A 41,010-nucleotide genomic window follows, 5' to 3' on the forward strand; every position below is an offset into this window, starting at 1 on the left:
GTAAACCAGAAGGGATAATTTTCGTACAGATTCAGAACCCGGGGAATCCTATGGTGCCTCGCCGTGCTTCCTGTGGGGAAAGCGGTTCATAGTCAAAGTAGCGTTTTAATTTATAATCGAAAAGATTGGGAGGAGTTCTGTCTTTTTCTTTTCCGATTCCCCGCTCACAGCGGTTGCCTGTAATAAAGCGGCGGTTTCCACTGAACTTGTTAATGGTAAGACGGCAGTTGTTGGTGCACAGCCCGCATTTTGCCATGGAGGTGGAATACTCCAGCCGCTGGATCTCATCGATAGACAGCATGGTGGTTCCCTCACATTCCACGTAGCGCTCTCTTGCGATCAGGGCGGCGCCAAAAGCGCCCATGATGCCGGCGATGTCCGGACGGATGGCGTGGCAGTCAGCAATTTTTTCAAAGCTTCGCAGAACGGCGTTGTTGTAGAACGTACCGCCCTGGACAACAATGTGGTGTCCCAGTTCGGAAGCATCCGCCACTTTGATCACCTTAAACAGGGCATTTTGATGACAGAATAGGCCAGTCCGGCAGAAATATCCGACACCTCCGCCCCTTCTTTTTGCGCCTGCTTTACTTTGGAGTTCATAAAAACGGTACAGCGGGTTCCCAGATCAATAGGATGGTGGGCAAACAAAGCCTCCTGTGCAAAATCCTCCACAGAGTAGTTGAGGGATTTGGCAAAGGTTTCGATGAAAGACCCGCACCCGGCGGAGCAGGCTTCGTTGAGCTGTACGCTGTCTACCGTCTGGTTTTTGATCTTGATACATTTCATATCCTGTCCGCCGATATCCAGGATGCAGTCCACGCTGGGTTCAAAGAAAGAAGCCGCGTAATAGTGAGAAACTGTTTCCACTTCCCCTTCGTCCAGCAAAAGGGCGGCCTTTACCAGAGCTTCTCCATATCCGGTGGAGCAGGAGTGGACAATGGACACACCGTCGGGAAGCTGTTGATAGATATCTTTGATGGCGGTGATGGTGGTTCCCAGAGGATCCCCTTCATTGTTCCGGTAAAAGGAATAGAGCAGAGTGCCGTCTTCCCCCACCAGAGCCACCTTCGTGGTGGTGGAACCGGCGTCGATTCCCAAAAAGGCCTTCCCGCGGTAAGAGGGGAAGATCCCCGAAGGGCACCTGATGCTTTGCATGGCGAGCAGAAAATTCCTCAAACTCTGCCTGACTGGAAAAGAGAGGCTCCAGACGGGCCACTTCAAAATCCATCTGAATACGGCCTTTCAGTTGCTGCTGCATCTTCAAAAGCGAAACAGGAGATCCCTCTTTGGCATTTAAGGCAGAGCCAATCGCGGCGAACAGATGAGAATGAGCGGGAGCGACGATGTGCGCATCATCCAGTTTCAGGGTGCGGACAAAGGCTTCCTTCAATTCTGACAGAAAATGAAGAGGGCCTCCCAAAAAAGCTACGTGCCCGCGGATGGGTTTCCCGCAGGCAAGACCGCTGATGGTCTGATTGACCACCGCCTGAAAAATAGAAGCGGCCAGGTCTTCCTTGGAGGCTCCTTCGTTGATCAGGGGCTGGATATCCGATTTGGCAAAAACTCCGCATCTTGCGGCGATCGAGTAAAGGGCCTGATAATGTCTGGCGTACTCGTTCAGACCGGAGGCGTCCGTTTGAAGCAGGGAAGCCATCTGATCGATAAAAGAGCCGGTGCCGCCCGCACAGACGCCGTTCATTCTCTGTTCTACATTACCGCCCTCAAAATAGATGATCTTGGCGTCTTCTCCTCCAAGCTCAATGGCAACGTCCGTCTGAGGAGCCTCATGCTGAAGGGCGGCAGATACGGCGACCACCTCCTGGACGAAAGGAACCCCCAGATGGTTGGCCAGCGTCAGACCGCCGGACCCGGTAATGACCGGAGAGGCAAGGACGGGACCCAGTTGATGAACGGCGCGCCCCAAAAGATCCGACAGGGCGGGCTGTATATTTGCAAAATGGCGCTCGTAGTCGGAAAATACAAGCTCCCTGCTGTCGTTTAAAATGGCTATTTTTACAGTGGTAGAACCAATATCAATTCCTAATGTGTAAGTAACGGAATCCATAGTTTATCTCCTTGACAGAAGATCCGGAAAAAGCATCCAAACCTTCGTGAAATACAATTTCTTTGAACCTAAAACATTATACGACAGCCCATGAAAAATAACAACTTACAAAACCCATAGAAGTTTTAAAGAATTGTGAAACTTCTATGGGATATTTGACAAACATAGGGGGAAACGGTAGAATGATTGTATAAAAAGAGAAACATTGGAAGGAGCAAGAACTGCGAAGTGGATAAGCTGGAGCGTAAATTTGGCAGATATGCCATTAAAAATTAATGTACTATGTGATCATTCTTTATGGAGTGGGATTTGTTTTGAATTTGATCAATCCCACATTTTATATGCAATATTTGAGCCTGGATGCCAGGGCGATTCTGCACGGACAGGTGTGGAGGATCTTTACCTTCATCATACAGCCGCCGTCGTCCAGTCCCATCTGGATGGCGCTGGCTCTGTATGTCTATTACATGATCGGAAGCCAGTTGGAGCAGGCTATGGGGGCTTTTCGGTTTAACCTGTATTTCTTTACGGGGATCCTGCTGCATGCAGCGTCCGCCGTTATAGTCTACCTGATGACGGGAAATGTGCTGCTAATGAGTACCTGGTACCTGAACATGTCGTTGTTCCTGCTGTTTGCAGCGATTTATCCCAATGTGAGATTTTTGCTGTTTTTTGTCGTGCCTGTGGAGGCGAAGTACCTAGCCCTGCTGGACGGAGTTTATTTTTGATCGCCATCGTGCAGGCATTCAGAGGAATAGAAGGATTGCCGGCGGGGGTGGCGGCAGGCGTTTCACTGTTCAACTTCTTTCTTTTCTTCTTCGGGTTCAGGAAAATGCGGCCGTATTCGCCCAGGGAGATCTACCGGAAAAATGTGTATAAAAAGAAGGTACGAAAAGAAGTGCAGTACGAAGACGGAGCCAGACATAAGTGCTGCGTCTGCGGCAGGACAGATATCACCAATCCGGAGCTGGAGTTCCGTTACTGCTCCAAGTGTGCCGGAGACAGAGAGTACTGCCAGGATCATCTGTTTACGCATGTACATGTAAAAGAATAGAAAACAGGAAGAGAATTACCAGGAAACAGGAAGAGGGGTATCACATGAAAAAAACAAAGATCGTTTGTACGATGGGACCAAATACCAACGAGGCATCTATGATGCGGGAACTGGTGCGTCACGGCATGGACATTGCCAGATTCAATTTCTCTCATGGAGATCATGCAGAGCAGAAGGCGCGGATGGATCTGCTGAAAAAAATCCGGGAGGAAGAAGGAAAGCCTGTGGCGATCCTGCTGGATACAAAGGGTCCGGAGATCCGCACAGGTCTTTTGAAAGACGGAAAAAAGGTATGGCTGGAGCCGGGAAATCTTTTCACTTTGACGACGAAGGAAGTAGAAGGAGATGAAAAAAGAGTCTCCATCAGCTATACAGGCTTGGTGGAAGATGTGCAGCACGGCAGCACGATCCTGATCGATGACGGATTGATCGGTCTGGAGGTCGTGGAAAAAAAAGAAGAAGAGATCGTCTGTACCGTTATAAACGGAGGCGAGCTGGGAGAAAGAAAGGGCGTCAATGTACCGAACGTGCCGGTGCGCCTTCCTGCGATCACAGAGAAAGACAGGGCGGACATCCGCTTTGGCGTGGAGCAGAAGATTGATTTTATTGCGGCGTCTTTTGTCAGAAATGCAGAATGTATTCTGGAGATCAAGGCGTTCTTGAAAGAATGCAAGTCTCCTTTTATTCCGATCATTGCCAAGATTGAAAATGCAGAAGGAATCAAAAATATCGACGAGATCATCCGGTGTGCGGACGGGATCATGATCGCCAGGGGAGATCTGGGAGTGGAGATCCCGGCGGAGGAAGTACCTTACCTGCAGAAGATGATCATCCAGAAATGTAACAGCAATTACAAGCCGGTGATCACAGCCACGCAGATGCTGGATTCCATGATGCGGAATCCGCGTCCTACAAGAGCGGAAGTCACAGACGTGGCCAATGCGGTTTATGACGGAACCGATGCGGTCATGCTGTCCGGAGAGACCGCGCAGGGAAAATATCCGCTGGAGAGTCTGCAGATGATGGTGCATATCGTGGAAAATACAGAAGAACACCTGGATCATGAGACGCTTTTGAAAAGGGCAGAGAAAAACTATCTGAAAAGCACCTCCTGTGCTCTGGGATTTGCGACGGTGACGACGGCGGGAAGTTTGAACGCCAAATGTATCATTACGCCTACGGTATCGGGAGCAACGGCAAGAGTCGTGTCCAAGTTTAAGCCTCCGATGGATATTATAGGGGTCACGCCCAACGAAGAAACCTTACGGAGGATGCAGATCTACTGGGGGGTTCGTCCGCTGAAATCCATTGAATTCCAGACGACGGAAGACATCTGCAGCGGGGCCATTGATCTGGCATGTGCGAAACAGATGGCAGAGTCGGGAGATATCATCGTGCTGACGGCAGGGATCCCGTCACCCAACGTAAAGGCACAAAGAGAAGGCGTCAGCAATATCATGCAGATTGCTGTAGTAGATTAGACAGAAAAAAGGTGCACTGCACCGCTGGAGAGTATCAGTGGTGTGGCGGCATCTTTTTTTGTAGAAAAAGCACAGAAAAGGGGATTGTCGTGGAAGGGGGATGGTGAAGCGATGTGTCCTGCCGGCAGGAAAGAAACGGTCTGTTTTGAGAAGGATTCTTGACAGAGAGAGGGAAGAGGTATATAGTAGTACTTGAGAGAAACACTAAATAGTACAGGAGGTGGCAGAGTGGAGACGACATCATTTGCTGAAAGACTGATGGAATTTGGTCTGACAAGGCAGGAGGCCTGCATTTACCAATGTATTTTGGAGGAAGGAAAGGTAACGGGGTACGAGGTGGCAAAGCAGACCGGGATTTCCAGGTCCAACGCATACAATGCACTGGCCAACATGCAGGAAAAGGGAGCGGTGTATCTTCTGGAGGAAGGAACAGCCAGAAAGTACGTTCCGGTTCCGTTGGAAGAGTTTTGTAAAAACCGTATCCGGAGACTGGAAGAGGCGAAAAAATGGCTCTCTCTGCGTGCGCCTAAGGAGCGGGAAGAAGCAGAGGGCTATATTACGATAGAAGGCGGAAAAAATATCCTGAACAAGATCCGCAACCTTTTGGAGGAAGTGGAGGAGAGAGTCTATATCAGTTGTACCAGAAATTATCTTTTACTGATGGTCAGGGAATTGGAGGCGCTGCAGGCCGCCGGGAAAAAGGTTGTGATCATCACGGACCGGCCGGTTACCTTCAAAAATGCCAGAGTATATGTAGGCAGGGACAGAGGAATGCAGATAGGGGTTATTTCGGATTCCCGCTATGTGATCACAGGAGAGTATGGAGAGGGAAGTATGAACACCGCCTTGTATTCCGGGCAGAAGAACTTTGTGGAGCTGTATAAGACGGCTTTGTCCAATGAGATAGAGCTGCTGACATTGAAAGAGGAGAACTGACATGAAAAAAACACCGTTTGTAACAAAAGAACAACTGGAAAAGATCGTAGAGCAGTATCCCACTCCTTTTCATCTGTATGATGAAAAAGGGATCCGTGAAAATATAAAAGCGCTGAAGGAGGCGTTTGCCTGGAACCGGGGATACAAGGAATATTTTGCCGTGAAGGCTACGCCCAATCCGTTTTTGATCGGGATTCTGAGGGAGTACGGCTGCGGCTGTGACTGTGCATCCTATTCGGAGTTGTTGCTTTCCGAAGCCATGGGGATCGGCGGAAGGGATATTATGTTTTCTTCCAATGATACGCCGGCGCAGGAGTTTGTGTACGCAGACCGGCTGGGCGCCATCATCAACCTGGACGACATTTCCCACATTGACTGCCTGGAAAAAGCCATCGGCAAAATTCCGGAAGTGATCAGCTGCCGTTATAATCCGGGCGGGCTGTTCCAGATCAGCAACGACATCATGGACAATCCGGGAGACGCCAAGTACGGGATGACGACAGACCAGATGTTTGAAGCGTTTCAGATCCTGAAAGAAAAGGGAGCGAAGGAATTCGGAATCCATGCCTTCCTGGCAAGTAATACCGTTACAAATGCATATTACCCCATGCTGGCAAAAGTTCTGTTTGAACTGGCTGTTCGCCTGAAGAAGGAGACAGGCGTCCATATCGGGTTTATCAATCTGTCGGGAGGGATCGGTATTCCTTATCGTCCGGAACAGGAGGCCAATGATATCCGGGTGATCGGAGAAGAAGTCAGGAAGGTATACGAGGAAGTTCTGGTGCCGGAAGGGATGGGAGATGTGGCGATCTACACGGAGCTGGGGCGTTTTATGATGGGGCCTTACGGTCATCTGGTTACAAAGGCGATCCATGAAAAGCATACGCACAAAGACTATATCGGAGTGGACGCGTGCGCCGTAAACCTGATGCGTCCGGCCATGTACGGGGCGTATCATCATATTACCGTGATGGGGAAGGAAGAGGAGCCCTGCACCTGCAAGTACGATGTTACGGGATCTTTGTGCGAGAATAATGACAAGTTTGCCATTGACCGGATGCTGCCAAAGGTCGAAACAGGAGATTTTCTGGTGATCCATGACACGGGAGCACACGGATATTCTATGGGATACAATTACAACGGAAAGCTGAAATCTGCGGAAGTTCTGCTGAAAACAGATGGAACGACAGAGCTGATCAGAAGAGCAGAGACACCGGCCGATTATTTTGCTACATTGGATCTGTTTCCCATTGGAGAAAAGCTTTGTAAAAAATAGGATCTCAGAAATGGTTTTGCAATACACCCTGAAGAAGCAAAGAAGAAATAAAATCCTTACTGGATAAGGAAGGAAAGGGCAAGCAGAAAGGGCGGTGGACTTGCCGAAGCCACCCTTCTGTTAAGGAAAGTATGTACTATTTCTAAAAAAAGAGGAAATTAAAAAATATAGCAGGAGGGAAAGGAATGGAAAGAGAAAAAACGAGTGAATTTGACCAAATCAAATATCAAAATGAATATAACAAGAAAAAGTATGACAAAGTAAGCTTAATGCTACCAAAAGGAGAAAAAGAAACAGTAAAAAAAGCAGCACAACTGGAAGGAAAAAGCATGAATGAATTTATCGTAGAGGCGGTTTACGAAAAAATGGGAAAAGAACGTAAGTAAACGGGAAATGATATGATATATGTTATGGGGCAAAAATGGGGCGAAAAAGTGGAAGCTGACGGCTGAAAACGGATGAAAGAAAACAGAAGAAGAGCCAAAACTCTTGATATTTAAGGGCTTTGGCTCTTCTTGAAGTCATACGATCCATAAAGACTGCGGATGATGGGACTTGAACCCATACGAGGTCACCCCCGCAAGATTTTGAGTCTTGTGCGTCTGCCATTCCGCCACATCCGCCAATATGTTCACAACAACACGGACAATTATATAATCAAAAAAATGAAATGTCAATGGCTGGGTAAAAATTTTCTTAAAAAACCATCAGAATTGCATATATTCTTGTGATTTTTCCTGTCATATCTGCGCTCTGTAATGATTTTATTTTTTTTAAATGCTTATAAATGTGGAAGTTGGAATGGCAAACTTAGAGTAAAATTATAGTTGGCAAAAATTAAAAGGAAGAGGCCGAAACCTCTTCCAAATCATACAGACTTAACTTAGTATTTATTTTGCGAAGAATATATACAAAGGAACTGTATGATGAATCTTATGGTAGACGAAAATGGTATAACTTTCAAGGAGAATTCCTGTTTTTGAAAAAGAGAAGATGGAAGAGATAAAAGGTGATATTCTTCAAGCCGGGCAGGTCAAAAAGAAGGTCGGAACAGGATACATCTATCCTGCTACAGGACATGTAGTTGGACTTGATACGGAAACAAGGGGAACTCGAAGAAAACTGCTTTCAATGGCAGGTTTTTGATACAGAACGGACAGGTGGAAACTACCCGCAAAAGACGAGAGCAACTAGAAAACATAGTGTGGCCAGACGCTCAGAGCTCACTTCAGTGGGTTTCAGTGAGTATTAGTTAATCTGAATGATAGATTTGCCAACGATTACTTGACAGTAACCAGAACTTCGGTTCTGCCTATTGTGATTTCTGAAGTGTAGTGAATATGGTATAATAAGGTTAAGCAGAAAGAAGTTTGATAAATTTAGATTGACCTAAGGTCAAGAAGGCATTTGGAACATTTAGTTATATACATTCCTGTTTGTCACGACAATGCATTGTACTGGCTATACAAAAAGATGTACAGGAACCAGTAGATAATAGAATAAAGAACGGAAAGAATATAAAAAATAATATGAGGTGATTATATGGCTGAAATTAGATTTAAAAATCTACCTAAGTTGTTAAGTAGTATGGAGGAAAAAGAATGGATTATTGATAGCTTTTTATTCAATTACAAAAATGAGGATTATGTCATAATATTAAAGTTATATAGTGATACAGAAAGAAAGCCATCTGAATATGCTAAGGTAAAATTAGAATTCATTAGGGCTAATAATATTAATGAATCTATACAGGCGTATGCGGATTTTTACGAGGTTTACTTCAATTCTTTAGATGAATTTGCGAATTTTTTTAATATAAATAGAGGCAGTGCAAATAGAAATTTATTTGTAGATTTCTCTGAAATTTTTTCAAAATTTATACCAGATAAAAAGTATGAGGAAAAGCAAGGTTTAATTAAACAGCTCCAAGGTTCAAGATGTGAGGGAAACAATCCTAATGCAATATACTGTTATGATGTAAGAAGGAATGGAGAGGTTGATGGAAGAAAGAATACCAGATCAAAGGCGAATAGTAATAAGGCGTATACTCTAAGAAGAAGTTTGTATGAAAAATATAAAGAGGATAAAAATCTTAGTTTCTTCTTTTCTGATAAATTAGAAGATGAAAGAACTGATGAGGAAATAATAAAGCAAGTTGCTGCTAGACACTGATTTGTTATATATGGATTAAACAATTTAACGATGATCTTATGCTATCGTTAAAAAGTATGTAGATATGTTCCCACATACGAACGCAATTATTTGACATACTTGGTGTTCACTCGTTTCATGTGGAGACGTGTTGTCTCTTGTCGCGTAAAGTTGATACACCTATGATAGAAGTGGAAATGAAGGTTGAAAAAGACGATGTTACTGAAAAACCAACTTATAAGAGAATAAATGAGTATATTGAAAATAAGTATGGATTTAAGGTACATTCTAAGTATATTGCAGAAGTAAAAGCTATGTTTGGATTGCCTATGCATGAAGCACCAAACAAAACAGATGTACCAAAGCGTGAATATCCAAAATGTCCACTGGAAAAGGTAGAAGCAATCAAGGATTATATATATGATTTATATGCCCTCGGCAATTAGCATAAATGTATTACTTTTGGTAACTATGAGTGCATTTTATTTAGAAAAGAATAATTGCAAATAGTATTTTATGTAAATGTTATAGTGTTTTGTTCAGAAGGAGAAAAGAATGGAAATAGTGATTCTGACAATTGGTACTATTCTAACAGTTGTTGTTGCTTTTTTTTATAATGATTATTTGAATAGAAAAAGAATTCAAGAAATGATTATACAGAGATTTGGAGGAAAACCAGAGTATAAAGATTATGACTTTGACGATATAAAAATCTTGTGGAAAGAATTGAAAGATGAAAGGTGTAAAGGTGATATTGATGATATTACTTGGAATGATTTAAATATGAATGATGTCTTTGCACGAATTAATATGTGTTGTTCATCCATTGGAGAACAATATTTGTACAAAAGCTTAAGAAATACTAATTTCAATAGTGAAAAACTCAATAATTTAGAGGAAAAGATAAGATATCTAGATAAAAATAAAAATACTAGAATAGACGTACAAAAAAAATTATTATATATAGGAAAGAGAAATAATAATTACCATGTTGTGACGTTTTTGAAATGTCTGGATAGTTTTAAGTTAAATAGATGTTGGATTTATTATTTTTTGCAAATAATGTTATTAATCGTTCTTGTTTTAGCTGTAGTTTTTCGGAATAATTATGCATATTTATTTTTGGGAATTGTTTTTTTTATAAATATAAGCGTGTATGCATTAATGAAGAATAAATATGAGATTAATATGGACTTAATGGTGGCAGTGCAGAGTGTCTTACAGGTTAGTAAGGAATTTACCCAAAAAGAAGAAACGATATTTTCTGAGTTTAAAGAATATACAGGAACGATAAATAAACTAACGCATTCAATGGCATTGATTAATGGAAGGTATCAACGGCAGTATACGGCAGATTTCGTGGAATTAGGTGCTATGTATTTAACGGGTGCTTTTTTATTTGATTTTATTGTCTATAATAGGGTGATTATACAACTAGAAGAAAAATTAACCGACATATTAGCGTTGTTAAACTTGCTTGGGGAAATAGATATGGCTATTTCTATAGCATCATTCCGAAATAGTGTTCCATTATACTGTCTTCCGGAATTTTGTAAAGAAAATAAAATATATTATCAGGAGTTGTATAATCCATTGTTAGATAATCCTATCTGTAATGATTTTAATTTGAATACGAATTGTATTATTACAGGATCAAATGCTTCAGGTAAATCTACCTTTATTAAAGCAATAGCAATAAATGGGATATTAGCAATGAATATTCATACCTGTACAGCAAAATCGGCTAGAATTTCAAAAGCAGAGATATATACATCAATGGCAATCAGAGATGATTTGTTGGCTGGGGATAGTTATTTTGTTAAGGAAGTAAAATCATTACAAAGAATCATAGATATTATAGAGCAAGACAGATTTGTTGTAGCGATTATTGATGAGATTTTACGAGGAACAAATACCAAGGAACGTGTTGCAGCTTCTGTGGCGATTTTGAGATATTTAGAGAATAAGAATTGCATAGTGATAGTCGCGTCTCATGATATAGAGTTAATAGATTTATTAAAAAATAGTAAATATGATAATTATTATTTTTGTGAAAAATCGGAAAATAGAGAAGTACTATTTGATTATAGGATTCACAAAGGAGTTTGTAAACAAAACAACGCAATAAAGCTATTGGATTTGTTTGGATATCCATCAGCTATTGTGAAAGAAGCAAATAAATATTCAAGCATTCTTTGAAAATAAGCAAAAAGGTTAATAATATTTTAGTATGGATTTTGGTACGAATTATTTATCTTATATGTGAATAGATATCAAGGAATGGTAGAAAGTGCAATTAAAAGTTCAATTTCTCTTTCGGATTATTTTGGCGATGTGAATGGTACATCTATGATTTTGGAAAAGAAAGTATCAAATGACGATGTGTTAGAAAATGGGCAATCGGCAACGAATCAATTTTATACGATTACTTTTGAAGGTCCAAGCGTGACGGGAACAGGAGGAGCAAGACATTTGGAGTGTACGGTAAGCAGTCCGGACGGTGTGAATTTAGTTTACAATGAGATTTCATATTACTAATTACTAAAGGTTAATCAGATACAACTTCCTTTCGCATTTCAGGGGTTGCTGCCTGGTAGATAGATTCCATCCATCTACTTTTGCAGCAGCCCTTTGACATTGTTAAAACCCTGCATTTCCAATCCTTTTCCATGGGTAAAAATTTTCTTTTAAAAAAAGGGAAACTGGTGTATAGTGGTAGGGTAGTAGAAAGACTCACATGGAGACGGACAAATGAAAGAAAAAATCCTATTAATAGATGGACACAGTATCTTAAACCGGGCGTTTTTTGGAATACCGGATCTTACCAATTCCGAAGGACTGCATACCAACGGAATCTATGGATTCCTTATGATCCTGTTTAAGATTTTGGAAGAAGAGAACCCCACTCACCTGACGGTGGCGTTTGACGTACATGCGCCCACCTTCCGGCATAAAATGTATGAGGCCTACAAGGGGACGCGTAAGCCTATGGCAGAGGAACTGCGCCAACAGGTGCCGGTCATGAAGCAGGTATTGCAGGCTATGGGCATCCATATTGTGGAAAAAGAAGGACTGGAGGCAGACGATGTGATCGGCACGCTCTCCAGAACCTGTGAAGATCGGGGGCTGGAGGTAACGGTGCTGTCCGGAGACAGAGACCTTCTTCAGCTGGCGACAGAAAGCATCAAGATCCGTATCCCCAAAACAAAAGGCGGAAAGACAGAGGTAGAAGACTACTATGCGAAAGATGTTCAGGAACGTTATCAGGTAACGCCGGAAGAGTTTGTGGATATGAAGGCTTTGATGGGAGATACCTCCGATAATATTCCGGGAGTACCGGGGATCGGGGAAAAGACGGCGGCAAAGCTGATCGGAAAGTACCACAATATTGAGACGGCCTGGGAACACCGGCAGGAGATCAGGCCGGAGCGGATCGCGAATCTGCTGACAGAGAACTGGGAGCAGGCGCTTCTTAGCAAACGTCTGGCAGCTATCTGCACAGAGGCGGAGCTGGCATTTGCCCCGGAGGACGCCCGGATGGGCGATCTGTACACCAAGGAAGCCTACGCTCTGTTTCAGAGGCTTCAATTTAAAAATCTGCTGTCCCGGTTTGATCTGCCTCATGAGGAGACGGATCTGGAGGCAGGCTTCGTGAGGCTGACGGGGAAACAGGAGGCAGAAGAACTGTTTCAGAAGGCCTTCCAAAGCGACAGAGTAGGAGTGGTGATCCAAAAGGATGCCATAAACGACCTTCCCCTGTTTGCAGGCAGGAAGGAAATTGCCGGAATCGGTCTGTGTTTTTCGGACGATCAGACCTACTATATAGAAATTGGAAAAGAAATGGAAAAAAGCTGGGCCATGGACAGGCTGCGTAAGCTGTCGGGAGAGACGAAATCCCTTGCCATGTTTGATATCAAGGAGAATCTTCCGGACTTTTTTCCGAAAAAACAGGAGGTTTGCTTTGACCTGATGGTGGCCGCATACCTGCTGGACCCGCTGAAAAGCCGATATTCTCTGGAAGAGATCGGCAGAGAATATCTGGAACTTTTATATGAAGAAGAAAAAGAGGAAGGACGCAAATGGATCACCTGCTGCCATGATGCCTTTGTGGCGTATCAGGCGGTTCCTGTTTTGCAGGACAGACTGAAAAAAGAGCAGATGGAAGAACTCTTTCGTAAGATAGAAATGCCTCTGGTATTTACGCTTTACGACATGGAACAAAATGGGGTAAAGATCGCGGCAAAAGAGTTGAAAGAGTATGGAGAGAAGCTTGCAGGGAAGATCCGGCAGCTGGAAGAAGAGATTTACGAAGAAGCGGGAGAAAAGTTCAACATCAATTCTCCCAAACAGCTGGGCGTCATTTTGTTTGAGCATATGCGTATTCCGGGAGGGAGAAAGACAAAGACCGGCTATTCTACAGCGGCGGATGTGCTGGAAAAGCTGGCGCTGGATTACCCGTTTGTAAATAAGATCCTGGAATACCGCCAGTATGCAAAGCTGAAATCTACGTATGCCGATGGACTGGCAGCCTTTATCCGGGAGGACGGAAGGATCCATGGCAAGTTTAATCAGACCATTGCTGCCACCGGAAGACTTAGCAGTACAGAGCCGAACCTTCAGAATATTCCGGTCAGGATGGAGCTGGGGCGGATGATCCGAAAGGCGTTTATTCCGGAGCAAGGGTTTGTTTTTGTGGATGCGGACTATTCCCAGATAGAACTGCGTATTTTGGCACATTGTTCAGAAGACGAACATCTTATCGCAGCCTACAAAGAAGCGAAAGATATCCATAGAGCCACAGCTTCCCAGGTGTTTGGAGTTCCCTTTGAAGAGGTGACCGAGGAACTGCGAAGAAATGCAAAAGCAGTAAACTTTGGGATCGTATACGGGATCAGTTCCTTCGGGTTAAGCCAGGACCTGAGCATTACGCGCAAGGAGGCGGACGCATATATCAAAGGATATTTTAAGACCTATCCGGGGATCAAACGGTTCTTGGATGATTGTGTCAGCCAGGCAAAGGAAAAGGGATATGCCGTTACGCTTTTGGGAAGAAGACGGCCGGTGCCGGAACTGACATCCAAGAATTTTGCACAGAGAAACTTTGGAGAACGGGTGGCCATGAATGCTCCCATTCAGGGGGCGGCGGCCGATATTATGAAGATCGCCATGATCGGAGTAAATACTCGTCTGAAGGAGGAAGGGTTAAGATCAAGGCTAGTACTGCAGGTCCATGATGAGCTTTTGATCGAGACCAAAGAAGAAGAGGTGGAAACAGTCAAAAGGATTCTGGAAGAAGAGATGGGACAGGCAGTTTCCCTTCGGGTACCGCTGGAAATTGATATCAATGTAGGAGACAACTGGTACGAGGCAAAGTAGAGGAGCAGGCAAATGAAAATAATTGGAATTACCGGGGGAATAGGCTCCGGCAAAACAAAAGTTATGGAGTATTTGCAGGAGACGCAGGGAGCAGTGATCTGCAGGACCGATGAGGTGGGAAGAAAGCTGCAGCGAAAAGGAACGTCTTGCTTTCAGAAAATCGTGGAGACTTTTGGAGAAGAAGTTCTGAATACAAAAGGCAGCCTGGACAGAGAAAAGCTGGCAGAAATTGTTTTTTCCCAGGAAGAAAAGCGAGAACGACTAAACAGTATCGTTCATCCGGCGGTAAAGGAAGAGGTTCTGAAAAAGATAGAAAAAGAAAGAAAGAAGGGAACGGAGATTTTTCTTTTGGAATCTGCTCTTTTGATAGAAGACAGCTATGAACAGATTTGTGACGAACTGTGGTATATTTATGTAGAATCTTCCATCAGGCGAAAAAGACTGGTATATACCAGAGGATATACAGAAGAGAAGATCGAAAAAATCATGGCGGCTCAGCTTCCCAAACAGAGTTTTCTGGACCACTGCAATCGCGTGGTAGACAACAGCGGAAGCTTTGCCGAAACGATCCAGCAGCTGGAACAGATTATGAAAGACTTGACAGAAAGGCAGACAAAGTCATGAGGTTATGCAGTATTGCCAGCGGAAGCAGCGGGAATTGTATTTACATAGGAGATTCCAGAACGCATCTTCTGGTAGATACGGGGATCAGTAAAAAAAGAATAGAGGAAGGGCTTTGCCGGGTAGGGGTCAAAGGAGAAGAAATAGCGGGGATCCTGGTAACGCACGAGCACTCGGATCACATTCAGGGACTGGGGGTGTTCAGCCGCAGATATGAGGTTCCTATCTATGCCACGAGAGGTACGATCGAAGGGATCAGAAGGTGCAAAAGCCTGGGAACGATCCCGGAAGATCTGTTCTGCGAGATCCGGGAGGAGGAAAGCTTTACCATAGGGAGTCTGGAGATTTATCCCTTTCCCATCTCACATGATGCAAGGGAGCCGGTGGGATACCGGGCCGGCAGCGCCGGAAAATCTGTGGCGGTAGCTACAGACCTGGGAACCTACGATGAGAAAACGGTTCAGTACTTAAGCGGGCTGGATGCCGTTGTGCTGGAGGCGAACCACGATACCCATATGCTGGAGGTGGGTCCTTATCCGTACCATCTGAAGCAGCGGGTACTGGGAGAGCGGGGACACCTTTCCAACGAAGTGTCGGGAAGGCTTCTGTGCGATATCCTGCACCGTGATCTGAAGCAGGTGGTGCTGGGGCATCTCAGCAAGGAGAACAATTATGAGGAGCTGGCTTACGAAACGGTAAAGCTGGAGGTTACAATGGGAGAAAATCCTTATAAAGGAGACGAAATCCCCCTGATGGTGGCAAAGCGGGATGAGATTTCTCCCACAATAGAAGTATAAAGAGGATTGTACAATGAATAAGATTGCAGTAATAACAGACAGTAACAGCGGAATCACTTTAAAAGAAGCAAAGGATCTGGGGATCTTCATGATCTCTATGCCGTTCTATATCGAAGAAGAGGTGTTTTTTGAAGAACTTACCCTGTCACAGGAAGACTTTTACAAGAGGCTGACGGAAAACGCATCGATTTCTACCTCCCAACCGTCACCTGCTTCTGTAAAAGAGGTCTGGGAAAAGGCGCTGGAGGAATATGACGAGATCCTTCACATCCCTATGTCCAGTGGGCTGAGCGGTTCCTGCGAAATGGCCATGATGCTGGCAGAATCCTACAGGGGAAAAGTACACGTACTGGATAACCAGAGGATCTCTGTCACACAGAGACAGGCGGTTTATGACGCCGTCCACCTGATTGAGAAAGGAAAAAACGCACAGGAGATCAAAGAGATCCTGTTGCGGGAAAAGCTGGAAGCCAGCATCTATATTACGGTAGATACGTTAAAATATCTGAAGAAGGGAGGCAGAGTCACACCGGCGGCAGCTGCACTGGGAACAGTGTTAAATGTCAAACCGGTTCTGTCGATACGGGGAGAAAAGCTGGATTCCTTCGCAAAGGTAAGAGGCTGGAAATCTGCCAAAAAGACCATGCTGGATGCTATGGAAAAAGACATTCGGGAAAGGTTCCAGGGAGAGGTGCATTTGATGGCGGCATATACCGGATCGGAGGAGGAAGCGCTTTCCTGGAAGAAGGAAGTGGAGGACAGATTCCCCGGATATGAGGTGCAGATGGATCCCCTGTCCTTGAGTGTTGCTTGCCACATCGGACCGGGAGCGTTGGCTATTGCCTGCAGCAGGAAGGTAAAAGAGCTGAATTAGTGGAGCAGGGGCCTTTTGTATTCGGAAAGATAAGGGGTGCCGTACTTTTGCTGTATTACGCTTCCGTAGAGGTTAGAAGCGAAAATTTCTTTTTCCAACAGTTTTTTTCCTGTCTCTGTCAGAGAATCTGCCTGGGAAAGGCGAGACAGAACAGGGATAGAAGAAGTCTTATTTAAAAGAGAAAGAACAGGAGCAGAGCCTTTCTTCACGCCCAGCACACGGGCGTAAGGGGGCTCTTTTTTTACCATATCAGTCTCTTCCCGGGTAATGCCAAGAAGGACGGCCAGAAGACAGCGGCGGATCCGCCCCAGTGTCATCTCCTTGGAATGCAGGAGAGCACAGAAAGCCTCCAGTGTGTCGTAAGCGTCCAGATGGTTTAGGATCCTTCTGGCCAGATCCGGTGTGATGTCCCGGTATCGACACAGAGATTCCTCTGTTTCCTGCAGCAGGCGGTACCGGAGTGCAGGAGAGAAATCCTCAAAAGCAACAGGATATTGCAGGTGGAACTGGGATTGAAGCATCCGGAAAGCAAATGAGGGCATCTGGCGGCAGATCCGGGAAAAGTTTGGGGCATCGTCTCCGGATAGCTGCATCCGGATGGAGGTGGCGGATCCAAAGCCATCCACCTCCTCCAGCTGATGGTAACCGGCACCCTCCCGGGCTATGGTAAGAGGGAGAATGGAACTGTTGCTTCGAAAAAGTGCCTTCAAATACTCGATCCCAAGGATGTTGTTGGGTGAGCTTAGGAGACAGGGAGTCTGATCCCCCTCCTTCAGATAATCGCGCAGAGCCAGCTGGCGGGCTTTGGGGAAGGAATTGCCCTCCTTTACATAGGAAGAGAGGAGGTGGCGATATGCGTCAGGCTCCTCTGCCAGGGTACGGGCGAGGGAAGACAAAGCGGCCAGATCCCCGGATTCACTTCCAAAGGACAGAACGTCCACACAGCCGAGGGCATTGAAAAGAGAGATTCCTCCTTCAGCAAAAAACTCGGCGCTTCCGGTGGCACAGGGAAGAGGAAGCTGGATCACCAGGTCCGCTCCTGCCTCAAGAGCCATGGAAGTCCGCAGGTATTTGGAAAGAAAAGCGGGAGTTCCGCGCTGTACGAAGTCCCCGCTCATCAAAGCAATAACGGCATCTGCACCGGAAAGCTTCCGGGTCTTTTCCAGATGGTAAAGATGTCCGTTATGGAAAGGGTTGTATTCAACGATCACTCCTGCTACTTTCATGATAATCTCCTTGTATATCTTACTGAAATTGATTATACTATAAAAGAATTTGGTATGCAATGTACGGGGAAAGGGGGATACATGGGATGGAAGAAACATATACGGATGTGCCGGCAGAAGAAAAAGAAGAGAGCATTGACTATCTGGAAGAGCGAGAAGAGCTGACAGGCCAGAGGATCCGTGATATGCTAGAACAAAAACAGTACAAAGAGCTGAAAGAAGAGCTGGAGCATAACATGTACCCTGTGGATCTGGCGGAGATCTTGGCAGAATTTGACCAGAAGCAGATGGTGATGGTATTTCGGCTGCTGGCCAAGGAAGAGGCGGCAGAGACCTTTGCTTATATGAACAGCGATATGCGGGAGGTTCTGATCAATGCCCTGACAGATTCTGAGCTGGAAGAGGTCATGGAAGAGATGTATCTGGACGACACGGTGGACGTGCTGGAGGAAATGCCGGCCAATGTGGTGGACAGGCTTCTGATGGCGACCAACGAGGAGACCAGGGTCCAGATCAATCAGCTGCTGCAGTACCCCGAAGACAGTGCGGGAAGCATCATGAACGTGGACTATATCGCCCTGCGGAAGGATATGACAGTGGCGGATTCCATCCTTAAGATCCGTCAGGTGGGTCTGAACCGGGAGACCATCTATACCTGTTATGTGACAGAAAAGAGGAAGCTGATCGGACTGGTGGACGTCAAAGAGCTTCTGACTACCAGTGAATCAAAGACCATAGAAGAGATCATGGAGACCAATACCCTCTATGCATATACTACGGACGACCAGGAGGATGTGGCAAGAACTATCACCAAGTATGGATTGATCGCCTTGCCTATTGTGGATCATGAAATGTGCATGGTGGGAATCGTTACCGTTGACGACGCCATGCTGGTTTTGCAGGAGGAGGAAACGGAGGACATCAGCATCATGGCGGGTGTCAGCCCTAACGAAGAAACCTATTTCGGTACAGGGGTATTTAAACATGTACGGGGACGTATTCCATGGCTTCTGTTTCTGATGCTGTCGGCAACTACGACACAGATGATCATGAACCACTATGAAAAAGCGCTGGCCGTTATGCCACAGCTGGCAGGATTCATTCCCATGCTGATGGGAACGGGGGGAAACTGCGGTTCTCAGAGCTCGACCCTGGTGATCCGCGGGATCGCCGTGGGAGAGATCGAATTCAAGGACATCGGAAAGGTCATTTTTAAGGAGGTCAGGGTTGCGCTTCTGGTGAGCGCTGCCTTGTCGGTGGTAAACGGACTGCGGATCCTTCTGATGGGACAGGGGGACCCCATGATTGCGGTAACCATCGGAGCGACCATGGCATGCACCATCGTGATCGCCAAGATCGTGGGAGGAACGTTGCCGCTTCTGGCAAAGAAGATCGGCCTGGATCCGGCCATCATGGCAACGCCGCTGATCTCCACTCTGGTGGATACTAGCACGGTGACCGTCTACTTTATGATCGTCAGCGCAGTGTTCAAAATGTGAAAGACATCACGAAAAATTGTACGTGAAAATAGACAGGAAAGACCTTGTTTGCAAGGTCTTTTTGTACTATAATGACGATAGTGATAAATTATGAAAGGAGTCTATTGAACATGGGATTCATAGATGAGATCAAGGCAAAAGCCAAATTGGGGAAGAAGACGATCGTGCTTCCGGAGACAGAGGATATCAGGACATATGAAGCAGCGGAGGCTGTGCTGAAAGAAGGAACAGCCAATCTGATCCTGGTAGGGAGCGAGGAAGAGATCGCAAAGAACAAAGGAGATTTTGACATCACCGGCGCTGTTATCGTAGATCCAAAGACCTACGCCAAGACAGACGCCTACGTAGAAAAGCTGGTGGAACTCAGGGAAAAGAAAGGGATGACGCCGGAGAAGGCAAGAGAACTGCTTCTGACGGATTATCTTTATTACGGAGTGATGATGGTGAAAATGAAGGATGCCGACGGGATGGTTTCGGGAGCGTGCCATTCCACCGCAGATACCCTGCGTCCCTGCCTTCAGATCCTGAAGACAAAGCCGGGCGTGAAACTGGTATCCGCCTTTTTCGTTATGGTCGTTCCGGATTGTGATATGGGAGCAGACGGAACCTTTATTTTTGCAGATTCAGGACTGGAACAGAATCCGGATCCGGAGAAGCTGGCAGCCATCGCGCTTTCTTCAGCGGAGTCTTTCGCCCTGCTGACAGACAAGGAGCCCATCGTGGCAATGCTGTCTCACTCCACCAAAGGAAGCGCAAAGCACGCAGATGTGGACAAGGTTCTGGAAGCTTTACGGATCGCCAAAGAGAATGCGCCGGAAGGACTGCTTTTGGACGGAGAGCTCCAGTTGGATGCGGCCATCGTTCCGGAAGTGGGAGCCTCCAAGGCTCCGGGAAGTCCCGTGGCAGGGAAGGCCAACGTACTGGTATTTCCGGATCTGGATGCCGGGAACATCGGGTATAAGCTGGTACAGAGACTGGCAAAGGCAGAGGCTTACGGACCTCTGACACAGGGGATCGCAGCTCCGGTCAACGATCTGTCCAGAGGATGCAGTGCAAAGGATATTGAAGGTGTAGTAGCGATTACAGCCGTTCAGGCAATGGCTGAGGCTTAAAAAGAAAAGAGAGGGATTTAGTCATGAATGTACTGGTAATTAACTGCGGAAGTTCATCTTTAAAGTTTCAGTTGATCAATTCACAGTCCGAGCAGGTGTTGGCCAAGGGGCTGTGCGAGAGGATCGGGATTGATGGAAGCCTTACCTATCAGCCGGAAGGGCAGGATAAGATCAAGGAAGCGAAGGCGATGCCTACGCATACAGAGGCGATCCAGTTTGTGATAGAGGCTCTGACAGATCCGGCAACGGGAGTCGTAAAGGATCTGAAAGAGATCGGGGCGGTGGGACACCGTGTGGTACACGGAGGAGAGGCGTTTGCAAGCTCCGTTGTGATCACGGAAGAGGTTCTGGCAGCGATCGAGGACTGCAATGATCTGGCTCCGCTGCACAACCCGGCCAACCTGATCGGGATCCGGGCATGTATGGAACTGATGCCGGGAACGCCTATGGTGGCGGTATTTGACACAGCGTTCCACCAGACGATGCCGGAGAAGGCATATATGTACGGACTTCCATATGACTACTACAAGAATTACAAAGTAAGAAGATACGGATTTCATGGAACAAGCCACAGCTTTGTGTCAAAAAGAGCGGCAGAGATCTTCGGAAAACCCTGTGAAGAAGTAAAGACGATCGTGTGTCATCTGGGGAACGGTGCCAGCGTGTGCGCAGTGGACGGCGGCAAGTCGGTAGATACCTCCATGGGACTGACGCCTCTGGAAGGGCTGGTTATGGGTACAAGATCCGGAGATATCGATCCGGCGATCCTGGAATTTCTGGCGAAAAAAGAAGGCCTGGATATCACTGGACTGATGAATATGCTGAACAAAAAATCGGGTGTATTTGGACTTTCCGGCAATCTTTCCAGCGATTTCAGAGATCTGGAGACAGCTGCCGATGAAGGAAATCCTTTGGCGAAGGCAGCGCTGGAAGTATTTGCTTACAGAGTGGCCAAGTATGTGGGAAGCTATGCGGCGGCCATGAATGGGGTGGATGTGATCGCATTTACCGCAGGAATCGGAGAGAACGCAAGCATTGTTCGTGAGATGGTGCTGGAATATCTGGGATACCTGGGCATCACTTTGGATAGCGAAGCAAATAAGGGCAGAGGGAAAGAAATCCGGATTTCCACGGAGGATTCTAACGTACTGGTAATGGTGATCCCCACCAATGAAGAACTTGCGATCGCAAGAGAAACAGTAGCGCTGGTCTAGTCTGAACAAAGCGGTTGAAGACGTCATCTGGGCGCTGCAGGGATCGCTTCCGTTTCGTGGAATTATGTGTTGACAAAACAAATTTACATGATATAATTGTTTAGGTATGAATAGGAGTATTGCATTATGATAGTAAACCTATCCAGCGTTTTATCTGAGCCACATCAGCCGCTTCGGGTAACAGTTGACTGGAAGGACGATGAGATTGTCGCTTTTGGCGGGCATTTTCCGCTGAGAGGGCCGTTTGTGACCGAGATTCAGGTGACATACGACGGCGGGCATGACGTGTCCGTTTCAGGGAAGGGAAGTTTCAAGGCAGAGATTCCCTGTGACCGCTGTCTGGAGCCGGTGGAGAAAGAGATGTTCCTGGATTTTCAAAAGAAAGTGACTGTCAGCAAGGATGGCGGAAAAGGAACAGAGGACTCGGATGAGATCAATTATATTGAAGGGTATAACTTTGACGTAGAGCAGCTGATCTGCAACGAGTTATTAGTAGGGTGGCCGATGAAAATTCTATGTAGCGACAACTGCAGGGGAATTTGTAATGTGTGCGGTCAGAACTTGAACGAGGGAGTTTGTGACTGCGAATCCACAGGGCTTGATCCCAGAATGTCAGTTATCCAAGATGTTTTTAAGAATTTTAAGGAGGTGTAACCTATGTCGATCTGTCCAAAGAATAAATCTTCTAAAGCAAGAAGAGATAAGAGAAGAGCAAACTGGAAGATGAGTGTGCCGAATCTGGTAAAATGCAGCAAGTGCGGTGAACTGATGATGCCTCACAGAGTTTGCAAGGCTTGCGGTTCTTACAACAAAAAGGCTATCGTTACGGTAGAGCAGTAGGATCAGGCAGCTGATAAAATCTACACAATCTCAGGACTTTCACAATTTTGTGGAGGTCCTGTTTCGTTTGTAAAGAAGTATTGCTTTTTCAGATAATGTTTAGTAAAATGATTTCGAGCAACGTCAGGAGGAAGAAATATGTCAGACATTACACGGATTGCACTGGATGCAATGGGAGGAGACAACGCACCGACTGAGATGATAAAGGGCGCCGTATGGGCGGTCAATGAAAATGCCGATATGAAGGTGTTTCTGGTAGGCAAAGAAGAGATCTTAAGAAGGGAGCTTCAGAAGCAGACCTACGATCCGGAAAGGATCGAGATCGTCAACGCAGATGAGGTGATCGAGACGTCGGAACCTCCGGTAAATGCCATCCGCCGGAAGAAAGACTCTTCCATCGTTGTAGGGATGAAGATGGTTCGGAACAAGGAGGCAGACGCATTTGTGTCCGCCGGAAATTCCGGAGCGGTTCTTGTGGGTGGACAGGTTTTGATCGGAAAGATCAAAGGTGTAGAAAGAACCCCGCTTGCTCCGTTGATCCCTACCAAAGACGGAGTCAGCCTGCTGATCGACTGCGGAGCCAATGTGGATGCCAGATCTTCTCACCTGGTTCAGTTTGCGCAGATGGGATCCATCTATATGGAGCATGTAGTCGGGATCAAAGATCCCAAGGTGGGGATCGTCAATATCGGGGCAGAAGAAGAAAAGGGCAATGCATTGGTGAAAGAGACCTTTCCTCTTCTGAAAGAAGCGAAAGGGATCCGGTTTATCGGGAGCGTAGAATCCCGGGAGATACCAAGGGGGCAGGCAGACGTGATCGTCTGTGAAGCTTTTGTAGGGAATGTCATCCTGAAGCTTTATGAGGGAGTAGGATCTGTGCTGATCCAGAAGATAAAGGAGGGGCTATTGTCTACCTTTATCAGTAAAGTGGGAGCTGCACTGGCAAAACCGGCGCTGAAGTCTACACTGAAAAGCTTTGATGCAAGTGAGCACGGAGGAGCGCCCATGCTGGGGCTGCAGGGACTGGTGGTAAAAACCCACGGCAATGCGAAGGCAAAAGAGGTGCGGAACACCCTGAAACAGTGTGTTCTGTTTAAAAAGCAGAAGATTGATGAAAAAATCAGAGAATGTATCCAGAATAGGGAAGAGGCTGCCGAATAGATGAACAGGGCAGGACTACACTCGGGAAAGAGACAGGTTCAAGATCTGTACAGTACAAAGAGAGAAGGAGAGGACGAATGGAACTGGAAAAAGTAAAAGGGATTATTGCGGATGTATTTAACATTGATGAAGATACCATCACGGAGGATACGACTTTTGTAGACGATCTGGGAGCAGATTCTTTGGATATTTTCCAAATCATTATGGGGATCGAAGAGACGTTTGATATTGAGATCAACAATGAAGATGCGGAAAAGATCGTGACAGTCGGCGATGCAGTGGAACAGATAAAGCTGGCAACCAATAACTAGGCGAGGATCTGAAAAGCCCATCAGGGGCTTTTTCCTTTTATGAGGTCAAATATGGATCGACTAAGAACATTAGAAGAAAAGATCGGCTATGGATTTAAAAATCCTGTATATTTGAGACAGGCACTGACACACAGCTCCTGTGTTAATGAAAGCCGGCTTTCAAAAGAAGAATGCAATGAAAGGCTGGAGTTTTTGGGTGACGCTGTTTTGGAGCTGATCTCCAGCGAATTTCTTTTTTTGAAGTACAGGGATCTGCCAGAAGGAAGTCTGACCAAGACTAGGGCAAGCCTGGTGTGCGAACCGTCTTTGGCATACTGTGCAAGGCAGATTGATCTGGGAAACTTCCTCTGCTTGGGAAAAGGAGAGGAAGGTAGCGGAGGACGCGAAAGAGAGTCCATTATCTCCGACGCCATGGAAGCGCTGATCGGAGCGATCTACCTGGATGGCGGACTTGAAAAGGCCAGAGAGTTCATTCACAGATATATTTTGTCCGGATCGGAAAACAGAGAATTGTTTTTAGACAGCAAAAGTATTTTGCAGGAGATGGTTCAGGCAAAGCTGAAGCAGGACATTACCTATCGGCTGCTGACAGAAGACGGACCGGATCATGCCAAAGTGTTTAAAGTGGCGGTTTTTGTGGGAGACACAGCCTGGGGAAAAGGATCGGGAAAGACCAAGAAGCGGGCAGAACAGGAGGCGGCATATGATGCAGTGCTCCGATTGCGAGAGAAATAGAGTGGGTAGCGTATGTATTTAAAAAGCATTGAAGTGCAGGGATTTAAGTCCTTCGCAAATAAGATCAGGTTTGAATTTAATAACGGGATCACCGGGATCGTAGGACCGAATGGAAGTGGAAAAAGCAATGTGGCGGACGCTGTACGCTGGGTTCTGGGAGAACAAAGGGTCAAACAGCTGAGAGGCGGAAGCATGCAGGATGTTATCTTTTCCGGCACAGAGAACCGGAAGCCTCTCAGCTATGCGGTCGTGTCCATTACGCTGGACAATTCGGATCACCAGCTTCAGACGGAATTTGAAGAGGTAACGGTGACGCGAAAGATCTACCGGTCCGGGGAAAGTGAGTATCTGATCAATGGCAAGCAATGCCGTTTGAAAGATGTAAACGAGCTTTTTTATGATACCGGAATCGGAAAGGAAGGCTATTCCATTATCGGACAGGGGCAGATCGATAAAATACTCAGCGGGAAACCGGAGGATCGCCGGGAACTGTTCGATGAGGCGGCAGGGATCGTCAAATTCAAGCGAAGGAAGAGCATCTCCCTAAAGAAGCTGGAAGAAGAACGTCAGAATCTGGTTCGTGTCCGGGACATTTTACAGGAATTGGAAAAGCAGGTAGGGCCCTTGAAAAAGCAGTCAGAGACAGCCAGAGAGTATCTAAAGAAAAAAGAAGTCCTGAAAAAATATGAGATCAACCTGTTTTTGCTGGAATCAGATGCGCAGAACAGAAAACTGGCTGAGCTGGAAAAAACGCTGGAACTGGTCAAAGAGGAGTCTTCCAAGGCGGAACAGCAGTATGCCTCCATGAAGGAGGAATATGAGGCGGTAGAGGAACAGACGGATGAAGTGGAAGCTTCTTTGGAATATGCGAAAAATCAGCTGAACGAAACCCATCTTCTCAGACAGCAGCTGGAAAATAAGATCGAGCTGCTAAATGAACAGATCAGAAGCGCCAGACAGAATGACAGGCATTATGAGACCAGGGTTTCTGCGGTCATGGAGGAACTTCAGCAAAAGAGACAGCAGGAAAAAGAGCTTTTAAAAGAGGAGGAAGACCTTTCCGGCAAGCTGAAGGAAAAAAGGGAAGAAGGAGAACGGGCGCAGGAAGCCCTTCTGCTGGTCCAGACGGATCTTTTGGCAGTGGCCAATAAGATCGATGAGAATAAAAGCAGGATCATGGAGATACTGAACCACAGGGCGTCTACCAGGGCAGATATTCAGAAATTTGACACCATGCTGGAACAAATCCAGGTGTCGAAAGCCAGACTGCAACAGCAGGTGATCCGCTCAGAAAGTGATCGGCAGGAGCTGCTGGAACAGCGCAAAGGCTTTCAGGAGCAGGCGGAAGTAGTGACAGAAGAGATCCGGCAGTTGTCCGAAGAAAACGCAGGTCTGGAAGAGGAGGTTGCCAGGCTGCAGAAGGAACTGGGAGATCAGACCGAGAAATTCAGGATCGGGCAGACAGCCTACCACAGAGAAAAGTCCCGACTGGAATCCCTCAAAAACATTACGGAAAGATACGACGGCTATGGCAACAGTATCCGCAAGGTCATGGAACAGAAAGAAAAAGAAGCAGGACTTCTGGGAGTGGTGGCGGATATTATAAAAGTGGAAAAAGAGTACGAAACCGCCATTGAGACGGCGCTGGGCGGCAGTATCCAGAACATCGTAACCAGGGACGAGGCGGTAGCCAAACGGATGATCCAGTATCTGAAGAAAAACCGTTTGGGAAGAGCTACATTTCTTCCTCTGACCGGGATCCGGGAGCATGCGCCTGCCAGGACGGAGGTTGCAAAGGAAACCGGCGTGATCGGAACGGCAGATACCCTGGTGACGGCGGATAAGGAATACACGTCTCTGATCAGATACCTGCTGAGCAGGACCTGGGTAGTGGATACCATAGACAGAGGGATTTCCCTGAACAGAAAATACAAGCAATCTCTCCGCATCGTAACGCTGGAAGGAGAACTTCTGAATCCAGGAGGCTCCCTGACGGGAGGCGCCTACAAAAACAGTGGGAACCTTCTTGGGAGAAGACGGGAGATCGAAGCGTTCGAAAAGACGGTGGATCAGTTGAGAAGAGAGATGGATGCACTGGAAAATGAGATGGAGGCTATCCGCAGGAAGAGAGGCGGCTGCTACGGAAGGATGGAGGAGATCTCGGAGGCGCTTAAAAAGCTGTTTGTATCACAGAACACTGCAAAGATGCAGGTCAGTGGGATAGAGGCACAGATGGAGGGCGCCAGACAGACATTGGAGACAGCGCAAAAGGAGCTGGAAAAATTAAGTCGGGACAGGCAGCAGATCGGGGAAGATCAGGAATCTATCCGTCTGGAGCTGGAAACCTCCACAAGTCTGGAGGCATCCTTAGAAGAAGAGATCCGGGAAAATACCTTGTTGCTGGAAAAAGAAAAAGAAAAAGAATCCGCCATGCAGAAGCAGGTAGAGGAAATGGGATTGCTGGTAGAAAAGCTTCGGCAGAAGCATCATTTTTCCAGAGAAAATCTTTCCCGGATCCGGGAAGAGCTGGAAAAATTTTCCAGAGAACTGGAAGAACTGGGGCAGGGAAGAGGAAAGCATCAGGAAGAAGTGCAGGAAAAAGAAACACAGATCCGGGACCTGCAGCAGACGATCGCCGACTCTCTGGATCTGCAGAAGGAAGTAGAAGAAGAGATAGACAGATGCAAAAAGCAGAAGGAAGATCTGCTGCAGCAGAACAAGGACTTTCTCCAGAAAAGAGAAGACCTGTCCAGACATATGGCAGAGCTGGATAAGGAGGCTTTCCGGCTGGAAAGCCAGAAGGAATCCTGTGAGAACCAGATAGAAAGCCGGATCAATTATATGTGGGAGGAGTACGAGCTGACCTACCACAATGCGCTGGAACTGCGGGATGAAAGCCTCAGTGAGCTGTCTGACATGAAAAAAACGATTCAGGAGATCCGAAACGAAATCCGCAGGCTGGGAAATGTCAACGTCAATGCCATTGATGAATACAAGAGCGTGTCAGAGCGGTATGAATTCCTGAAAGAGCAGCATGACGATCTGATTGAGGCGGAAAAAACACTGGAGCAGATCATAGAAAGCCTGGATACGGCAATGAAGAAACAGTTCAAAGAGCAGTTTGCCAAAATCGCGTCGGAGTTTGATCTCGTCTTTAAGGAGCTGTTCGGCGGAGGAAGGGGAACGCTGGAGCTTCTGGAAGAGGAAGATCTTCTGGAAACCGGAATCCGGATCATCGCACAGCCGCCGGGGAAAAAGCTGCAGAACATGATGCAGCTGTCGGGAGGAGAAAAGGCGCTGACAGCCATTTCTTTGTTGTTTGCCATTCAGAACCTGAAACCGTCTCCCTTCTGTCTTTTAGATGAGATCGAGGCGGCCCTGGATGACAATAACGTAGGACGTTTTGCAAAATATCTGCATAAGCTGACAAAATATACGCAGTTTATCGTCATCACTCACAGAAGAGGTACGATGACGGCGGCGGACCGGCTGTACGGAATTACCATGCAGGAAAAAGGAGTTTCGGTTCCGGTATCTGTCAGCCTGCTGGACAAGGAACTGACGGGATAAGGAGGAAGGCATGATGACAGAGGAAACAAAGGGAGAGGAAAAACGGGAAGAAAAGCCGGGATTTTTCAAACGGCTGGTTTCCGGTCTGACAAAGACCAGGAATAACATCGTAGCGGGAATGGAAAGCATCTTCAGTGGATTTTCCCAGATTGATGAAGAGTTCTATGAGGAACTGGAAGAACTTTTGATCATGGGAGACCTGGGAGTGACAGCCACCTATGATTTGCTGGAAGATCTGAAAAAAAAGGTGAAAGAACGGCATATCAAGGAACCGGCGCAGTGCCGGGAGCTTTTGATCGAAAGCCTGAAAGAGCAGATGGGAGGAGAGGCCGACTACGCATTTGAATCCCGCAGATCCGTGGTTCTGGTGATCGGCGTCAACGGCGTGGGAAAGACCACCACCATCGGAAAACTGGCAGGACAGCTGCGCCGGCAGAATAAAAAAGTGGTTCTGGCGGCAGCAGATACGTTCCGGGCAGCGGCAGGAGAACAGCTGTCCGAATGGGCAAGGCGGGCGGATGCAGAATTGATCGCAGGGCAGGACGGATCCGATCCGGCAGCGGTGATATATGATGCAGTAGCGGCGGCCAAATCCCGGAAAGCGGACGTTTTGATCTGTGATACGGCAGGAAGGCTTCACAACAAAAAAAACCTGATGGAGGAGCTGCGAAAAATAAACCGGATCATAGACCGGGAATATCCGGATGCCTTCCGGGAAACACTGGTAGTCCTGGATGCCGCTACAGGCCAGAATGCGCTGCAGCAGGCAAAAGAGTTTTCGGAGGTGGCAGATGTTACGGGAATCATATTGACCAAGATGGATGGTACCGCTAAAGGCGGGATCGCCATCGCCATCCAGTCGGAGCTGGGGATTCCGGTAAAATATATCGGGGTGGGAGAATCGATAGAGGATCTGCAGAAATTTGATGCGGATTTATTTATAAAAGCGTTGTTTGACACGGGAAAAGCGGAGTAGAAGGAGGAGACGACTATGTTGACATTGGAAAAATTTGAACAGGCAAGTGAATTGGTGAAAAACGTCACGATTCCCACAAAGCTGGTGTACAGCGAATATCTCAGCAGACAGACGGGCGGAAAGGTATTTCTGAAGCCGGAAAATATGCAGTATACAGGAGCATATAAAGTGAGAGGCGCCTATTATAAGATCAGCACGCTTTCAGAGGAAGAGCGGGCAAAAGGGCTGATCGCCGCTTCTGCGGGAAACCACGCACAGGGAGTTGCTTATGCGGCTTCCCAGTTCAACTGTCATGCAACCATTGTCATGCCTACGATTACTCCACTGATCAAAGTCAACCGTACCAAAAACTATGGAGCAGATGTCGTGCTTTATGGAGATGTTTATGATGATTCCTGTGCGTACGCGAAAAAACTGGCGGAAGAGAAAGGATATACGTTTGTCCATGCATTTGATGACCTGGCGGTTGCCACAGGGCAGGGAACCATTGCCATGGAGATCGTGCAGGAGCTGCCCACCGTAGATTACATTCTGGTTCCGGTAGGGGGAGGCGGACTGATCACGGGAGTATCTACCCTGGCAAAGATGCTGAATCCTAAGATCAAGGTGATCGGAGTGGAGCCGGCAGCGGCGGCCAGTATGACGGCGGCTATCAAAGCCGGAAAGCCGGTTACCCTTCCCAGCGCCAATACCATTGCGGACGGGACAGCAGTGAAGCACGTGGGGGATGCTCTTTTCCCCTATGCCAAGGAGAATATCGATGAGATCATTCTGGTGGAAGATGACGAGCTGATCGGAGCCTTTTTGGATATGGTAGAAAATCATAAGATGGTAGTGGAAAATTCAGGGCTTTTAACGGTGGCCGCTCTGAAAAAAATGGATCTGAAGGGAAAGAAAGCCGTTTCCATCCTAAGTGGCGGAAATATGGATGTGATCACCATGTCCTCCATTGTTCAGCACGGACTGATCCAGAGAGACAGGATCTTCTCCGTTTCTGTCCTGCTTCCGGACAAGCCGGGAGAACTGGTACGTGTAGCTGCCACGATCGCAGATGCACAGGGGAACGTGATCAAGCTGGAGCATAATCAGTTTGTCAGCACAAACAGAAATGCGGCGGTAGAGCTTCGGATCACCATGGAAGCATTTGGAACGGAGCACAAGCATCAATTGATGAAAGCGTTGGAAAAAGAGGGATTTTCCCCGAGGGAGATCGGAGCCAAATTATACTAAGAGAATCCGGGCGGGATGAAACCTTCTGCAAAGTGCATTCCGACGACGATGTGAAGGGCTATTATCGGGGGCATGCTCTTCACGGAATCCCTGTAGGGAGGGAGCACGGAACGGTAACGTGGTGTTAAACAGGAAGCAACAAGACCATCAGCAAAATGCTGGTGGTTTTTTCTATGCAAAAAAAGAACATGCTGGAGATAAACGTTTGAAAGGATGAGCCGAAATATATTACAAGAACCTATCCGCCTTAAAAACCATATTGACAATAATTGTATCATTGTATACAATTATACAAAATAAACTGGTAAGAAATAAAGGAGAGTCTGTGTCATGATGGAAGAAAGAAAAGTGTATTTAGACAAGCATACCAATTTACTGCAGCTGGAAGAGCATATGTATCCGTTGGTGGAAGTCAGTCAGCCAAACGTATTCCGTAATCTGTTCCGTTATGATGAGATTCCCAAGATCGCGTTCAATGACAGGATCGTGCCCCACAGCATGCCGGATGAGATCTGGATCACAGATACCACATTCCGGGACGGACAACAGTCCCGGGCGCCCTATAGCACGGAGCAGATCGTAACCTTGTTTGACTATTTCCATAAACTGGGGGGACCAAACGGAAAGATCCGGCAGTCGGAGTTTTTCCTTTACAGCAAAAAGGACAGGGACGCCGTGTATAAGTGCATGGAAAGAGGGTATCAGTTTCCGGAAGTGACCAGCTGGATCCGGGCCAGTAAAAAGGATTTTCAACTGGTAAAGGATATTGGACTGAAGGAGACAGGAATCCTGGTCAGCTGTTCGGATTATCATATTTTTTATAAGCTGAAAAAGACCAGAAGAGAGGCGATGGAGCACTATCTGTCGGTGATACGGGAATGTCTGGAAACAGGGGTGAGTCCCAGGTGCCACCTGGAGGACATTACCCGGTCCGATATTTACGGCTTTGTGATCCCCTTCTGTCTGGAGCTGATGAACCTGATGGAGGAATATCAGATCCCCATTAAGATCCGTGTGTGCGACACCATGGGATATGGGGTGAATTATCCGGGAGCAGTGATCCCAAGATCGATCCCCGGCATCATCTACGGACTTCGGGTTCATGCAGGAGTGCCCAGCTCCCTGATCGAGTTCCACGGCCACAATGATTTTTACAAGGCGGTCAGCAATTCCACCACAGCCTGGCTTTACGGGGCAAGCGGAGTCAATTGTTCTCTGTTCGGGATTGGAGAAAGGACGGGAAATACGCCGCTGGAAGCAATGGTGTTTGAGTACGCACAGATCAGAGGGACGCTGGATGGTATGGATACGACAGTTATCTCGGAGCTGGCAGATTATTATGAGAAGGAGATCGGGTACCGGGTACCTTCCAGAACACCTTTCGTGGGCCGGAATTTTAATGTGACAAGAGCGGGGATCCATGCGGACGGCCTGCTGAAAAATGAAGAGATCTACAACGTGTTTGACACGGATAAATTTTTGAATCGTCCGCCCCTGGTAGCTGTTTCCAACACCTCGGGACTGGCAGGGATCGCGCACTGGATCAACTGCTATTTCCGGTTGCCCAGGGAAGTGCACGTGGATAAAAGCAGTCCCCTGGTATGTGCCGTAAAAGAGTGGGTGGATAAAGAGTACGAGGAAGGAAGAGTGACGGTTCTGACAGATGGGGAACTGGTGGAAGTGATCGAAGAACTTTGCAGAAAGAACGGGTGGAAGAGTCCGGCGGAACCGGTTCAGGAAGCATAATCCAGTAAAAACAACAAAGATCAGATAAAGGAGTATGTCATGGAAGAATATCAAGACCATTCTTTGAGAGGGAAGGTGTTTCAGCAACTGCGGGAGAGGATCCTGACGGGACAGTACCAGGAAAAGGACGAACTGCGGGAGATTACCATCGGAGAAGAACTGGGAGTCAGCAGGACGCCGGTAAGAGAGGCATTAAGGCAATTGGAACTGGAGGGACTGGTGGAGATCGTTCCCAACAAAGGAGCCTTTGTGATAGGGATCTCCCCAAAAGACGTGGCGGACATTTACCAGATCAGATCTCTTTTGGAAGGGATGTGCACCAGATGGGCAACCTTTCATATTACGGAGAAACAGATAGAGGAGCTGGAAGAAATCGTGATGCTTTCGGAATTTCATCTGAAAAAGAAAGAAGGAAGCCAGGCCTCCCAGGTTTCCCACCTGGACGGCAGATTCCATCAGATCCTGTACGAAGCTTCCGACAGCAGGATCATGCGGCACGTTCTGACGGATTTTCATCGGTATGTACAGATGGCAAGGACCAGATCTGTGAAGGAGACGGACCGGGCAGAAAAATCCATCCAAGAACACAAAGAAATCCTGGAGGCAGTTAAGCAAAAAGAGGCAGACCGGGCGGAAAAACTGGCCAATGCACACGTTCTTCATGCCATGGAGCATCTGGATATGAAATGGGAGAAGGAAGAAGAGACGCCGGATCAGTCCGGCCGCTAGTGGCAATGCAAACCGGATACAGACAGAAGGAGAAAGCAAATGGAAAAGATAAAAATGAACCAGCCGATCGTAGAGATGGACGGAGATGAGATGACAAGGATTCTGTGGGAGATGATCAAGGAACATCTGCTTCATCCCTTTTTGGAATTGAATACGGAATATTACGATCTGGGACTGGCACATAGAGATGAGACAGACGACAAGGTTACAGAGGCATCTGCCCTGGCCACGAAAAAGCACCGGGTGGCAGTAAAATGCGCCACCATCACACCGAATGCAGCCAGAGTAGAAGAGTACGGACTGAAGGAGATGTGGAGAAGCCCCAATGGAACGATCCGTGCGATGTTGGACGGTACGGTCTTCCGGGCGCCCATTGTGGTAAAAGGGATTGAACCCTGCGTGAAAAACTGGAAACAGCCCATTACCATTGCCCGTCATGCTTATGGGGACGTCTATAAAGGTGTGGAAATGAAGATTCCGGCAGCAGGAAAAGCAGAGCTGGTCTACACGGCAAAGGACGGAAGCCAGATGCGGGAAGTGATCCATGAATTTGCAGGAGAAGGTATCCTGCAGGGAATGCACAACTGCCGCAAGTCCATTGAAAGCTTTGCAAGAAGCTGCTTTACCTACGCCCTGGACACTAGACAGGACCTCTGGTTTTCCACCAAGGATACCATTTCTAAAAAGTACGATCACACATTTAAAGATATTTTTCAGGAAATATTCGATGCGGAATACAAGGAACGGTTTGAGAAAGAGAAGATCACCTATTTTTATACGCTGATCGATGATGCGGTGGCAAGAGTGATGAAGTCAGAAGGCGGATATATCTGGGCCTGCAAAAATTATGACGGCGATGTGATGAGCGATATGATCTCTTCCGCATTTGGATCCCTGGCAATGATGACCTCCGTTTTGGTGTCTCCCGACGGCTGCTACGAATATGAGGCAGCCCATGGAACCGTACAGCGCCACTACTACAAACATCTGGCAGGCGAACAGACATCTACGAATTCGGTGGCGACGATCTTTGCGTGGACAGGCGCTTTGCGAAAAAGAGGAGAACTGGATGGAAACAAAAGACTGATGGAGTTTGCAAAAAAGCTGGAGGAAGCCACCTTATCCACCATTGAAAAGGGAAAAATGACAAAGGACCTGGCACTGATTACGTCTTTGGAGGATGTGACGGTGCTGGACAGTGAAGGGTTTATCCGGGAAGTAAAACGGACACTGGAGGGGCTTTTGTAGGCGCTCCTTCGGATGACCAAAGGGACATCAGCCGGTCAAAATAAAACGAAATACAGAAAATAAAACCCCCTTTTTACAGCTTGGATCTGACGGAAGCTTCCAGTCAGGCTGTAAAAAGGGGGTTTTAAAAATCAGAGGGAAGCTTCTTCCAGTTCCTCCCATCGGACGTAAAGGGCTTCCAGCTGCTCCTGCAAAGAGGCATGTTCCGTTGCCAATTCCTGACACAAAACAGAGTTGGTAAAATTCTCTTCCAGCGTCATAAGGTGGTCGATCTCCTCGCAGCGAGCCTCCAGCTCCATGATAGCCGTCTCTGTCTTTTGCAGATCGTTCTGACGCTTTCGTTCCCTGGCCTGTAGCTCTTTTTGTTCCTGCCAGGACAGACGGGATCCGGAAGAAGAGGCGGGGGAGGAAGAAACGGAAGAAGAGATCTGCTCCAAAGCAGAGCTCTGCTGCGCCTTTTTCTCCAGATAGTAATCGTAATTTCCCAGATAATTATGGAAACTGCCCTCAGAAAGCTCCAGAATGCGGGAAGCCGTCTGATTGATAAAATACCGGTCATGGGAAACAAACAGGAGGGTGCCGGTATAATCGTTGAGGGCCTGCTCCAGAATCTCCTTGGAGGTGATGTCCAGGTGGTTGGTAGGCTCGTCCAGAATGAGGAAGTTTGCCTCGGAGAGCATCAGCTTGGCCAGGGATACCCGTCCTCTTTCCCCGCCGCTGAGCGCGGAGATCTGTTTGAACACATCGTCGCCGGTAAACAGAAAGGCAGCCAGCACGTTGCGGATCTTTGTCCCGGTAAGGGAAGGATAGGCGTCGGATATCTCTTCAAATACAGTCTTGTCCATGTGAAGTACATGATGCTCCTGGTCATAGTAGCCGATCTTTACCTGGGATCCCAGAAAGAATTCTCCCCGGTCTGCTTCTACGACCCGGTTTAAAATCTTCAGAAGAGTGGTTTTTCCTGTTCCGTTTCCGCCTATGACGGCGACATGTTCCCCTCTCTTTATCTGAAAATCCACATCGGCAAACAGAGGCTGAGAGGGATAGGCCTTGGTCAGTCCGGAAACTGTCAGTACGTCGTTCCCACTGAGGATGGAAGGCTCCAGCTTCAGATGCATGGAAGCAGAAGGGTCTGCGGGTTTTTCAAGAGGCGTGATCCTGTCCAGCAGTTTTTCCCGGCTTTCCGCACGTTTGATGGATTTTTCCCGGTTAAAGGAACGCAGTTTTTCAATCACGGCTTCCTGGTGTTTGATTTCCTGCTGCTGCTTTAGATACTCTTTTTTCCGGGCTTCGATCCGGTCCCTTTTTTTGGCGGCGTACAGGTCATAGTTGCCGGAATAGACAGAAAGGGAGCCGTGATCCAGATCAATGATCTTAGAGACGGTCCGATTCAGAAAATACCGGTCATGGGAGACGATCAGGACGGCACCCGGACAGCCGCTTAGGTAGGATTCCAGCCATACCACGGAATCCAGATCCAGATGGTTGGTGGGCTCATCCAGAAGAAGAAGATCCGGTTTGGACAAAAGCAGCTTGCCAAGGGCTACGCGGGTTTTCTGCCCCCCGGACAGGGAGGCTACCGGTTTTTCAAATTCCTCTTCTGAAAAGCCCAGTCCCTTCAAGACCCCGGTGATCTCGCTTTCACAGGCGTAGCCGTTCTGGCGTTCAAAGGACTCTACCAGACGGTGGTAATGCTCCAGACGATCCTGCAAAGCGCTGCCGGAAAGGTGCTTTAATTCCTGCTCCACCGTCCGGATCGTTTCTTCCAGTTGAAAAATATGAGCTTTGGCCAGGCGCACTTCCTGATAGATGGTAGCCCGGCTTTCCATGGCCTGATGCTGGGACAGGTAGCCTAAGGTTTTTCCCTTCGCAAGGATAACGCTTCCGGAATCGGCAGAGATCTCTCCGGTCAGGATTTTTAAAAGAGTAGACTTTCCGGCGCCGTTGGGTCCTACAAGGGCGGCCTTTTCATGGTCTTCTATGTGGAAAGAACCTTCGGAGAGAATACGTTGTTCCCCGAAGGATTTTGTAATCTGATGACATGCCAAAAGCATGGATATCCCTCGTTTCTGCTGTGAGATTTCACGGTAAAACAGCTATTTTATTATAACGGATACCGGAGAAAATACAACCCAAAAAGTTTGACTTTGACAATGGAATTCTATATGTTGGTTTTAGAATGAAATCGTAAGGACTTAAATAGTTTTTACGATTTCATTTTTTTTGAGAAGAGTGAAATCTATCGTTCTTTGATAACAGAATGATAGTGCTATGGGTGATATATAGATGGTAAGCAATAGACCATTTATGCGTAACGTATTACCGAAAGGATTGCAGGAACTACCATAGAGAACCACTACAAAAAAATGACAGAAGCTATAACAAGAGGGGCAAAGCGCTCCTCTTTTTTTACAACAGATCTTTAAGGAGAAAATAATTATGTTGTATAACACGATTTTTTTACTTAGAGGAAAACGATATGTAACGTTATCTGAATTTAAAAAGCTTGAGCAGTACAATACGATCTTAGGGGATCTGTCAGATCCTGAAGAGCTGATGAGATGGAATGCCAGTGAAGAAGCAGCTGCAAGGGAAGAATTGGCGAAGCATAAATGTATGTATAATTTAAGCAATTTGGATCATATTTGCATAGAGGAATATGCATTGTATCGCTGTAAATGTGAGGATGATGAAGATTGGACTGATTGTTCAGAGGATTGTGGCTATGAGTTTGCGGAAACCGTTAAAATCGGAGTGGAGGATAAATCTTTTGAAGAGCAATGGCTAAAGGATTTTTTGATGTAAAAGAGAAAAGGCTTTAATGAAGGAAAGAAGAAATGGCAAAAAGTCAATGGAAGATAGAGTTCAATGAAACAGGACACCTTGAAAAGGTTGGGATTGAAATCCCGTCTTTTAGAGGGAAGAATGTTACAAAGGATATATTGGAACGTATTAGATACCTGGACTACTTGATTAGTGGTATTAAGAGGGATCAGGAAGCATATTTTGATTCCTATGACCATGATATAACGGAGTATGTTGGATACTTTAAATTCTATTTTGAACGTCTGGAAAATGAAGAGGTGATGGAGAAAATCCGGGTAGATGTAGGTGATGGATTAAGTCTGAATGAAGAGAACTATAGATATATAGAATCTTTTTTGGAAGAGTAGAGAAAAACCAATTGTGGAGGAAATAATGGAGAAAAAAGCAGCTGAATTGTTGGCGTGTAGGAAAGAAAAGGGACTTACACAAAGTCAGATGGCAGAGATTTTGCATATTGGAGAAAGAAGCTATCGAAGATATGAAAAAGGAGAAAGGGATGTTCCTGATCTTGTGTATGAGATATTTTTGAAGTGGAAAGAAAGCATGGGTTATGTTTACAACGAACGAAAGAAAAAAGAATGGCGAAAAGATGAACTTTTATGTCCGTACAAGGTGAAAACTATTTCACGGGGAAACGGAGTAATGACGCAGTTTTTTTTGCGGTGTGTAAAGAATAAATGTGCTTTGTGGGATGGAACGGGTTGCCGGGGAAAATCCTGAAAGAAACTTGCGAATTATCGCTGGATTTGGTAGGATAATGGCGAGGAAAGAGGACGAGTGAACCATGAGTGGGAAAGGAAAGGTGATCTTAAAGTGAAAGGTCAATTATCTAAGGTTTTGGAGACTTGGAAGGGGTATTCTAAGAAACGAAAAGGAGCTGTCATAGGAGCCTTTTTTCTTGTGCTTTTATGTGGCGGTTATGGAGTGTATGCGGCTTCTGGTTTTGAGACAGAAGGATTTTCGGAAGAAAAGAAGATGGCGTTGGATAAGAAACAGACGGAAAAGAAGGCGTCTGATCAAAAAAAGAACAGCGTGAAAAAGACAGATGAGCCAAAAGAGATAAACGAAAAGAAGGAGAACAAGGACACAGAGCAGAAAACAGGATCGGAAGCCGAAAAAGAAACGGATTCTAAAAAGAAAGCCCAAAAGGATGATTCTTCAGAAGCAAAAGAGGATAGTCGATCTTCTAAAGCGGAAACAGCAAAGAAGCAGGAAGAAAAGAAGGTGGCTTCAGCAGCGACTACTTCCAAAGAGGAAAAGAAAAGGGAATGGGTACCTCCGGTATATGAAACCATTACTCATCCGGAAGAGGGACATTATGAGACGAAGGTGATCGTTCCGGCATATGAAACACAAAGACAGGTAGGAACTTATGTATTGTCTAGTGACGGGGCAACTTTTTACGGGGAAGACGCTGTATTACAGTGGGGTGAGTATGCGCAGTCTAAAGGAAGAGGTTCCAATGTAACGTCATATTCTACACAACCGTTATGGGAAACGTACACGGTTCCTGCTGTGACGGAGCAGGTTTGGGTGGTAGATAAAGCTGCCTGGGTAGAGAACAAATTAGTAAAAGAAGGGTATTATAAATAATTCATGAATATGTCAAAAAGGAACAGAAAGAGCTGTTCCTTTTTTGATGGAGAAAAGCAGAGAAAGGTAGTTGGACATCATGGAATTATTGGAGTATTTAGGTAGAAATGTTGTAAGATTGAGAGAAAAAAAGGGAATGGAACAAAAGGATCTGGCTCTGCTTTTGGAGAGATCACCTTCTACGCTTTGTAGCTTAGAAAAAGGACGTGTATATCCTCATTTTTCTATGGTGGAGCGATTGCAAAGGATTTTTGAAGTGGATGTATTGGAATTACTTGGTTCTGAAGAAGAGATTGAGTTATGGAAAAGTGTACAGTTGTTTCAGAAGTTGCTGGTGTATGAAGGGCAGTTGCGAAGGTTTAGTGAAGCCGGAGAAGGGGAAAAAAGAGAGGAAGCGAAGTCATTATTGTATGCGCTTATGATTTTACGGGAAGCAATGAATGGTGTGTTAGAAAAACGATTGTATGAGCTGTTAAGTTAAAAAGATAAAAAAGTAGATCCTAGATAAGTGAATGGAGGAAGAAAAGTGAAACAATGGAAACGGTTAGCAGCACTGATGTTGTCGGTGGTGCTTTTTACATCATCTTTTGCAGGGAACGTATTTGCCAGTGAAACGGATACGGTTTCTATCGGAGGAGTGGAGATTCCAAAAGGTTTGGAATCGTATGTGGGAAATGGGCGAAAAGATGTTTTGAAGAAAAAAGTCGGCTTAGGAGTGCAGGAGATACGGTGAGAGTGACACCGGGAGGATCTGAAGCGTATGGCTCCTGGTTTACCAATCGATTTACGGTGACTACTCCGGAAGGAAGTTTTGTAGGATTTTGTGCGGAACCAAATTCAGGAACGCCTAGCGGAAATTTTAGTGCGTCTATTTTGAACAATGATTTAATCAAATGGTGTTTGATAAAGTACATAAAAGACCCTAGCACATTTAACCTGGGGCATACGTCATATTATGCATCTCTTCATGCAATTATAGGATACATATATGTTGGACAGACCACAGGATTGTCTTCTGGGGATGTACAGAATATTTCAAATTTTTTGAATGGTTCAATTGGTAAATATATCCGGAATCAGATTGCTGCGAATCAAGTTTTGTTTGAAGATGGCACCAGTGCTGCTTTAAGTGATTATGAATGTTATGTGGCTCTCAATAATCTACAGGATATCGTATGGGTACAGGAGTCACCTAGAGGGGAGCTGCGGTTAAAAAAGGTGTCCGCAGATCCTGGTATGACAGAGGGAAATAATTGCTATTCTTTGGAAGGAGCGGTGTATAAGGTCTACTTGATGGATGGAGTGACGGAGGTAGGAGAGTTTATAACAGATCGGGAAGGCGAGACTACACCGCTGTCACTTAAAGTGGGGAATTATCTGGTAAAGGAAATACAGGCTCCGAAGGGATATGCCTTAGATCAAAAGAGCTATGTTGTGTCTATTTCCTCAAAGGCGGTGACCTGGGTGAATGGAGATGTGGTAAAGGATGTTCCACAAAATGACCCGGCTATCGTGTGGGTTGGAAAAATTGATTTGGAAACGACACAAAATCTGCCGCAGGGAAGTGCTTCTCTTGCTGGGGCAAAGTTTCAAATTAAGTACTATAAAGGGTTATATGACACGGATCCAGCAGAGCAGGGAATCCAGCAGAGCGGCAGTGGGTGTTATCAACGAATGAAAACGGATTTGCACAAATGGAAAGAAGTATGTGATTTCTGGAGATGAATTTTATTTGGATAGTGCCGGAAGAGTTACTTTACCTCTTGGAACAGTTACGATTCAGGAGATTGAGCCACCGAAAGGGTATCTGTTGAATGATTCCACCCGTGTATGTACGTCAGGTAAGAGAAGATGGAAATGTGGAGTCGGTAGAAACCTATGATCGTCCCGTGATTCAGGAAGAGGTGATCCGTGGCGGTGTTCAGATTGCCAAGTGGGATCAGGAAACACAGAAGGGGAAACCACAGGGAGCTGCCACGCTGGAAGGAGCGGTATTTGAGATCGTGAATCAGAGCGATCAGACTGTGAAGGTGAATGATATAGTATATCAGCCGGAGAAGTGGTATATACAATCCAGACGGATCAAAATGGGTTTGCAGCTACCGCTTCTGATCAGCTACCGTATGGAGATTATGTAATCCGGGAGAAGGAAGCACCGAAAGGGTATCTCAAGAAGGGTGTTTTGGAACGATCTTTTAAGATCCGGAAAGAGGGTGTGATAGTAGATCTGACGGATAAGGAAGGGACGATTCAGAATCAGCCGATCCGAGGAGATCTGGAAGGGATCAAGGTGGAAGATGGAAGTCTGAAGCGGATGGCAGGAGTTGCTTTTTCTATTACGTCTAAGACAACGGGAGAGTCCC

37 protein-coding genes, 1 tRNA gene and 3 pseudogenes are annotated in these 41,010 nt (G+C 46.4%); 37 read left to right on the plus strand and 4 right to left on the minus strand.

Features of this window, described 5'->3' with window-relative positions; translation table 11 throughout:
* Nucleotides 1–2,065: pseudogene (locus FYJ34_RS15385) on the minus strand (BadF/BadG/BcrA/BcrD ATPase family protein); the annotation flags it as partial.
* Between the two features lie 228 nt (nucleotides 2,066–2,293).
* On the opposite strand from FYJ34_RS15385, the pseudogene FYJ34_RS15630 reads away from it, so the two are divergent.
* The 5 genes and pseudogenes from FYJ34_RS15630 (at nucleotide 2,294) to FYJ34_RS12130 (ending at nucleotide 7,198) form a co-directional block, all read left to right on the plus strand.
* Nucleotides 2,294–3,119, plus strand: a pseudogene (locus FYJ34_RS15630) (hypothetical protein).
* Nucleotides 3,120–3,163: 44 nt separating this feature from the next.
* Nucleotides 3,164–4,600, plus strand: coding sequence for a pyruvate kinase (gene pyk / locus FYJ34_RS12115; protein WP_154478956.1), 1,437 nt, complete (start codon nucleotides 3,164–3,166; stop codon nucleotides 4,598–4,600).
* 258 nt (nucleotides 4,601–4,858) lie between these two features.
* The gene (locus FYJ34_RS12120; protein WP_154478937.1) at nucleotides 4,859–5,536 is read left to right on the plus strand and encodes a TrmB family transcriptional regulator; all 678 of its coding nucleotides are present in this window, start codon (nucleotides 4,859–4,861) and stop codon (nucleotides 5,534–5,536) included.
* 1 nt (nucleotide 5,537) lies between these two features.
* On the plus strand, nucleotides 5,538–6,812 hold the full coding sequence (locus FYJ34_RS12125) for a diaminopimelate decarboxylase (RefSeq protein WP_154478957.1): 1,275 nt from the start codon (nucleotides 5,538–5,540) through the stop codon (nucleotides 6,810–6,812).
* Nucleotides 6,813–6,997: 185 nt separating this feature from the next.
* A complete protein-coding gene (locus FYJ34_RS12130; RefSeq protein WP_154478958.1) occupies nucleotides 6,998–7,198 on the plus strand; it encodes a type II toxin -antitoxin system TacA 1-like antitoxin in 201 nt (66 codons plus the stop codon).
* A 154-nt stretch (nucleotides 7,199–7,352) separates the two neighbouring features.
* Here FYJ34_RS12130 and FYJ34_RS12135 read toward each other — a convergent pair.
* A tRNA-Leu gene (locus FYJ34_RS12135) sits at nucleotides 7,353–7,435 on the minus strand.
* Nucleotides 7,436–7,778: 343 nt separating this feature from the next.
* Between FYJ34_RS12135 and FYJ34_RS12140 the strand changes: the two are divergent.
* The 9 genes and pseudogenes from FYJ34_RS12140 to FYJ34_RS12180 all read left to right on the plus strand — a co-directional run.
* Nucleotides 7,779–7,958, plus strand: a pseudogene (locus FYJ34_RS12140) (ISLre2 family transposase); the annotation flags it as partial.
* 396 nt (nucleotides 7,959–8,354) lie between these two features.
* A complete protein-coding gene (locus tag FYJ34_RS12145) occupies nucleotides 8,355–8,984 on the plus strand; it encodes a DUF6037 family protein (protein WP_154478960.1) in 630 nt (209 codons plus the stop codon).
* 161 nt (nucleotides 8,985–9,145) lie between these two features.
* Nucleotides 9,146–9,409 (plus strand): hypothetical protein, encoded by a 264-nt coding sequence (locus FYJ34_RS12150; RefSeq protein ID WP_154478961.1) that lies wholly within the window; start codon nucleotides 9,146–9,148, stop codon nucleotides 9,407–9,409.
* A gap of 109 nt (nucleotides 9,410–9,518) precedes the next feature.
* A complete protein-coding gene (locus tag FYJ34_RS12155; protein WP_154478962.1) occupies nucleotides 9,519–11,162 on the plus strand; it encodes a MutS-related protein in 1,644 nt (547 codons plus the stop codon).
* A gap of 81 nt (nucleotides 11,163–11,243) precedes the next feature.
* Nucleotides 11,244–11,501, plus strand: coding sequence for a hypothetical protein (locus FYJ34_RS12160; RefSeq protein WP_154478963.1), 258 nt, complete (start codon nucleotides 11,244–11,246; stop codon nucleotides 11,499–11,501).
* A gap of 213 nt (nucleotides 11,502–11,714) precedes the next feature.
* Nucleotides 11,715–14,339 (plus strand): DNA polymerase I, encoded by a 2,625-nt coding sequence (gene polA / locus FYJ34_RS12165; RefSeq protein ID WP_154478964.1) that lies wholly within the window; start codon nucleotides 11,715–11,717, stop codon nucleotides 14,337–14,339.
* Nucleotides 14,340–14,351: 12 nt separating this feature from the next.
* Nucleotides 14,352–14,963 carry a dephospho-CoA kinase gene (gene coaE, locus FYJ34_RS12170; RefSeq protein ID WP_154478965.1) on the plus strand — a complete coding sequence of 204 codons (612 nt, stop codon included), beginning with the start codon at nucleotides 14,352–14,354 and terminating at the stop codon, nucleotides 14,961–14,963.
* Entirely contained in the window at nucleotides 14,960–15,757 is a 798-nt protein-coding gene (locus FYJ34_RS12175; protein WP_154478966.1) for an MBL fold metallo-hydrolase, read from the plus strand. Before coaE ends, FYJ34_RS12175 begins: the two co-directional genes overlap by 4 nt.
* A 13-nt stretch (nucleotides 15,758–15,770) precedes the next feature.
* The gene (locus tag FYJ34_RS12180) at nucleotides 15,771–16,631 is read left to right on the plus strand and encodes a DegV family protein (RefSeq protein ID WP_154478967.1); all 861 of its coding nucleotides are present in this window, start codon (nucleotides 15,771–15,773) and stop codon (nucleotides 16,629–16,631) included.
* On the opposite strand, the gene FYJ34_RS12185 is transcribed toward FYJ34_RS12180, so the two are convergent.
* The gene (locus FYJ34_RS12185; protein WP_173017126.1) at nucleotides 16,628–17,857 is read right to left on the minus strand and encodes a nucleotidyltransferase; all 1,230 of its coding nucleotides are present in this window, start codon (nucleotides 17,855–17,857) and stop codon (nucleotides 16,628–16,630) included. The two genes, FYJ34_RS12180 and FYJ34_RS12185, sit on opposite strands and share 4 nt — an antisense overlap.
* A 185-nt stretch (nucleotides 17,858–18,042) precedes the next feature.
* Here FYJ34_RS12185 and mgtE point away from each other — a divergent pair, with 185 nt between their 5' ends.
* The 14 genes from mgtE to FYJ34_RS12255 all read left to right on the plus strand — a co-directional run bounded on the left by mgtE (nucleotide 18,043) and on the right by FYJ34_RS12255 (nucleotide 34,228).
* On the plus strand, nucleotides 18,043–19,356 hold the full coding sequence (mgtE, locus tag FYJ34_RS12190) for a magnesium transporter (protein WP_416389725.1): 1,314 nt from the start codon (nucleotides 18,043–18,045) through the stop codon (nucleotides 19,354–19,356).
* Between the two features lie 110 nt (nucleotides 19,357–19,466).
* Nucleotides 19,467–20,468, plus strand: coding sequence for a phosphate acetyltransferase (pta, locus tag FYJ34_RS12195; protein WP_154478970.1), 1,002 nt, complete (start codon nucleotides 19,467–19,469; stop codon nucleotides 20,466–20,468).
* A 23-nt stretch (nucleotides 20,469–20,491) separates the two neighbouring features.
* Entirely contained in the window at nucleotides 20,492–21,682 is a 1,191-nt protein-coding gene (locus FYJ34_RS12200; protein ID WP_154478971.1) for an acetate/propionate family kinase, read from the plus strand.
* 126 nt (nucleotides 21,683–21,808) lie between these two features.
* On the plus strand, nucleotides 21,809–22,336 hold the full coding sequence (locus FYJ34_RS12205; protein WP_154478972.1) for a YceD family protein: 528 nt from the start codon (nucleotides 21,809–21,811) through the stop codon (nucleotides 22,334–22,336).
* A 3-nt stretch (nucleotides 22,337–22,339) separates the two neighbouring features.
* Nucleotides 22,340–22,522 (plus strand): 50S ribosomal protein L32, encoded by a 183-nt coding sequence (rpmF, locus tag FYJ34_RS12210; RefSeq protein ID WP_154478973.1) that lies wholly within the window; start codon nucleotides 22,340–22,342, stop codon nucleotides 22,520–22,522.
* A 138-nt stretch (nucleotides 22,523–22,660) separates the two neighbouring features.
* Nucleotides 22,661–23,683: a phosphate acyltransferase PlsX gene (gene plsX, locus FYJ34_RS12215; protein ID WP_154478974.1), complete on the plus strand. Its 1,023-nt coding sequence runs from the start codon at nucleotides 22,661–22,663 to the stop codon at nucleotides 23,681–23,683.
* Nucleotides 23,684–23,760: 77 nt separating this feature from the next.
* Nucleotides 23,761–23,994 carry an acyl carrier protein gene (acpP, locus tag FYJ34_RS12220; RefSeq protein WP_154478975.1) on the plus strand — a complete coding sequence of 78 codons (234 nt, stop codon included), beginning with the start codon at nucleotides 23,761–23,763 and terminating at the stop codon, nucleotides 23,992–23,994.
* Between the two features lie 51 nt (nucleotides 23,995–24,045).
* A complete protein-coding gene (gene rnc / locus FYJ34_RS12225; RefSeq protein WP_235899542.1) occupies nucleotides 24,046–24,729 on the plus strand; it encodes a ribonuclease III in 684 nt (227 codons plus the stop codon).
* Nucleotides 24,730–24,741: 12 nt separating this feature from the next.
* Nucleotides 24,742–28,299 carry a chromosome segregation protein SMC gene (smc, locus tag FYJ34_RS12230; protein ID WP_154478977.1) on the plus strand — a complete coding sequence of 1,186 codons (3,558 nt, stop codon included), beginning with the start codon at nucleotides 24,742–24,744 and terminating at the stop codon, nucleotides 28,297–28,299.
* A gap of 13 nt (nucleotides 28,300–28,312) precedes the next feature.
* Complete coding sequence (gene ftsY / locus FYJ34_RS12235) at nucleotides 28,313–29,275, plus strand: signal recognition particle-docking protein FtsY (protein WP_154478986.1); 963 nt, start codon at nucleotides 28,313–28,315, stop codon at nucleotides 29,273–29,275.
* Nucleotides 29,276–29,290: 15 nt separating this feature from the next.
* Nucleotides 29,291–30,505: a threonine ammonia-lyase gene (ilvA, locus tag FYJ34_RS12240; protein ID WP_154478978.1), complete on the plus strand. Its 1,215-nt coding sequence runs from the start codon at nucleotides 29,291–29,293 to the stop codon at nucleotides 30,503–30,505.
* 333 nt (nucleotides 30,506–30,838) lie between these two features.
* Nucleotides 30,839–32,251 carry a beta/alpha barrel domain-containing protein gene (locus tag FYJ34_RS12245; protein ID WP_154478987.1) on the plus strand — a complete coding sequence of 471 codons (1,413 nt, stop codon included), beginning with the start codon at nucleotides 30,839–30,841 and terminating at the stop codon, nucleotides 32,249–32,251.
* 39 nt (nucleotides 32,252–32,290) lie between these two features.
* Complete coding sequence (locus tag FYJ34_RS12250) at nucleotides 32,291–32,980, plus strand: GntR family transcriptional regulator (protein WP_154478979.1); 690 nt, start codon at nucleotides 32,291–32,293, stop codon at nucleotides 32,978–32,980.
* Between the two features lie 39 nt (nucleotides 32,981–33,019).
* Nucleotides 33,020–34,228, plus strand: a complete 1,209-nt coding sequence (locus FYJ34_RS12255; protein WP_154478980.1) for an NADP-dependent isocitrate dehydrogenase — start codon at nucleotides 33,020–33,022, stop codon at nucleotides 34,226–34,228.
* Between the two features lie 131 nt (nucleotides 34,229–34,359).
* Here the strand turns inward: FYJ34_RS12255 and FYJ34_RS12260 are convergent, their stop codons facing one another.
* On the minus strand, nucleotides 34,360–36,282 hold the full coding sequence (locus FYJ34_RS12260) for an ABC-F family ATP-binding cassette domain-containing protein (RefSeq protein WP_154478981.1): 1,923 nt from the start codon (nucleotides 36,280–36,282) through the stop codon (nucleotides 34,360–34,362).
* 385 nt (nucleotides 36,283–36,667) lie between these two features.
* On the opposite strand from FYJ34_RS12260, the gene FYJ34_RS12265 reads away from it, so the two are divergent.
* The 9 genes from FYJ34_RS12265 to FYJ34_RS15635 all read left to right on the plus strand — a co-directional run.
* A complete protein-coding gene (locus tag FYJ34_RS12265; protein ID WP_154477199.1) occupies nucleotides 36,668–37,033 on the plus strand; it encodes a hypothetical protein in 366 nt (121 codons plus the stop codon).
* A gap of 32 nt (nucleotides 37,034–37,065) precedes the next feature.
* Nucleotides 37,066–37,401, plus strand: coding sequence for a hypothetical protein (locus tag FYJ34_RS12270; RefSeq protein WP_154477200.1), 336 nt, complete (start codon nucleotides 37,066–37,068; stop codon nucleotides 37,399–37,401).
* 25 nt (nucleotides 37,402–37,426) lie between these two features.
* The gene (locus tag FYJ34_RS12275) at nucleotides 37,427–37,774 is read left to right on the plus strand and encodes a helix-turn-helix domain-containing protein (RefSeq protein WP_154477202.1); all 348 of its coding nucleotides are present in this window, start codon (nucleotides 37,427–37,429) and stop codon (nucleotides 37,772–37,774) included.
* Nucleotides 37,775–37,867: 93 nt separating this feature from the next.
* Entirely contained in the window at nucleotides 37,868–38,647 is a 780-nt protein-coding gene (locus FYJ34_RS12280) for a hypothetical protein (protein ID WP_154477204.1), read from the plus strand.
* Between the two features lie 79 nt (nucleotides 38,648–38,726).
* Nucleotides 38,727–39,128 carry a helix-turn-helix domain-containing protein gene (locus tag FYJ34_RS12285; protein WP_154477205.1) on the plus strand — a complete coding sequence of 134 codons (402 nt, stop codon included), beginning with the start codon at nucleotides 38,727–38,729 and terminating at the stop codon, nucleotides 39,126–39,128.
* A gap of 45 nt (nucleotides 39,129–39,173) precedes the next feature.
* A complete protein-coding gene (locus FYJ34_RS12290; protein WP_154478982.1) occupies nucleotides 39,174–39,380 on the plus strand; it encodes a hypothetical protein in 207 nt (68 codons plus the stop codon).
* Entirely contained in the window at nucleotides 39,377–40,372 is a 996-nt protein-coding gene (locus FYJ34_RS14740; protein WP_154478983.1) for a SpaA isopeptide-forming pilin-related protein, read from the plus strand. Before FYJ34_RS12290 ends, FYJ34_RS14740 begins: the two co-directional genes overlap by 4 nt.
* Nucleotides 40,373–40,461: 89 nt before the next feature.
* Nucleotides 40,462–40,785 (plus strand): hypothetical protein, encoded by a 324-nt coding sequence (locus tag FYJ34_RS12300; RefSeq protein ID WP_154478984.1) that lies wholly within the window; start codon nucleotides 40,462–40,464, stop codon nucleotides 40,783–40,785.
* The coding region (locus FYJ34_RS15635) for a prealbumin-like fold domain-containing protein (protein WP_416389724.1) at nucleotides 40,707–41,010 on the plus strand (304 nt) is incomplete at its 3' end. The genes FYJ34_RS12300 and FYJ34_RS15635, both read left to right, overlap by 79 nt.

The sequence above is a fragment of the Suipraeoptans intestinalis genome (genome assembly GCF_009696485.1).
Classification (GTDB): domain Bacteria; phylum Bacillota; class Clostridia; order Lachnospirales; family Lachnospiraceae; genus Suipraeoptans; species Suipraeoptans intestinalis.

Bases quoted from the DNA above. Each gene is read 5' to 3' on its own strand.
- acpP (WP_154478975.1), top strand. From the start codon at position 23,761: ATGGAACTGGAAAAAGTAAAAGGGATTATTGCGGATGTATTTAACATT.
- ilvA (WP_154478978.1), top strand. From the start codon at position 29,291: ATGTTGACATTGGAAAAATTTGAACAGGCAAGTGAATTGGTGAAAAAC.
- FYJ34_RS12200 (WP_154478971.1), top strand. From the start codon at position 20,492: ATGAATGTACTGGTAATTAACTGCGGAAGTTCATCTTTAAAGTTTCAG.
- FYJ34_RS12265 (WP_154477199.1), top strand. From the start codon at position 36,668: ATGTTGTATAACACGATTTTTTTACTTAGAGGAAAACGATATGTAACG.
- FYJ34_RS12205 (WP_154478972.1), top strand. From the start codon at position 21,809: ATGATAGTAAACCTATCCAGCGTTTTATCTGAGCCACATCAGCCGCTT.
- FYJ34_RS12270 (WP_154477200.1), top strand. From the start codon at position 37,066: ATGGCAAAAAGTCAATGGAAGATAGAGTTCAATGAAACAGGACACCTT.
- mgtE (WP_416389725.1), top strand. From the start codon at position 18,043: ATGCTAGAACAAAAACAGTACAAAGAGCTGAAAGAAGAGCTGGAGCAT.
- FYJ34_RS12185 (WP_173017126.1), bottom strand. From the start codon at position 17,857: ATGAAAGTAGCAGGAGTGATCGTTGAATACAACCCTTTCCATAACGGA.
- plsX (WP_154478974.1), top strand. From the start codon at position 22,661: ATGTCAGACATTACACGGATTGCACTGGATGCAATGGGAGGAGACAAC.
- FYJ34_RS12175 (WP_154478966.1), top strand. From the start codon at position 14,960: ATGAGGTTATGCAGTATTGCCAGCGGAAGCAGCGGGAATTGTATTTAC.
- FYJ34_RS12275 (WP_154477202.1), top strand. From the start codon at position 37,427: ATGGAGAAAAAAGCAGCTGAATTGTTGGCGTGTAGGAAAGAAAAGGGA.
- FYJ34_RS12260 (WP_154478981.1), bottom strand. From the start codon at position 36,282: ATGCTTTTGGCATGTCATCAGATTACAAAATCCTTCGGGGAACAACGT.
- FYJ34_RS12285 (WP_154477205.1), top strand. From the start codon at position 38,727: ATGGAATTATTGGAGTATTTAGGTAGAAATGTTGTAAGATTGAGAGAA.
- FYJ34_RS12245 (WP_154478987.1), top strand. From the start codon at position 30,839: ATGGAAGAAAGAAAAGTGTATTTAGACAAGCATACCAATTTACTGCAG.
- FYJ34_RS12145 (WP_154478960.1), top strand. From the start codon at position 8,355: ATGGCTGAAATTAGATTTAAAAATCTACCTAAGTTGTTAAGTAGTATG.
- rnc (WP_235899542.1), top strand. From the start codon at position 24,046: ATGGATCGACTAAGAACATTAGAAGAAAAGATCGGCTATGGATTTAAA.
- FYJ34_RS12125 (WP_154478957.1), top strand. From the start codon at position 5,538: ATGAAAAAAACACCGTTTGTAACAAAAGAACAACTGGAAAAGATCGTA.
- FYJ34_RS12160 (WP_154478963.1), top strand. From the start codon at position 11,244: ATGGTAGAAAGTGCAATTAAAAGTTCAATTTCTCTTTCGGATTATTTT.
- ftsY (WP_154478986.1), top strand. From the start codon at position 28,313: ATGACAGAGGAAACAAAGGGAGAGGAAAAACGGGAAGAAAAGCCGGGA.
- coaE (WP_154478965.1), top strand. From the start codon at position 14,352: ATGAAAATAATTGGAATTACCGGGGGAATAGGCTCCGGCAAAACAAAA.
- FYJ34_RS12150 (WP_154478961.1), top strand. From the start codon at position 9,146: ATGATAGAAGTGGAAATGAAGGTTGAAAAAGACGATGTTACTGAAAAA.
- pyk (WP_154478956.1), top strand. From the start codon at position 3,164: ATGAAAAAAACAAAGATCGTTTGTACGATGGGACCAAATACCAACGAG.
- pta (WP_154478970.1), top strand. From the start codon at position 19,467: ATGGGATTCATAGATGAGATCAAGGCAAAAGCCAAATTGGGGAAGAAG.
- polA (WP_154478964.1), top strand. From the start codon at position 11,715: ATGAAAGAAAAAATCCTATTAATAGATGGACACAGTATCTTAAACCGG.
- FYJ34_RS12250 (WP_154478979.1), top strand. From the start codon at position 32,291: ATGGAAGAATATCAAGACCATTCTTTGAGAGGGAAGGTGTTTCAGCAA.
- FYJ34_RS12180 (WP_154478967.1), top strand. From the start codon at position 15,771: ATGAATAAGATTGCAGTAATAACAGACAGTAACAGCGGAATCACTTTA.
- FYJ34_RS12130 (WP_154478958.1), top strand. From the start codon at position 6,998: ATGGAAAGAGAAAAAACGAGTGAATTTGACCAAATCAAATATCAAAAT.
- smc (WP_154478977.1), top strand. From the start codon at position 24,742: ATGTATTTAAAAAGCATTGAAGTGCAGGGATTTAAGTCCTTCGCAAAT.
- FYJ34_RS12120 (WP_154478937.1), top strand. From the start codon at position 4,859: ATGGAATTTGGTCTGACAAGGCAGGAGGCCTGCATTTACCAATGTATT.
- FYJ34_RS12255 (WP_154478980.1), top strand. From the start codon at position 33,020: ATGGAAAAGATAAAAATGAACCAGCCGATCGTAGAGATGGACGGAGAT.
- FYJ34_RS12300 (WP_154478984.1), top strand. From the start codon at position 40,462: ATGATTCCACCCGTGTATGTACGTCAGGTAAGAGAAGATGGAAATGTG.
- FYJ34_RS12155 (WP_154478962.1), top strand. From the start codon at position 9,519: ATGGAAATAGTGATTCTGACAATTGGTACTATTCTAACAGTTGTTGTT.
- rpmF (WP_154478973.1), top strand. From the start codon at position 22,340: ATGTCGATCTGTCCAAAGAATAAATCTTCTAAAGCAAGAAGAGATAAG.